At 46.9% G+C, this 53,752-nt stretch carries 32 protein-coding genes, 1 pseudogene and 1 riboswitch; of the genes and pseudogenes, 12 read left to right on the top strand and 21 right to left on the bottom strand.

The window, feature by feature from the left end; all coding sequences use genetic code 11:
• Nucleotides 1–480 precede the first annotated feature (480 nt).
• From QUA70_RS17445 to pilM, 8 genes are all read right to left on the bottom strand, one after another.
• Nucleotides 481–5,940 (bottom strand): AAA family ATPase, encoded by a 5,460-nt coding sequence (locus tag QUA70_RS17445; protein ID WP_333326918.1) that lies wholly within the window; start codon nt 5,938–5,940, stop codon nt 481–483.
• Nucleotides 5,941–6,559: 619 nt separating this feature from the next.
• Nucleotides 6,560–8,035: an NAD(P)/FAD-dependent oxidoreductase gene (locus QUA70_RS17440; RefSeq protein WP_333326916.1), complete on the bottom strand. Its 1,476-nt coding sequence runs from the start codon at nt 8,033–8,035 to the stop codon at nt 6,560–6,562.
• A gap of 232 nt (nt 8,036–8,267) precedes the next feature.
• The gene (locus QUA70_RS17435; RefSeq protein ID WP_333348881.1) at nt 8,268–9,530 is read right to left on the bottom strand and encodes a threonine-phosphate decarboxylase; all 1,263 of its coding nucleotides are present in this window, start codon (nt 9,528–9,530) and stop codon (nt 8,268–8,270) included.
• Nucleotides 9,531–9,545: 15 nt separating this feature from the next.
• Entirely contained in the window at nt 9,546–9,854 is a 309-nt protein-coding gene (locus QUA70_RS17430) for an HU family DNA-binding protein (RefSeq protein WP_333198661.1), read from the bottom strand.
• 697 nt (nt 9,855–10,551) lie between these two features.
• Nucleotides 10,552–12,930, bottom strand: a complete 2,379-nt coding sequence (locus QUA70_RS17425) for an AMIN domain-containing protein (protein WP_333348883.1) — start codon at nt 12,928–12,930, stop codon at nt 10,552–10,554.
• A gap of 471 nt (nt 12,931–13,401) precedes the next feature.
• Nucleotides 13,402–14,205, bottom strand: coding sequence for a pilus assembly protein PilO (locus tag QUA70_RS17420; RefSeq protein WP_333326910.1), 804 nt, complete (start codon nt 14,203–14,205; stop codon nt 13,402–13,404).
• Nucleotides 14,202–15,107 carry a PilN domain-containing protein gene (locus tag QUA70_RS17415; RefSeq protein ID WP_333326908.1) on the bottom strand — a complete coding sequence of 302 codons (906 nt, stop codon included), beginning with the start codon at nt 15,105–15,107 and terminating at the stop codon, nt 14,202–14,204. The genes QUA70_RS17420 and QUA70_RS17415 overlap by 4 nt, the downstream gene beginning before the upstream one ends.
• Nucleotides 15,108–15,520: 413 nt before the next feature.
• Nucleotides 15,521–16,615 carry a type IV pilus assembly protein PilM gene (gene pilM, locus QUA70_RS17410; RefSeq protein WP_333326906.1) on the bottom strand — a complete coding sequence of 365 codons (1,095 nt, stop codon included), beginning with the start codon at nt 16,613–16,615 and terminating at the stop codon, nt 15,521–15,523.
• Between the two features lie 382 nt (nt 16,616–16,997).
• Between pilM and QUA70_RS17405 the strand changes: the two genes are divergently transcribed.
• Nucleotides 16,998–18,281 carry a sugar ABC transporter substrate-binding protein gene (locus QUA70_RS17405; protein WP_333348885.1) on the top strand — a complete coding sequence of 428 codons (1,284 nt, stop codon included), beginning with the start codon at nt 16,998–17,000 and terminating at the stop codon, nt 18,279–18,281.
• A 391-nt stretch (nt 18,282–18,672) separates the two neighbouring features.
• Nucleotides 18,673–19,248: a Uma2 family endonuclease gene (locus QUA70_RS17400; RefSeq protein ID WP_333348887.1), complete on the top strand. Its 576-nt coding sequence runs from the start codon at nt 18,673–18,675 to the stop codon at nt 19,246–19,248.
• Between the two features lie 5 nt (nt 19,249–19,253).
• Here the strand turns inward: QUA70_RS17400 and QUA70_RS17395 are convergent, their stop codons facing one another.
• A complete protein-coding gene (locus tag QUA70_RS17395; protein WP_333348889.1) occupies nt 19,254–20,519 on the bottom strand; it encodes a folylpolyglutamate synthase/dihydrofolate synthase family protein in 1,266 nt (421 codons plus the stop codon).
• 141 nt (nt 20,520–20,660) lie between these two features.
• On the opposite strand from QUA70_RS17395, the gene QUA70_RS17390 reads away from it, so the two are divergent.
• Nucleotides 20,661–21,674 (top strand): DNA cytosine methyltransferase, encoded by a 1,014-nt coding sequence (locus QUA70_RS17390; protein WP_333410517.1) that lies wholly within the window; start codon nt 20,661–20,663, stop codon nt 21,672–21,674.
• A gap of 162 nt (nt 21,675–21,836) precedes the next feature.
• On the opposite strand, the gene QUA70_RS17385 is transcribed toward QUA70_RS17390, so the two are convergent.
• Both QUA70_RS17385 and rsmI read right to left on the bottom strand, forming a co-directional pair.
• The gene (locus QUA70_RS17385) at nt 21,837–23,054 is read right to left on the bottom strand and encodes a glycosyltransferase (RefSeq protein ID WP_333348892.1); all 1,218 of its coding nucleotides are present in this window, start codon (nt 23,052–23,054) and stop codon (nt 21,837–21,839) included.
• A 69-nt stretch (nt 23,055–23,123) separates the two neighbouring features.
• Nucleotides 23,124–24,005: a 16S rRNA (cytidine(1402)-2'-O)-methyltransferase gene (rsmI, locus tag QUA70_RS17380; protein WP_333326893.1), complete on the bottom strand. Its 882-nt coding sequence runs from the start codon at nt 24,003–24,005 to the stop codon at nt 23,124–23,126.
• A gap of 70 nt (nt 24,006–24,075) precedes the next feature.
• Between rsmI and QUA70_RS17375 the strand changes: the two genes are divergently transcribed.
• The 4 genes from QUA70_RS17375 to QUA70_RS17360 all read left to right on the top strand — a co-directional run bounded on the left by QUA70_RS17375 (nt 24,076) and on the right by QUA70_RS17360 (nt 35,364).
• On the top strand, nt 24,076–24,933 hold the full coding sequence (locus tag QUA70_RS17375; RefSeq protein ID WP_333326891.1) for a PfkB family carbohydrate kinase: 858 nt from the start codon (nt 24,076–24,078) through the stop codon (nt 24,931–24,933).
• Between the two features lie 236 nt (nt 24,934–25,169).
• Nucleotides 25,170–26,294 (top strand): cupin-like domain-containing protein, encoded by a 1,125-nt coding sequence (locus QUA70_RS17370; protein ID WP_333326889.1) that lies wholly within the window; start codon nt 25,170–25,172, stop codon nt 26,292–26,294.
• 98 nt (nt 26,295–26,392) lie between these two features.
• Nucleotides 26,393–27,271, top strand: coding sequence for an inositol monophosphatase family protein (locus tag QUA70_RS17365; RefSeq protein WP_333326887.1), 879 nt, complete (start codon nt 26,393–26,395; stop codon nt 27,269–27,271).
• 386 nt (nt 27,272–27,657) lie between these two features.
• A complete protein-coding gene (locus QUA70_RS17360) occupies nt 27,658–35,364 on the top strand; it encodes a DUF4347 domain-containing protein (RefSeq protein ID WP_333410515.1) in 7,707 nt (2,568 codons plus the stop codon).
• A 281-nt stretch (nt 35,365–35,645) separates the two neighbouring features.
• Here QUA70_RS17360 and dprA read toward each other — a convergent pair whose 3' ends face one another.
• The 3 genes from dprA to QUA70_RS17345 form a co-directional block, all read right to left on the bottom strand.
• The gene (gene dprA / locus QUA70_RS17355) at nt 35,646–36,797 is read right to left on the bottom strand and encodes a DNA-processing protein DprA (protein ID WP_333326881.1); all 1,152 of its coding nucleotides are present in this window, start codon (nt 36,795–36,797) and stop codon (nt 35,646–35,648) included.
• 264 nt (nt 36,798–37,061) lie between these two features.
• Nucleotides 37,062–37,745, bottom strand: a complete 684-nt coding sequence (locus QUA70_RS17350; RefSeq protein WP_333326879.1) for a YdcF family protein — start codon at nt 37,743–37,745, stop codon at nt 37,062–37,064.
• Between the two features lie 51 nt (nt 37,746–37,796).
• Nucleotides 37,797–38,444 (bottom strand): DUF2301 domain-containing membrane protein, encoded by a 648-nt coding sequence (locus tag QUA70_RS17345; RefSeq protein ID WP_333326877.1) that lies wholly within the window; start codon nt 38,442–38,444, stop codon nt 37,797–37,799.
• A gap of 80 nt (nt 38,445–38,524) precedes the next feature.
• Between QUA70_RS17345 and QUA70_RS17340 the strand changes: the two genes are divergently transcribed.
• On the top strand, nt 38,525–39,202 hold the full coding sequence (locus QUA70_RS17340) for a calcium-binding protein (protein ID WP_333348896.1): 678 nt from the start codon (nt 38,525–38,527) through the stop codon (nt 39,200–39,202).
• A 101-nt stretch (nt 39,203–39,303) separates the two neighbouring features.
• Here QUA70_RS17340 and QUA70_RS17335 read toward each other — a convergent pair whose 3' ends face one another.
• Together QUA70_RS17335 and QUA70_RS17330 are read right to left on the bottom strand one after the other, a co-directional pair.
• Nucleotides 39,304–40,059, bottom strand: a complete 756-nt coding sequence (locus QUA70_RS17335; protein WP_333326873.1) for a DUF561 domain-containing protein — start codon at nt 40,057–40,059, stop codon at nt 39,304–39,306.
• Nucleotides 40,060–40,140: 81 nt separating this feature from the next.
• Entirely contained in the window at nt 40,141–40,944 is an 804-nt protein-coding gene (locus QUA70_RS17330; RefSeq protein ID WP_333326871.1) for a creatininase family protein, read from the bottom strand.
• A gap of 182 nt (nt 40,945–41,126) precedes the next feature.
• Between QUA70_RS17330 and QUA70_RS17325 the strand changes: the two genes are divergently transcribed.
• Nucleotides 41,127–46,478: a PAS domain S-box protein gene (locus tag QUA70_RS17325; RefSeq protein WP_333348898.1), complete on the top strand. Its 5,352-nt coding sequence runs from the start codon at nt 41,127–41,129 to the stop codon at nt 46,476–46,478.
• Nucleotides 46,479–46,863: 385 nt separating this feature from the next.
• Here QUA70_RS17325 and QUA70_RS17320 read toward each other — a convergent pair whose 3' ends face one another.
• Nucleotides 46,864–47,187 carry a WGxxGxxG family protein gene (locus QUA70_RS17320; protein ID WP_333326867.1) on the bottom strand — a complete coding sequence of 108 codons (324 nt, stop codon included), beginning with the start codon at nt 47,185–47,187 and terminating at the stop codon, nt 46,864–46,866.
• A gap of 322 nt (nt 47,188–47,509) precedes the next feature.
• Here QUA70_RS17320 and QUA70_RS17315 point away from each other — a divergent pair, with 322 nt between their 5' ends.
• Together QUA70_RS17315 and QUA70_RS17310 are read left to right on the top strand one after the other, a co-directional pair.
• Complete coding sequence (locus QUA70_RS17315; RefSeq protein WP_333326865.1) at nt 47,510–48,154, top strand: hypothetical protein; 645 nt, start codon at nt 47,510–47,512, stop codon at nt 48,152–48,154.
• A gap of 20 nt (nt 48,155–48,174) precedes the next feature.
• A complete protein-coding gene (locus tag QUA70_RS17310; RefSeq protein WP_333326863.1) occupies nt 48,175–48,921 on the top strand; it encodes a pentapeptide repeat-containing protein in 747 nt (248 codons plus the stop codon).
• Nucleotides 48,922–49,099: 178 nt separating this feature from the next.
• On the opposite strand, the gene QUA70_RS17305 is transcribed toward QUA70_RS17310, so the two are convergent.
• Nucleotides 49,100–49,627: a hypothetical protein gene (locus QUA70_RS17305; protein ID WP_333326861.1), complete on the bottom strand. Its 528-nt coding sequence runs from the start codon at nt 49,625–49,627 to the stop codon at nt 49,100–49,102.
• A gap of 84 nt (nt 49,628–49,711) precedes the next feature.
• On the opposite strand from QUA70_RS17305, the gene pyrE reads away from it, so the two are divergent.
• Nucleotides 49,712–50,287, top strand: a complete 576-nt coding sequence (pyrE, locus tag QUA70_RS17300; RefSeq protein ID WP_333348900.1) for an orotate phosphoribosyltransferase — start codon at nt 49,712–49,714, stop codon at nt 50,285–50,287.
• Between the two features lie 258 nt (nt 50,288–50,545).
• Here the strand turns inward: pyrE and QUA70_RS17295 are convergent, their stop codons facing one another.
• From QUA70_RS17295 to QUA70_RS17285, 3 genes and pseudogenes are all read right to left on the bottom strand, one after another.
• Nucleotides 50,546–51,139, bottom strand: coding sequence for a Uma2 family endonuclease (locus tag QUA70_RS17295; RefSeq protein ID WP_333326857.1), 594 nt, complete (start codon nt 51,137–51,139; stop codon nt 50,546–50,548).
• A 158-nt stretch (nt 51,140–51,297) separates the two neighbouring features.
• A complete protein-coding gene (thiC, locus tag QUA70_RS17290; RefSeq protein ID WP_333102218.1) occupies nt 51,298–52,671 on the bottom strand; it encodes a phosphomethylpyrimidine synthase ThiC in 1,374 nt (457 codons plus the stop codon).
• 7 nt (nt 52,672–52,678) lie between these two features.
• Nucleotides 52,679–52,775, bottom strand: a riboswitch (TPP riboswitch).
• A 154-nt stretch (nt 52,776–52,929) separates the two neighbouring features.
• Nucleotides 52,930–53,571, bottom strand: a pseudogene (locus tag QUA70_RS17285) (Uma2 family endonuclease); the annotation flags it as partial.
• Nucleotides 53,572–53,752 lie beyond the last annotated feature (181 nt).

The raw sequence follows: 53,752 nt of genomic DNA, 5'->3' as shown, positions 1-53,752 counted from the left end.
GTTGACGTTTTACTAGCTACTGCGCTTGATTTGGTTAATATTAAGCACTTTAAAAATTGGTTTAGAAGCTGCTGCTAGTGTAGTTCATTAACCTGGAATCCGCTGTAGCGATCGCCCTATCCAACATTAGTTAATTAAAAGAGAGTTTTCAGCTATAAAATTCAACTCCACAATCTTAGTAGCATGATAGCCGTTTTCATGTCGGTAAGGTAGATGCTGAGAATCTCAAGGGAACTCTTAACTCGACACCGGGAACAAAAACAGGGAAGAGTGCTTGTAAAGCAGGGGGTTGCAAACTGCTGTCTCAATCACGAATAAGATGCGGGCGGAGGATGGAGGAATTAGCCTACATTCTGTGTTTTCCTACTCCGTAGTTCCTAGGAAGAAAGATACCCTGTTGCTCGTTCTCTGTTTCTTATAATAACTGATATCGTAGTTTCGAGGCGGCGCTAATTGCCCTAAAGACCTACTACCAACTGCTCATACCGCAATAGAAATCACAAACTCCGAACCCTGACCGAGGGAAGAATTCACCACTAATGTACCTCCATGTTTTTCCACAACAATTTGGTGGGCTATAGACAATCCTAATCCAGTTCCTTGACCCACAGACTTGGTGGTGAATAAGTGGTTAAAGATGTTTTCCTTGACTTCGTTAGACATCCCCACTCCATTATCCTTAATGCGAATCAAAACCTGATTGTTGTCTTCGCTCAGAGCAGTTTGAACCGTGATTTGATTAGGTCGGGCTTTAATTTCCTGAAAACTGCGCCCCTTATTTGACTCCTCCAGAGCGTCGATCGCATTAGCCAGCACATTCATAAACACCTGGTTTAACTGTCCGGGAAAGCATTTCACTAGGGGCAATTTACCATAGTCTTTCACAACTTCAATGGCAGGGCGGAACTCGCTGGCTTTTAAACGGTGCTTGAGAATTAGCAGGGTGCTTTCGAGCCCGTCGTGAATATTGAAAGAAACTGGTCGATCGCTATCTGCCCTCGAAAACGTTCTCAAACTCGTACTGATATTGCGAATGCGATCGACTCCCTCGTTCATTGAGCTAATCAATTTCGGCAAATCTTCTCGCAAATACTCCAAGTCTATATCCTCAATTTTTTCTTCAATTTTAGATCCTGGCTTGGGAAAACTATCTTGATATAGATCGATTAGCTCGAACAAATTTTGTAGATATTCTTGAGCTGGTTGCAAATTGCTGGCGATAAAGCCTACGGGATTGTTAATTTCGTGGGCTACCCCTGCGACTAAGTTTCCGAGAGCAGACATCTTCTCACCCTGCACCAATTGCAGTTGCATCTGTTTGAGATCGTGAAGATAAAGCTCTAGTTTTTGGGCATATTCCTGAGATTGTTGATACAGTCGGGCGTTCTGTAAGGAAATGGCAGCTTGCGAGCACAGGATGTTGAGGATGGCCACGCGATCGCGTGTAAACGCCCCCGTTGTGAGATTATTTTCTAGATATAAAATGCCTATTAATTTACCTTGATGCAAAATTGGGTTACACAAAATACTCTTGGGTTGCTGATTAATGATATATGGATCGTTAGCTAAAGTCGGCTCGGCACTCAAATCAATTAGCACAGTAGTCTGCTGGTTATGCTTGACTTTGTAGATTAGTTTTAAGGGAATATCCTGACTGTTTTCAATGGGAAGGTGTTGCAACACGACTGGCTCTGTCCCCAGAGTAATCGATCCTTTAATTAACAGTCGATCGTCTTGCAAGAGCATTAACACGCACTTATCGGCTCCTGCATTTTCGATGGCGATCGAAAGCAACGATGTCAGTAGTTTTTTGAGGTCGATTTCACGAGATATAGCTTGGGAAGCTTTGAAAATAGTAGCTAAATCTAAAGCCACAGAAACACTACTACTGGATGTGGGGGAACTGGTGGAGGTGACACTACCCAATGTCAAGAGAGTTTCGTGAGCCGAGAGAGGAGAACGGGTTTGCTCTAATATAGGTGTTAGTAGTTGAGGATAGCGAGCTTCTAAGTCAGCGACTTTGGCTTTTGCACCCCAACGAGCGTAGGCATAGTAGGCTTGGATCATGTATTCCCCAGCTATGCGCTCTTTGCCCCAATCTAGGTAGAACTTTGCTGCCAGTTCGTTAGCAAGTGCTTCTTCTTGGATATATTCGTTGGCTTTGGCTCCAGAAATTGCCTGATCGTAAAACTCAATTGCTTGGGCTTTTTGTCCGAACACTCTACTTTTTTCTGCCTCTATCAAATCAACCTTATGTTGATAATTCATGGGTGCATAATACGCCCATTGCTGTAACTTGGTTTGGTTTTCTATTACACCCTGCAATGCTTCTGATGCTTCATCTAACTGTGGATTTAATTGTGCCAAAGTTAGCAGAGAATCATAAAGATAAAATACTGGTTCGCTGACTAATCCCGCACCAGCCATAAAATAGCGCCTGACCTCAATAACATGATTTTTGGCTGGCTCCATTTCTCCAAACAAGAAACAAAGCACCAGTTTATACAAATATAAAATATACAATCCATATCCATCATTGGCAGACTGTAGCTGCTGGATGAATTCTGTTTCTTCAAGGGCTTTCCCAGACAAAAGGGTGGTATGTTCTGCAAGACCTAGCAAATTTAAAACAGGTTGCCAATAAATCCGGCAATAATTTGCGGTTGTCAATTGATTTAATTGCATCAAACTATGGCAGTAGGCGCAAATATCCTGCTCTAAGGTAGCCAGGGATTGACCACACCAAAAAGAATTGAGACAAAAACCGTGCCCATTGTACCCAGCAAGTACCAAGTTCCCAAATTCTATGGCAGTGGTGTAACCTTCTTGCAACAGGGGTAGTGTTTCTTGAATGTGAGAGTTGCGGTGTACAACAAATAACCCCAAGAGCATCAAAATATCTGTTTTACTTGCTTTGGCATCGAGTTTTGAAATAATCTGGAGGGCCAGGGAACCAAACTGTGTTCCTGTATCCACGACTTGGAAGAAATTGCAGAGAATATTGCCATAGTTCGCATAGCTGTAAGCAGAAATCGATGTGTTACCGTACTGAATGGAAAGTTTAACTGAGAAAGTATTCAGCAATGGGAACAGCGCAGAGCCAGTGAGGTAAGCTGCTGGGCTGATGATATTGGCAATCTTAATAGTACCGAGTTTTTCCACATCCCTCATCTCAGGCAAGTTAACCAAATCGGCAATTTCCCTATTTCCAATAAGTTCCTCAATCTCTTGGATTTCCCGTTGAAGATCTGATGGTGTTGGTGTTTCTGGAAAGGTGAGGCCAAGCTGTTGTAAAACTGATTGGGCGATCGCGATCGCTGATGTCAGTTTACTTTGGGAAATATGAGATTGAATTCTAATACAGTAAACATTGACTTTTTCAGGTAAGGAGCGTGCCTGTTGAATGACAATATCAATGAACTGTTCCATCGCCTCAAAGTTACCGTTTAGCATTGCCACTTCCGCACCTAATTCATATAAAGCGAGAGTCATTTCATACTGCTGCTGCCAAGTATTTTTTTCCAACAAAGACAATCCTACTGTCACATATTCACGCGCTGCTTGATAGGCGGTTGAAGTTTTGGCTTTGCGACAGGCACTTAAATTGAGTTGGGCTAATTCTTCTCGTTCTGTTGGTTGGGTAATTAAAACAGTTCCGTAATTTAATTGATTGACGATTTCAAAAATCCGGTCTTCTCTTGCTTGTGCGGAAATCTGTTGCAGCAGCAGTTGTCCGATTTTGTAATGAGTCGCCTGTTTCTGGTCTTCAGGAATCAGAGAATAGGCTGCTTGTTGGACGCGATCGTGTAAAAACTTATATTTGGGTACTTGGTCGTGGGTAATTGATAATTGGTCAAATTCCTGACCATTCCCGATTACAGATTTGCTATTCCCCTCTGCTTGATAAAACTTGTAAACCTCGCTAACAGGTAAAATTAGTCCTTCTTGCAGCGCCTTCCATAAAGCAGATGCGGTTTCTACTAGCGAATTCTCATCAACAATTGCTAAGGTCGCCAAATCGAACTGATTGCCAATACAAGCAGCTAACTTTAAGACTTTTTGTGTTGGAAGCGGCAACTTTTGCAACTGAAGTGCCATGAATTCTACTACATCATCCGTTAGTGCCAAGGTTCGCACTCGGGCAATATCGCACTGCCAATACCGAGCTTCACAATTAAATACAATCAGTCTCTCTTCATGCAAAGATTTGAGGAATTGTGTGCTGAAAAATGGATTGCCTTGGGTTTTCTGATAAACGAGTTCTGTCAAAGGCCGAGCCAACGCTGTAGAACAAGCTAGAGTATCGGCAACTAAACTATTTACGTCTGCTTGAGCGAGCGGAGTTAAGGTAAGAGTATTCACCTTTGCTTCAGTTTTTTGAATCTCTGCTAACGTCAGCATGAATGGATGCGCTGGAAATACTTCGTTATCCCGATAAGCTCCAATTAAGAGGAGATAGCGGTTATCAGTAGCAGTCATCAGCAGTTGAATTAATTTTAAAGAGGCTGAGTCTGCCCATTGCAAATCATCCAAGAAAATTACTAAAGGGTGTTCTTTTGTTGTAAAGACTTGAATAAAATTTTCAAACAACAAATTGAAGCGATTTTGACCGGCACTGCCCGAAAGTTCTGGGACTGGCGGTTGTTCTCCAATAATTTTTTGTAGTTCGGGAATGACTTCAACTATCACTTGAGCGCTATCGCCTAAAGCTGTCAAAATTTCTGATTTCCATTGTTCAATTTTAGCATCTGTTTCCGACAGCAATTGTCCCATTAAATCGCGAAAAGCTTGGACAAATGCTGAAAAGGGAAGGGTGCGTTGAAATTGGTCAAATTTGCCTTTAATAAAGTAGCCTCGCTGCCGGACAATGGGTTTGTGAACTTCGTTGACAACAGCGGTTTTGCCAATGCCGGAGAAACCGGCAACGAGCATCATTTCGGTGCTTCCGGCACTCACCCGCTCGAAGGCAGATAGCAGGGAGAATACTTCGCTTTCTCTACCGTATAATTTTTCGGGGGTAGTAAAGCGATCGCACAAATCTCGCTCCCCTATGGTAAAGTTACTCAGCGCCCCTGTCTTTTGCCACTCGGATAAACAAGTTTCCAAATCGTACTTGAGTCCTAGGGCGCTTTGATAGCGAGCTTCAGCATTCTTAGCCATCAGTTTGCTGACAATCTCCGACAGCACCAATGGAACGCTCTGGTTGAGAATTGAGACTGGGATAGGTTGTTTGGCAAGGTGGCAGTGTACCAAATCCATTGGGTCATCCGTTTGGAAGGGTAACTTTCCTGTTAGTAATTCGTAGAATGTGACTCCCAGCGAGTAGAAATCTGTGCGGTAATCAATGCCTCGGTTCATTCGCCCAGTTTGTTCGGGAGATATGTAAGGTAAGGTGCCTTCAAGGACGTTGGGATTTTGAATTTCTTGGGTTTCGCGGGGTAGCAGGGAAGCGATGCTGAAGTCAATCAGCTTGACTTCTTTGCTGCTGGGGTTAATCAGAATGTTGGCGGGTTTGAGGTCTTTATGGATGACGTGGTGGCGATAAAGTCCGTTGAGTGAGTTGGCAATTTGAATTGCAATGGGAAGAAACTCGTTAACGGGCAATCCTTCTAGGGGTTTGTTGCTAGCGGATGTTAGACTAGCGAGGTAGGTACTTAAGGAAATTCCGCCAAAGTCTTCCATCACCAGAGCATAGTGGTTATGGTAAGTTTCCAGGCTGTATGCCTTGACACTGCCGGGGATCTCTAAGTTTTTAGCAATGATGTACTGGTTGCGGAAGTGAACCAGTTCGTTGAAGCGGGGAAAGTTATTTCGCAGCACTTTAATCACGACGGGCTGCCCATTTGAAGTGCGAAAGCCGCGATAAACTAGAGTGCGATTGCCTGTGTATATTTGCTCGTTAATGTGATAGCCTAGAAAAAGATTGGTGATGTCAGCCATATCTAAGTATTCCTACTGCTTTTGTCAAGCCTGAAGCTTTTTAGAGTTACTATCTACTATTTTCGCTCGCTCTGCTTTAGTATTCAGTGAATTACATTTTTCTTAATATACTTTGTCGCTCAACTTATGAAAGCCGGAGTTTAAAACAATACTTGAATTGTTTCTGTAAGAGCTGTTTATACTGGAGTTAAGACTAAGTAGAAAATGAATAAAGCTAAGGCTGATTGAAGAACCGCAGTTGAGAGAAGAGGAATTGAAGATGCTAATCAGGTACTTAAAAGTATTTGTGAAACCGATGCTTGTATGCGATCGCCTATTAAATCTAATCTCTAGTTTAGCTCATAATTTAATGTCATCACTACAATTCGGGCGAGTCTGCATTTAAAGCCGCAAGCAGAGGAAATCGAGTTTGTGCGCCAGATTGCCGATCGGTAGGGAGTCATAGGCTCCAAGCCCAATTATTTTTCCAGATGCAACAACAAGCTGCCCCACTCTAATAAGTAAATCAGGAATTAAATGCCAAAGTTCAGAAGCAGACTGTGGAATTAGCCCAAGTCAATTATATTTTCCCACTCATATAGTTAGCAATTACAAATTACCAATTACCCCTTTGATTGTTTCACTTCCAATACCTGCGCCAGTGAAACAAATTCTCCCACAAATTCTGGATAAAAGTATTGCTGCCCAAGCGCTGCGACTCCCAAACAGTGGCAGTTTGACCGTTAATTGCCGAAAAACTAGACCAAATATAAGGAAGTTCGGCGATCGCCTCAACCTTCATCCCGTGACGCACAGCCAAGGCGATCGCGTGAATCAACTCAGCAGCTTGCGGCCCCACAATACTCGCTCCCAAAATCTCCCCGTTGCGACGCCCGACAATCTTACAAAAACCAGTTGTATCTCCGGACATTTGAGCTCTTTCAAGATTCTTGAAATATTCCCGACCAATAATGAGATCGTCTCCAAAACGGCGCCTTGCTTGCGCTTCAGTCAAGCCAACCCTCGCCAATTGCGGGTCAGAAAAAATCGCCCAAGGAATCCCGCGATAATCTATTTGAAACATCGGCAAAAACAAAGCATTTTTCACAGCAACTGCAGCTTCGCAATTAGCGATGTGAGGGAACGGATAACCCCCAGCAACATCGCCTATCGCGTAAATGCGGTGATTAGTTGTTTGCAGCTTTTCATTTAAAATCACCCCCCGATAGCTGAATTTAACCCCAGCCGCTTCGAGATTTAACGATGAAAAATTGTGTCCTCTACCGGCGGCCAGAAAAATCTCCTCAGCTTCGATCGCCCTTGGCCCTGCTTGAATCCACTTTTTACCCTCAATCACCCTAGCTTGAGTCACCTCAGTAGCAGTCAGAATCCGCACTCCTTCAGCTTCCATTGCAGCTTGAACCAACCCAGCAGCCTCCCGATCTTCTTTAGCCAAAATGTGCGAACTTTTCACTACCAAAGTGACAGCAACCCCCAGCCGAGTAAAAGTTTGAGCCACTTCGACACCGCTGGGATCTGCGCCAATTACAGCCAAACTTTTAGGCAACTGTGGAAGTTTGGCTAATTCCGCGACAGTTTCCGAAGTAAAAAAGCCAGCAGACGAAAGTCCTTCAATATTCGGAATCGTCGGCAGAGTTGGACAAGCCAGCAAATAACAGAGCGATCGCAATTTTCGCCCGCCGACAACAAAAGCCAAATCCGGTTTCGCAACAAACTCGCCGCTGCCAAAAATAACATCGACACCGCGAGCAGCCAAAACGCCGAGATCATCAATTTCTGACAAATTAGAAACAACACCCTCGGCCCACTTGAGAACCCCGTCAAACCCCAATTTGATCGGCATGGAGGAATTAGCCACTTCCCAGCGCACCCCCAACTGCTGGCGGCTGATCTGCTGGGCAAAACGAGCAGCCTCCCTCAAAGTTTGGCTGTATCTCAAACCAAGGTCGATCGACTCTTTCCCCCCAGTCGGCAAATCTTGGGAATTACTTAGCGGTTCCACCAAAGCAACGCGAGCCGGGAAATTAGTTGCAGTCAAAGCAGCATAACGTCCGGCCGGAGTTCCACCAATAATCACTAAATCATAGTCAAGCATAAATAAAAAAGTCAGTAGTCATTAGTCATTAGTCATTAGTTAGTAGTTTAGGACGATCCGCGCGCGGGGTCAGAAACCCGGTTTCTTCCTAGATACTTCGCTGCAAAACCCAAGATTTATCATAGAAACCGGGTTTCTTGGGGATGTCCACTCAAACGACCAATAAAATCCGTTTGTCAACTGTTATTGGTTGTTAACAGTCAACAGTCAACGGACAACCGTCAACAGTCACCTAATGAATAACTTCGCCAAGTCCAGCAATCAGCCGCAGATTGTCCGCCCTTGAGCGCACGGCCACCCGAAAAAACCGATCGCTCAACTCAGGAAAACTCAAACAATCCCGAATCAAAATCCGGTGTCGTTCCAAGAGACTTTTTTGAATCGAAGAAACCGACATCGACGACTCAACCAACAAGAAATTAGCCGCCCCGGCAAAAGGCTGCAAACCCGGTAAATTAGCCAAACCCTCAAATAGCTCTCGGCGAGCAACAGGCAGCCAATCCCAAGTTTGCCGCTCAAAAGCAGCATCTCGCACCGCAGCAGCAGCAGCCGCCGCCGCCAAAGCATTCACAGGCCAAGGATCGCGCAGCAACTGCCACCGGCGGAGGATATCGGGATGGGCGATCGCACAGCCCAAGCGCAGTCCCGGCAGAGAATAGAATTTAGTGAGCGATCGTAAAATCACCAAATTCGGAAACTCCTCAACAGCATCGATCAAAGTTTCCTGCTCAGAAGGCGGTAGAAAGTCCATAAATGCCTCATCCACCACCACCATACCTAACTGCTTCACATAAGGCAAAATCGCCTCCCTAGCAAACAGTAAACCCGTAGGATTGTGCGGGTTGTTCAGTAGCAAACCTCGTCTAGAGGGGGCATCGAGAGCAAGAGGAACGGGGAGACGGAGAGAAGGGGAGACAAGGGAACGGTTAGAAAGCGACAAATCATCGGTTACTAACTCATTTCCTGCCCCAGCGTCCAACGATGTCAGTTCCAACTGAGATGTTGCACCATGCTCAATTTGTTTAGGAACAGGCATCTTGCCTGTTCCACAAGAAAATTCATTTCTTGTGGAATGGGCATCTTGCCCGTTTTTGACAATGGTGCAAGTTGTGAGTTCCAAAGGACATTTCAGCACCTGCGCCCCGAAAGCCGAAAGAGCCCGCCAGTAATCGCCAAAAGCCGGAGTCACCAAATAAGTCGCCTCCAGCTTCGACAAATCCCAAGCCGCCCAAGTCAACAATTCCGCCGAACCATTCCCGGGCAAAATCCAATCCCGGTCAACATTCAAAGCCTCACCCAAAGCAGTCCTGAGATCCCCATAATCCGGGTCTGGGTAAGCCGTCAGACTGCTCAAGTGTGCTTGAATCGCATTCAAGGCCGACTCAGGAGGGCCCAAAGGACTGATACTGGCAGAAAAATCGAGAATAGCAGAGGCAGGGCAGCCTGCCAGTGTGGCTGCCCAAGCTAAATTCCCACCGTGTACAGGTCTAATCAAGACTCAGTTCGCCAGCTATTCCGCGTTTTTCGGCGGTGCAACTCTGTCCTTAAACAACTTCCCTGCGGAAAATGCAGGAACTCTGGTGGCCGGGATTTCCATCTTGTCGCCAGTTTTGGGATTGCGACCCTCGCGGGCCTTGCGTTCCCGCGACTCAAACGAGCCAAAACCGACCAGCGTCACCTTGTCGCCATCGGAGACAGCTTCCATGATTGCTTCCAGGGCCGCACTCAAAACAGCATCTGCCTGTTTTTTCGTCACGCTAGCCTTTTCCGCCACTGCATCAACCAATTCACCTTTGTTCATTGCGAACTCCTTCTCGATTTGCAAAATTACGTTAAACAGAGTTAGTTCAACTATTAGCTGTGAGTTATCAACTGGATTGAGGTGTGGATTGGGAGGTTGGGGTGGTTCCCGATTGCTCCCGTCCGCTTCCCCGAATCACAACTCCTGCTGAATACCAATTACCCTAGGGTAATTGGTCAGAAAAGGAATTTTTGTTTCTAACTGCTGAAAACCCCACAGCATCTAATTTTCACTGCATTATTCTAAAGTCTTGCCGACCGTTATGGATCGGTGGAACCTTTAATTTATATGGAACTTGCTAATTTTTGTAATTAATCCCAAAATTTAGGTAAAAAAATACCACCTTGGAAACAAGATTTCTCGCCTCGGTGGATTTGAGATCGGAAAAGAAGGAGAAATAGAAAGAATAAAATGTAATTTGTCAAGGGCTAAAGGAAAAGTTTTTTCCTTCTTCCTTCTTCCTTTTTCCCTCTTTCTTTCCTCCGGTGGGGCAGGGCTGTTTCATTTTCCCGAAACCCGCCAGGGGTTTCAACCCCTGGCTAATAGCGAAAGTCGTTTGAAGACGACTGAAAGAGTCATTTATAGTTTTCTTACAGAGGACTAATGAGTTCTTTAGTCCTCTTGAGCGAGGACTTTAGCTTTGAGGCAGGGGTTTCAACCCTGTCGGACTGTCGGGAAAGAGCGTGGAAAGTTGACACCAAGGCCTTTTTCCTTCCTACTGTCTCGGCTGGACGGGCTGACTGCGCTGCAACAGTTGGCGCGCGTCGGGACTGATGTTGTTTTGGTAGCCAAAGTTCGATCGATCGCTATCATCCAAAATCTGCGGTGTCAGCAATACAATCAACTCCGCCCGCTGGTTAGCCTTATTGGTACTCCTGAACAGCGAACCGATAATCGGCAAATCTCCCAAAATCGGAATCTTGTTCGCTGTAACCCGTTCTTCGTCGCGGATAATCCCCGAAACAATCAAAGTCTGACCGTCCCGCAGGCGAATTAGGCCCGATTGCAACGATCGCTCGCCCAGCAGCCTGATGGTATTGGTGTTCGCGCCTGTGGCCAGGTTTTGCTCGCCGCCAGGTGTCCTGATAATCGGGTTCACCCGCAGAGAGACAAAACCGTTATCGTCAATCCGGTCGATCGCCACCCCCAACTGCAAACCAGCCCTGTCTTTGACGGCCGTCACCGTTGTGGTACTTGTATTGCCGGTACTCTGGGTTTGGGACGTGATGTTAGTGATCACCTCATCAGTAATATTCACATTTGCCGTTTCTCCTTCTTGAACCACCAGAGTCGGATCGGTCAAGATTTTGGCATTCTGGCTCTGAATAGTTGCCTGCAACGCCGACAGGAACCTCCTCGGATACTGGAACAGCGGGAACAGACCGAAATCTGCACTTCCTGAGCCGGTCGTCGAGCCTGGAGTGTAATCCGTAATTCCAACTCGCGTGGGGTCATTAGTAACTGGGGCTGTCGGCTGGAGGAACACACCTTTGCCGGGGCCTTCGAGACCTTGACCTGTAAAGGGCACGATACGCCGGCCGTTCGCATCGTAGAAAACATCCGGGGTTCCTAGGGGGTTGCCGATGATCGGTCTAGCGATGGGATCTCCCAGGCCAGCGGGCGGATTGATGCCACCAAAATTGAGACTTGCCACCCCGCCGTCATTGACGAAGAAATTGTTATTAATTCCGAAAGAGAAACTGCTGTTGGTTCTGTTGTCTCCCAACAAGTTGATATCGATCACCTTGACGTTGACAGCGACTTGACGGCGGCGCAAATCTAGCTGCGTCAAGAAAGCCACAGCCATGTCAACTTTGCGCGGATCTCCCACCAAAGTGATGGAATTGAGCCTCGCATCCGCCAGCACCGACAGTCCCCTCAGCAAGAGCGGCCCGGTGCCTTGGGTAGCGCCGATCGCCTTAATATCCGGTTCCCGAATTTCCACATCCCGCGCCGCATTTCCCTGGCCCACGCTTTGAATAGTCACCCGAGTAATGGGCAGTTGACTTTCCGCGCCTTGAGCGCTCAAAAAGTTAGCTGCATCCGTAGAGCGAACTTGATTGAGCCGCAAAGTCCGAATGATAATATTGCGCGAGTCGATCGGCAAGCTAGTCCCTACAAAAATTGTCCGCCCCTGGCGGTTAGCTTGCAGCCCGCTGAGCCGCAGCACGTAATTAAAGACATCTTGCACCGACTCATTTTCGATGTCCAAGGAAATCTTTGGGCCTTCATCTGAGCCGGAGGCTCCTGGCTGACCAGGCACTGCAGGCTGGCCCGGTTGAGCAGGGGCCCCGCCGCCTGTAAAAGCGATGTTCAAGCCAGCAGCGCGGGCCAGCAGAGCCAAAACGTCCCGGACTGGAGCATCCCGCAGCACCAAGCGGGGGATGCGTTCTCCCGAACTAAGTTCAATATTTCCCGCGCCGGGGGCGATGTTAGACACCGCGATATCTCCCAAGGGCGGAGCAACTGCTCGGGGCTGGAAAGGCGCAGCCTGATTTGTCTGGGATTGTATTTCGCTGGGGAGGGGCGGGCGATCGTTCCTGGTAACAGTAACTTCGGGATTTGGCAGCAGCACGCCTGGGTTTTGCGAGGTGCGGACTTGGGGAGCCGGCGGGGGAGCTGTTTGGCTCAGTGGCAGGCCGGGAGGCAGCGGAGGTGCTGTTTGGGCAGACTGTACTGTACCACCCTGTCCGGCAACGCTGAGGACGATGCTTTGGCCTTGTCCCGGAACAATTTGTCCGTTAGGAACTCCGTTGGTGCCGGCTACCACAACGCGGATGCTGTTAGCCTCTACCTGGCTGATTTCTACTGAAGAAATTCCCGGAGCGGGGTTATCTTGACGGAAGCTGTTGCCTTGTGGCAAGCGGAGCTGGGTGTTGATAATTGTGGCTTGGTAAGTATTGCCGTTATTGATGGCGAAAACTTGCGGGCGATCGCCCTTTTCTGTCGCCAGAACAATATTTACGCCATTATTACCTTGACTTACTTGCACTCCTGTGACCTGAGTCGGCGCTGCCAAGACGGGGGCTTGGGCTACCAGAACTCCTGCAACGCTGCATAAGAGTCCTCCACTTAACCGTAGATGCTGTTTCACGTTCTCTCCTCCACTAAACTTTGTTATTTGTTGTTCGCAGTCTTTTGTCGCTAGCTGCTAAACTGACTAAAATATTCTCGCTTCGAGCCTTTTTAAAGGAAGAAGTTATGCCCTTTTCGATTTTTAATTTTCGATTGGGAATAACAGATGACATCAGGGTTAGAAGCTATCCTACAGCAATCCTTGCATCATTTGTGGATTTCTTACTCCCTCCCCTTTGTAAGGGGAGGGTTGGGGTAGGTAAAAAAATTACGACTCCTGCAAGGATTGCTATACAGTTCAATTACTTTTTGAAACAGGTATTAGAAGAACTTAGATTTCAGAGCCAATTTATGAATGCCAGAAAAATATTTTTCTGGCATTCATACTTTTTTGACTTCTACTTTCCATCTTCCAATTTCAACCTTCTGCCTTCTACCTTCTTGTGAAAGAGCGAGTTGAGAACAATAGGTAATATCCGCCAAACAAGCACTACTTAGCACCAGGACTCGGAACTGGAGTTGGCGGTTTTTCTTCTTGCTTTAACGGCAGCAGTGCGTGCAAATCAAAAGCAGTTTTAATTTTAGTTGGGGGCTGCTCCACAGGAACTATTTTCCCTTTCAAAAAATCAACTTCAATTGGCTGATTTGATGCTAGCAATTCAGATTTCAAATTCCTCACTACCAACAGCGACTGCATCAACTCCAAGTTACGCATAAAATTGCGGGTTTGAGCGAAAGTGCCTTCAAACTCTACCTTAAATTTTTTGCGTCTGAGCTTGCCAGCCAGGGACGGCCCAAAGGAGGTATCAGCCAGAATATCAGGGTCTGGAGCTCCCGGCGCGGCGGTTGCTGCGGCTGGGGGCATATCGGGCTCAAATTTGGTAATTTTAGCCTTGAGGTCATCTCCTTGCACGCCGGCGTTGATTCTATTAACCAGTTGGGTCATATCAAGCAAAAGCGTGTTGGCGCTGGCGTCGCTGGCAAACATTGCCGTCACGTTGGCGCGGCGCTGTTTTGCTTCTTCTTGCTTGGCTTCTGCTTCTGCCTTTTTTTGAATTTGAGTTTGCAATTGCAGTTGCGTTTGCTTGCTTTCGCTAATTTTTTGCTTGAATGCGTCGCCTTTTTGGAATTCTGGCAGTACGAACTGGTAGCCGAGGTAGCCCGCAATTCCGAGACCGAGAAGGGCGATGCTGATTGCTTGCACTTGGGGTGTCAGCTTAATGCCGAATATTTCCTGACCCCCTGTTTCTTCTGCTTTTCCGCCACTGGGAATAAACTCATTTGCTGCTGTCATTGTTTTTTCACCTCTGGTTTTTGTGGTTCTAGCACTCCTTTTTCTTGAAGTGTTTCTATCCGTATTGCTAGCCCGTCTGCCTGCTTGCTGCGGAGTTCGGGGAGCAACTCGGAGGCTCCCGTCGGGCTGAGCGTCGTTTCTATTTTATATTCCACCACCGGTCGCAGTTTGGGAAGTTCTGGTGGTGCTGCGTTTTGGTTACGCACTTGTAATTGTGCGGGGTTGTTTTTTAATGTGGCCGCTATCAGTTTGGTATCGGTGTTAAGGAAGAAAGGAGAGCGTTGGACTAGCAGCATAAAGTCGTTAACTTGAGCAAAGGTACTGGCTATCCCTGAAATTTGTACTTTTGCTGCCTGCTGCGGGACGACGGGGACGGGAGCTGCTGCCGGGGGGGGGCTGGCTGGAGACGGGCTCGCCCCTGGGGACGGGCTGGCTGCGGGAGTTGCTGCGGGGGGAGGGGGTGCTGCTGCAACGGGGGAGGGACTGGGGTCGATTTGCTCGATTTTGCCAATTTGCACTCCCGCCGGAGTGCGGGCACTGAGGTCTTGCAGCATCGCCGACCAAGGTTTAATTTGGTCGAATACTCCAGCTAATGCTTTGTATTCGGCGGTAACTTGGTCGGTTTCGGCGTTGATGGCTTTGATGGTGTTGGCTTGAGTGTTTAACAGGGCCAGTTCTTGGTCGATGGCTGCTTGTTCTGTAGCCAACTTGGTATTTTCGTTAGTCGCCCACCACCAGGCGCCCATGACTGCGGCGTTGAGGCCGAAGGCAAACAGCAGCGCCCCAATTAGGGGCAGTTGGTCTTTGGCTCCACCGGAACTTTTTTTAGCGGAGCTTTTGGCTACTGCAACGGGTTTGTAGTCTGGACGGTCGTTGAGAAAATTAATATCTAGGCTGTACATGGCTTCACTCGATTTTATAGCAGAAGGAAGAAGGTAGAAGGCACAAGGTAAAAGGTAGAAGGCACGAGGTAGAAGGTAGAAGGTAGAAGGAAAAAGTGATCTACCGCTTATGTTTCAGCAATTAAGAATGTCCTCACAGTCTTGGCTGTTGCTATAGATTTAAATTGGAAATTTTAGATTTTAGACAGAACCCAAGATTGCTGGTACAAGTGAAGGATTTATTTAGGGAAGAAAGAAACAACTTTCTGGCTTCTACTGAAGGAAGGGGCTGCTTCTACCTCAGATATATTCTACCTTTTACCTTCTACCTTCTCCCTCCAATATTCTACCTTCTGCTTTCTGCCTTCTTCTTTTGGAAGGGGCTTTTACCTAAAATTCTCAAATCGGTTTTTCTCTCATCTAAAACTGTTAGGTCACATAACCTCCCTTAGTCCTAAACCTAGGGCGACTCCTAAACCTGCTCGCTGTTCTGGGGTAATTTCTTGGCTGATTTCTAGCCCTAGGGTTTCGATGGGATCGACTTGAGATGCCGGCAAGCTTAATCTTTGCATAAAAAATTCGTCTAGTTTGCCGATCGCAGCTCCCGGGCCTGCTAGCAGCAGTTGCGCTACTTCGAGTTCTTCGCTCTGGTTGAGGTAAAAGTCTACTGAGCGGCGCAGTTCGTCTGCTAGTTCTCCCAATACTTTAATCATCGCATTTGTTCCCGGATTGGCGTCTCCCGATGCGCCCATTGTATCTGTGACGGGCAGGGTCATGCCTTGCAGTTCGCTGGTGTCTCTGGTTGGCGGCAGGTTCATGGCTTGGTTGAGGGCGGTCTGGATTTGGTAGGTGCCGATCGGGATGGTACGGTTGAACTGAGGTATGCCGTCCACTACTATAGCTAACTCGGTGCTGTCAAATTCAATGGCAGTGAGAACTGCTGCTTCTTGGGAGGAAAATTGTTGCAGTTGTTCTTTGAGGGTGCGGATTAGGGCAAAGCTGGTTACTTCTAGTACGTCTATAATCAGTCCGGCTTCTTTGAAGGTTTCGATGTATGTGTCGGTAACTTCTCTGCGGGTGGCTACTAACACGACTTGCACTTTTTCTACTCCGTCGTCATCTACAAATAGGCCTATTTTTTGATAGTCTACGTCGGCGTCTTCTCTGGGAAACGGCAAGTACAGTCCTGCTTCTGCATTCATGTAATCCCGCAGTTCTTCTTCGTTGAGCTCTGCGGGAACTGGGATGAGGCGGATGACGGCTTCGCGGCCGGGAATGGCTGTGGCTACTCGCTTGGCTTTGATTTTGTTTTCGGCGAGGACGGCGCGTATGAGTTCTGCCATTCCCGGTGGATCGACTATTTGTCCTTCTTGTACTATGTCTTCGGGAACTTCTATTGAGGCTAGGGTGGCTAATTTTAATGTCTGAGCTTTCTTTTCGAGCTGAATGATGTTGATGCGGTCTGGGGCTATTTCGATCCCGATTCCTGGCTGGCGTTGGGAAAGTAGACCTTTGAAAAAGTTAACCATGTGATTGGGTCGTCGGTAATTGCTATTTTTTTCTTTTGTAGTTGGCCAGCCTGATTAAGCGCGCAGGCGTGTTGGAGGGTTGGTTTCCAACTGCCGAAAGAGTGCTGTAATCTCGGTATCCCGCCGTAGCTACGCAGCTCCGTCTGTGTTGCGCGATCGCTAGTTCCGATTTTATGCTATCCAATTTACTTGACAATAGCTATTCTGCTGCGAATGTCAATAAATTCCAGCTCGATCGACGGAAAACCTGCCGATTCTGCACAAAAACCGACTCTCTCGATCGCGGTGGCCAGCTACAAAACTCTCTCTCGCACTCACCGCGCTTGATTCGGCCGCTCGCTTTTTTTGTCTAACGGTTCCCATAACTCTCAAATTTTATTCTATGAAACGTAAATCTTGGCAACTGTTTGCTGTTTTTGGGCTGGTGGGGCTGCTGCTGGCTGCTGTGGTGAGTTGTGGCAAGCCGGCTGTTAATTCCCAGGCAAATAATACGCAGGAAATCGAGTTCTGGACTATGCAGCTTCAACCTCAGTTTACTGAGTATTTCAACAAGACGATCGCCGGTTTTGAAGCCCAAAATCCGGGGGTGAAGGTACGCTGGGTGGACGTTCCTTGGTCGGCGATGGAAAGCAAGATTTTGGGGGCTGTTTCGGCGAAAACTGCGCCGGATGTGGTGAACCTAAATCCCGATTTTGCTTCGCTGTTGGCGGGACGCAATGCTTGGCTGGATTTGGATTCTCGGATTCCGCAGCAAGTTCGATCGACCTATCTGCCTAATATCTGGAAAGCTGGCGTACTCGACGGCAAGAGTTTTGGCATTCCTTGGTATCTCACGACTGGGGTGACAATTTACAATACGGAGTTGTTGAAGAAGGCTGGAATTGCTAAGCCTCCTGCTACTTATGCCGAGTTGGCAACTGTTGCCAAGCAGGTGAAGGAAAAGACTGGTAAGTTTGCTTTTTTTGTGACTTTTGTGCCGGAAGATTCGGCGGAGGTTTTGCAATCTTTCGTGCAGATGGGTGTGCCTTTGGTTGATGCTAAAGGCAAGGCGGCTTTTAATACTGCTAAGGGCAAAGCTGTTTTTCAGTATTGGGTAGATTTGTACAAGAACGGACTTTTGCCACAGGATGTTTTGGTGCAGGGACATCGTAGGGCGATCGAGCTTTATCAAGCTGGGGAAACTACTTTGTTAGCTTCGGGGCCTCAGTTTTTGAAAGCGATTGCTGAGAATGCTCCGAGTATTGGTGCTGTTTCGGCTACTGCGCCTCAAATTACGGGGGAAACCGGCAAGAAGACTGTGGCGGTAATGAATTTGGTTGTGCCGCGCGATAGCAAGCGCCCTGATGATGCTGTCAAGTTTGCTTTGTACGTGACTAATTCTCAAAATCAGTTGGCTTTTGCTAAGGCTGCTAATGTTTTGCCTTCTACGGTTGAGGCTTTGCAGGACGATTATTTTAAGAACGTTCCGACTGATGCCCCCGCTGCCGATCGAGCTCGGGTTGTTAGTGCTTCTGGGTTGACTTCCGCCGAGCTATTGCTTCCGCCTTTGAAGGATGTTAAGAAGCTGCAAAAGGCGATTTATGACAATTTGCAGGCGGCAATGTTGGATGAGAAGTCGGTAGATCAAGCTGTGGCTGATGCGGCTAAGGCTTGGGATCAAAGGTAGTTTTTAATTGAAGCTGGGGCGGGATTTTATTCATCTCGCCCCTTGCTTTTTTCTGCCACTTGACGTATTATTAAATAATGGGAATCTGTGCCGCCATATATAAGCAGATATCAGCTTTTAAGTTATTATCAAATGATGAAATTACCGCCTCTTCACAAGGCGGAGTCGGAGGAAAAATCTGGATAAGTCAATCTGGACTATTTTAGAGATAAATGTTTGTTGATAAGAACGATCGCTCATCCCAGAAACCGGGTTTCTTTATCCCGTGTGATCGCCTTTCTCAATTCAGCTTGATTGATGATTTGCAGGAAGATAGCCTGAATTTCTCAAATATTCAGAAATTTGACTCGTGTTAAAATCAAAGCTCAGATCGAAATAGGATAAAATTATTATGCCAGCGATGACACTCAAAGATTTAAACCAAGTTCAAACCCTTTTTTCCGAAGCGGGTTTAGATTACCAAATTGAACTAGAAGACGGGATAATTTCAGTTATAGGGCCATCAGACATCGTATCCAGTGAAATCAGTAGCCGTCTCATCGCCTTTCTTTTCGCTTGGATAAATCCCCGTCGCTTGGGGAGAGTCTTTGACTCCGCAGGCGGTTTCATTATGCCGGATACGAATGTCAAAGCACCGGATGTTTCTTTTGTGCGGGCCGCCCGCTTGCGCCAAAGTCCGCGTTATTTTGGAGAACTTGTCCCCGATTTGGTGGTTGAGATTAAATCTCAGAGCGATCGCATTAAGCCTATAGAAACCAAAGTTTTGAAGTTTATAGAACTGGGTGCGATCATCGGAATCCTGATCGATCCTGATGAAGAAACAGTGACTATTTATCGCTCTACAGGTGAACCGACTGTTTTAGGAAATGGCGATATCTTAACAGTAGCAGAACTTTTTCCCGGTTGGGAATTGCCCGTTTCGGAATTGTGGCCTCCTATCTTTACTGAGGAAGAAACACAATTCTGATGCGTTTAAGCTTGGGATTGTTGTTGTTGCAGAAAATAGCCGACGAGATAAAGGGAACCGCAAAGGATTGTTAGGTTGTCACCTGTAACAGCAGCATCTAAAGCTGTTGTCAAGTCGGGGAAGGCTTGACAGAGAGTTAATTCGGGGCAGATAATTTGAGCGAGGGTGGCTAATTCTGCGGGGGATGATGAGTTTTGATCGGGTACGGGTACTAGGTAAAGTCGATCGCCCTTTTTGAGTAATGCTTTCAAAATATCGTCGCAGTCTTTAGTCGCAAGAATGCCGATTACCCAGTTAATAGGTGACGGGTGATTGTTCAGGCGATCGACATATTCACGCAGGGCGATAGCTGCGGCTGGATTGTGCGCGCCATCAATTAATATGTTGCGGTTTTTCCAAGTTGTCTGCTGGAGTCTTCCGGGCCATTGGGTTTTGGCGATACCGTTTTCGATGGCGGTGGGGGAAATTTGCCATCCTTGGTTTTGGAGAGTTTGCAAAGTTGCGATCGCAATTGCTGAATTCATTAGTTGAATTTTTCCCAGCAGCGGCAATTTATATTTTATTTTAACCGCATTTTGATTTAACTGATATTCTGCGAACCCTTGTCCTAAATCTCTTGCTGGTTTTACCCAAGTTGCCGGACAGTCTAATTCTTGAATGCGTTTTTCTACTACTATTCTAGCTGATTCTGGCAATTGTCCGATAACTGCCGGACATTTTGCTTTGAGAATTCCGGCTTTTTCCCCAGCAATATCTGCCACGGTGGGGCCGAGTATTTGCCAGTGTTCAAGACTGATAGAAGTGATGACGCTAGCGAGAGGTGTTTCGCAAACGTTTGTGGCGTCTAATCTACCGCCCAATCCAGTTTCTATGACTGCGATGTCTGTTTTTTGTTCGGCGAAATACAGCCAAGCTGCGGCGGTGATTATTTCAAATTGAGTGGGAGTTTCGGTGTTGTTTTCGGTGGCGGCGACAACTCGTTCTAGGCACTGTTGCAATGCTGTTGTAGAAATCGGTTTTTGGTTGATGCAAATTCTTTCTGTCCAATCGATTAAGTGCGGGGATGTGTAGCGTCCAACTCGATAGCCTGCTTCTGTTAGTACGGAAGAGAGATAAGCGCAAACGGAACCTTTGCCGTTTGTGCCTGCAACGTGGATAATGGGTACTTGTTGGTGGGGGTTGTCTAGTTTTTGGAGAAGTTGGTGAATTCTTTCTAAGCCGAGATGGACGCCGAAGTGTTGGTAAGATTGGAGGATGGATTCTGCATTCATTGAGGATGATAAATTCTATTTGTGTGTGAATTATATTTCTTTTATTAACCATAGAGGGCGCAGAGAGAGAAGAAAGAGATAGATATCTAAGAAAAGAGAGGTTTATAATTGATTTATTGTAGTTATTGCGGGTGAAAGAAGGTGGCTTTGGATATTATTTCTCTGTTTTCTGGTTGTGGGGGGTTGGATTTGGGTTTTCGCTTGGCTGGCTTTAATCCGGTTTGGGCGAATGAATATGATAAGTCTATTTGGGATACGTATAATTTCAATCATCCTGAAACTATTTTAGATCGCAGAGATATCAGAAAAATCAAATCTGATGAAATTCCCAACTGTATTGGGATAATCGGCGGCCCTCCTTGTCAAAGTTGGAGTGCGGCCGGGGCGAAACGGGGGATTGATGACAGTCGGGGTCAACTTTTCTGGGAGTATATCAGAATTGTGCGGGACAAGCAGCCTTTGTTTTTTTTAGCTGAGAATGTTAGCGGTATCTTGGCTTCCAGAAACAAAGATGCTTTCACTTATATATTATCGCAGTTTGAGGAAATCGGGTATCGGGTTTCGTACAAGTTGTTGAATGCTAGAAATTTTGGTGTTCCGCAAGATAGGCAAAGGGTTATTGTTGTTGGTTATCGGCAGAATCTGGGTTTTGGTTTTGAGTTTCCCGAACCTGGAACCGAGATTTTGACGCTGAAAGATGCGATTTTTGATTTGCAGGCTGCGCCACTGTCAGTTAAGGCTAAATTAGATAATTATCACGATTCTGTCCCAAATCACGAATGTGCGGATTTGGGGTTTTCGAGCATTTATATGTCGCGGAATCGAGTTAGAAGTTGGTCAGAACCTTCGTTTACAATTCAGGCAAGTGGCAGACACGCACCTCTCCATCCTCAAGCTAGTAAAATGCTTTTGGTGGGCAAAGACAAACGCATTTTTGACCCCAATTCGCCTCAGCCTTACCGTCGGCTTTCTGTGCGAGAGTGCGCGAGAGTTCAGACTTTCCCGGATGAGTTTATTTTTAAGTACAAGTATATTGCTGATGGATACAAAATGGTCGGCAATGCTGTTCCTGTGAATTTTGCTAGAGTTTTAGCCAGTAAGATTTTTGAGGATATTGTCATAGGGCATAGGGCAGAGGGCATGGGTGTCAACTGAAGCCGACCATCTACCAGTCGCTAGGGAATGAATTCCACGGGGCTTTTAGCGAAAGTCCTCGCTATGAAGGCTAATCTCAAATCCCGTTGACATCAGAATTATTCATCTCTCTCTCTTCTCTTCCTCTGTGTCCTCTGTGGTTTCATCATTCCGAATTATCTGTCATTGAAACTTAGTTAACTCGCCAAGATTTTGCTGAATCGCATTTGTCCCGCGAATATGAGACAAGGGAGAACCTCCGTACAAAAAGCTGTTTAAGCTAACTTGATAATTTTGTTGAACTGCTAAATCTAGCCATAAATTGTTAATAGCATCTCCCGGTTTGTAGTCGGGAATGTTGTGCTGATAGTAAGGAAAACTGTCTATACAAATATTGAAAAAGTTCTTGCGCCCGCAATGCTTTAAATACTGATATCGCGGTTTGAATTCTGTTTGATTTTCCAATACTGTATATATAGTATCTGCGAGAGATTCTGGGTCAAATTTGGCGTAAAGACCCGCACCTTCGGGGAAAACTGGCGAGTTTCCTCTGGCGTATTGGTTGAATTCTTCAAAACAAATTACTGGTACGTTGCAACTCATGGCTTCGGTAATTCCCCGGTTTTTTCCTTCTAGGAGGGAACCGAGGACGAATGCTTGGGCTCGCGAATAATATGTGGGGATTTCGCTGTAGTAGTCAACTCTTGGCACTAAGTTAATGTAGTCGGAGGGATTGGTTAAAATTGCCTCCACTTGTGGCCATTCTTTTAATGCGTACTCGTCGAGAGTTTTCAGGTTGTTAGCATCAAATTCGTGGCCGGTGACTACTGTTAATTTTATTGGTTTCTGCGGATATTTTTGGCGGTAAACTTTTAAGGCTTTGGCAATAATTGGCAAATTTTTTTCTTCGGAAATTCGGGCGACGGCTAGCAAGTCGATGTCTTTGGCGGGGACGTTGCGCGGGGAAATTAAGTATTCGTTGATGAAGTCGGTGTCTTGCAGTGGTATGATTGGTTTGTGGGCGCGATCGGGATAAGTTTCGCGAAACCATTTTTCTCGCTGCGGGTTTTTGTATAAACTGGAGTAGGCGTCAGCTATGGGGGCCCAGGAGTAGGAGATTCCGGGGGAATAGGTGAAGGAGAAAAATACTGAGGAAAGTTGGGGAAATAGTTTGTTGATGAGTTCGACTGCTTCGCTGAAGTAAATTCCTTTGATGAAACGCCCTTCGTAAAACAGTGGGGGAAGCAAGACGTAGAAACTGACGGTATCGAAGCGGTGGGGTTGGTCTTCAAATATCTCCCAGGTAAAGGCGTCTAAGTCTGCATAAATTTCGGCGATTGGTTTGTTGATGTGGGGGTTGCGTAAATATGGTTTTTGTCGATCGTAGTTTCCGCGTACCATATAATTCTGAGTGTGAGTATCTAGCTTTTTTTATTTAACCGCAGAGGGCACAGAGGAGAAGAGAGATATTCACAAGTCATCTACGGGTTGGTCTAGTGATTCATTGTCGCCTATTGTGAGGGCGAGTTGGTAGATTTGGCGGCGGGGGAGGGATGTTTGTTGCGCTAGCTGGCGGCTGGCTTGGGAACGACTTATGCCTTCTGCAATTAATGTTTGCAATTCTGCTTTAATGGCGTCTTCGGAAAATATTGGTGCGGCTGTTTGGATGCCAGCAATTACGAGGGTAAATTCTCCCTGGGGTTCGCGATTGGTGTAAAGCTCGATCGCACTTTCCATACTACCACGCCAAAACTCTTCGTGCATTTTAGTTAACTCCCTCGCCAGCACAATCTGTCTGTCACTTCCCAAACTATTTGCTAAATCTTGTAAAGTTTGTCGCAATCGGTGCGGAGATTCGTATAATATTATAGTGCGGGATTGTATTTGCAAAGCTTCTAAACTCTGTTGGCGTTCTTGACCTTTCACGGGTAAGAAACCTTCAAATACAAATCTCTCTGTGGGTAATCCTGATGCAGTTAGGCTAACAATGCAGGCGGTAGGGCCGGGAATCGGAATAATGTTAATATTAGCATCGGCGCAGGCTTTGACTAACTCGTATCCGGGGTCAGAAATTCCAGGCATTCCGGCATCGGTGACAAGGGCAATATCTTTGCCTAAAAGCAGTTTGTCGATGAGTTCGGGAAGTCGCTGGTGTTGGTTGTGTTCGTGATAGCTGATTTGAGGAGTTTTGATTTGAAAATGGTGCAAGAGTTTGCCTGTATGGCGGGTATCTTCGGCGGCGATGAAGTCTACTGTTTGCAAGATTCGGATGGCGCGAAAGGTCATGTCTTCGAGGTTGCCGATCGGGGTTCCTACGATGTAAAGTGTTCCTGTATTGGGATTTGCTTGCATTTTAAGATTGGGATTTTTTAACCGCAGATGGGACACAGGTGGGACGCCCATGCCACATATTTAAGAAGATATGAAAACTGGATTGTTTTTGGGATTGGCGACTTTAGATTTAGTTTATTTGGCCGGGAAGCCTCCGGGTGAAAATCAGAAAGTTGTTGCTTCTGATTGTACCATTGCTGCGGGCGGGCCGGCGGCAAATGCTGCGGTCACTTTTAGCTATTTGGGGAATGTGGCGGTATGGGCTGGTGTTTTGGGCACTCACGCGATCGCCCAATTAATTCGTGCAGACTTAGCGGAGTATAATGTCAGGATAATTGATTTGGAACCCGGGCGATCGCACTCGCCGCCAGTTTCCTCGATTATTGTAACTGAAGCAACGGGCGATCGATCGGTAATTTCCATTAATGCTACGAAATCGCAAGTTGACAGTCAAACAATTAACCAGGATATTTTAACATCAGTTAGTATTGTACTGCTTGACGGACATCAAATCGCAGCCAGCAAAGAAATTGCTCAACTTGCCAAGTCAAAAAATATTCCTATTGTCCTCGACGGTGGCAGTTGGAAACCCGGATTAGAGGAAATATTGCCTTTGGTTGAATGGGCGGTATGTTCCGATAATTTTCATCCACCCGACTGCGACAATTCAGAACAAGTCTTTGCTTACCTGTCAGCAGCCGGAATTCCCAATATTGCCATCACTCGTGGCGAACAATCAATTTTATACCTCAGCAATGGCACTTACAGCAGTATAGAAGTACCTCAAATTCAAGCCACAGACACTTTAGGCGCTGGCGACATCTTTCACGGCGCTTTCTGTCACTACATTTTGCAAAATAACTTTACCGATACTCTCACCGCAGCGGCTAAAATCGCTTCCCATTCCTGCAAAAACTTCGGAACCCGCGCCTGGATGAATAAGAGTTAATTTTTAATTAAAATTAACCAAACTATCCGGTTAAAACCACTCAAAGATAGAAAAGTTGAACTAGCAACACCTGTTAAGTTAAAATCCTGACAGCAACCTCGACAAAATTTGTGAACTTCTCTCTTCTCTTCCTTCCTTCGCGCCCTTAGCGCCTTCGCGGTTCGTTAACAAAATTGCTATATTAGTAAGACAAGTTAAAGTCACACAAAACACTCCCAAAACAACATACCCGAATCATGCCTGACACCCAACCCCTAACTATCACCCTTCCCCCTTTGCGGATTACCCTAACAGAACAACAGCAAGTTAACCTAGAATGGCTGACACAAAACTTGCCCAATCTACTCACCCCAAGCAAACAAGAAATTCCCGACAATATGAAACAGTGGGTGGCGGCTAACAAATTATTAAATCAACCAGACGCAGAAATCATTCAAGCCCTAATAAGTACGGGCATAGATGCGGAAACAGCCACCGCAGAAGTTAGGGAAATCTCCTCTCATCCCTACTTCCAAGCAGGCAGTCAGTACGTGCAGTTATTGCAAAAATTAGAATCGCATCTCAGGATTAACACTCAATTAGCTGCATTGTCTTCCAAGTTTGGCACAATCGAACGCAAAAGCAGCCTTTCCAGAGAGTATTTTATCGAAAATTACTACGCAAAAAATACTCCTGTAATTATTACCAATATTATGCACAACTGGAAAGCGTTGCAGTTGTGGACGCCGGAGTATTTGCAAGAAAAATATGGCAATGCAGAGGTACAAATTCAAGCCAACCGCAATTCCGACCCTAATTACGAAATCAAGATAGAAAATCACAAAAAAATTGTTTTGTTCCGCAAATATGTAGAGATGGTTGTCAAGGGCGGGCCTAGCAACGACTACTACATGGTTGCTAACAACCAAACTCTGGAAAGAGAGGAATTTAAACCCCTATTCAACGATATTGAAATTTTCCCAGAATACCTCAATCCAACGGATACAAAAGGCAGAGTTTTCTTTTGGTTCGGGCCGAAAGGCACGATTACGCCACTACACCACGACCCAGTTAATTTAATTTTAGCTCAAGTGTCTGGTCGCAAACTAATTAAATTGATTTCTCCGCAGCAAACACCTCTGCTTTACAATCACGTCGGAGTTTTCAGCAAGGTTGACGGCGAAAATCCCGATTATGACAAATACCCGCTTTACAGAGATGCGAAAATTATTGAAGTGATTTTGGAACCGGGAGAGGCTATCTTTATTCCTGTCGGTTGGTGGCATCATGTAAAATCATTGGAAGTTAGTATTTCGGTTTCGTTTACTAATTTTGTGTTTCCTAATTATTATGAATGGAAATATCCTCATATTAATTGGTAATTGCTAATGTATGGTTCCCAGGGGCGGGCACGGGGGCACCGCCCCTACTGAAATCCCCGTTCATCTGGGTTCATCTGCGGTTAAAAAAAAAGAAATTAATGAAAAATCTCGAAGAAATCAGCGAAATTTCGCGATCGATCGCCTGGAGTGCATCAGATATCCTACAATCCTATTATCGGCAGGATTCCCACAGTCCTAACCTCGACATCCAAGAAAAAAAAGATGGCCCCGTCACCGCCGCCGATGTCGCTGTCAATTCTTACATTCTCGACGAATTGCAGTCGGCTTTAGGGAATGCAGAATTTGGCTATCTCACCGAAGAAACTTACAAATCTTATTTAGAAAAAAACGGTCAAATTCCCTTACCTCAAAGTTGGGTTTGGATTATTGACCCTTTGGATGGAACGCGAGATTTTATTGACAGGACAGGTGAATTTGCCGTTCACATTGCTTTAGCATTCGAGGGGAGACCAGTATTGGCAGTTGTGGCTTGGCCCCAACAGCAAAAAATTTATTACGCAATCCGCGATGGGGGCGCTTTTGGGGAAAGTCGGGACGGTTCTGCGGTAAAGTTGCAGGTTTCTGCGCGAAATAGAGTGGCAGATTTATCTATAGTAACTAGCCGCAGTCACCGGGGCGATCGCTTTAATCAATTGTTACAAAAACTGCCTTGTCAAAATCAACTAGCTGTCGGCAGTATCGGCTGTAAAATTGCGACAATTGTGGAGCAAAAAGCTGATGTTTATATTGCACTTTCGGGAAAGTCTGCGCCTAAAGATTGGGATTTAGCGGCACCGGAATTAATTTTGACTGAAGCGGGCGGTCAATTTACTCGTTTTGACGGTTCTACTTTGCAATATAACCGGGGAGATGTGAGTCAGTGGGGGGGATTGTTGGCGAGTAACGGTTGCTGTCATGCTGCTTTGTGCGGGGAGGCTGAGGGGATTTTAGCAGGGATAGATGGGGGTTTGAAGTAAGTACGATCGCCCCTAAAGATTGTCACGGATAACTCGTAGGGGCGGGTTTTACCAACAATAATTGCCTAAAACCCATAATATAGTAAACCCGCCCCGATCGCAGATATGTATCAAAAATCCCGCTTTTAATATTTCCGTATAATCACACTTGCTATTGAAGTATTTTTGTGTTATGTCATCCACCTCGCGCTGGCTCATTCGTAATATTACTTAATAAAATTCCCCAACTTTATCAAAACTTTAATTACAAAAGTGTTTATAAAGAAAACTTTATATAGATTTTTAGAAAAAACAGTTATGGTTACTACAACCTTCAGAAAGTGTTTCGGACGCAAGTCGCGAAACAGGGGAATCATTGTCTTTTTTTAGCTATTAGTAGGTGCAGTATGCCAAATTTAAATAATCAAGTTTCACCAAGTGTGATCGCCTTTATCGACACTCAAGTTGAAAATTATCAAAGTTTGATTGCCGGGGTAAAACCGGGTACGGAAGTAGTCGTTTTGGATGGGAACCGGGATGCGATCGACCAAATTACTGATATTTTAGCTCTTCGTACCAATATTGACAGCATTCACATTGTTTCTCACGGTGCTCCCGGCAGCTTGCAACTGGGCGACAGTAGCTTGAGTTTAGATGATATAGAGTGCGATCGGGATTCTCTACAGCAATGGTTTTCGCCACAAACCGACTCAAGGAGCAAAAATCGACCTAATATCCTGCTGTACGGGTGCTCAGTAGCAGCAGGCGAGACAGGAAAAGCATTTGTCAAACGCTTGAGTGAGTTAACTGGGGCTAGTGTTGCCGCTTCCCAAAACCTCACGGGAAGTGTAGCAAAGGGCGGCGACTGGGAACTGGAAGTCAGAACCGGGAAAATTGAAACGCCGCTGGTATTTGAACTCGAAGTGTTAGCGGGTTACGAGTATGTTTTGAATAGTTTTGGTGCTGCGACTAATTTTGGCGCGGGGTCAAGTCCCAAAGGTATTAATGTAGGGGATTTCAACGCTGATACCTTCCCCGACTTGGTAGTGACAAACCAGAATGACGACAACATTTCCATTTTGTTAGGGAATGGCACAGGGGGTTTTGGCACGGCTACCAACTTTGTCGTAGGTTCAAGTCCGCTTTACGTCACATCGGGACTATTTAACGATGACAACTTCCCCGACTTAGCAGTAGTAAATAGTAGTAATATCTCAATTCTGTTAGCAAATGGTACTGGTGGCTTCTATTTAGGTAATGATTTCAATGTGGGTAATACTCCCCTTTCAATAGCTGTCGGGAACTTTAACACCGACACTTTCCTCGATTTAGCAGTGGTAAACGCTAATCCTCAAGGTGCTTCTGGTAGCGTCTCAATTTTGTTGGGAAATGGTGCTGGCAGCTTTGGGGCTGCCACTAATTTCAATGTTGGTGCGATTCCTGGTTCCGTTGTTGTAGGCAACTTTAACGCTGACAGTTTCCCAGACTTAGCCGTTGCCAACGGCCTCTCTAATAATGTCTCAATTCTGTTAGGAAATGGCACGGGGGGATTTGGTGCAGCTACTAACTTTGGGGTTGAGCAAGGTCCAAATTCGATCGCCACTGGGGACTTTAACGGAGACACTTACCTCGACTTGGCCACAGCTAATGGCAGCTCTAACAGTGTCTCAATTCTATTGGGAAATGGCACTGGTGGCTTTGGCCCGGCCACTACTGTTAACGCGGGGGCAGAGCTGCAAGGCATTGTTGTGAAAGACTTTAGCGGAGATGGCAGACTTGACTTAGCAGTAACAGGAACCAGCGGCGCTGCAATTTTAGTAGGCAACGGCAATGGCGGTTTTAGTGCACCCATTAACTTTGCTGCGGGGACAAGTCCAACGTCCATTATTGCCGGCAACTTTAATGCTGATACTCTCCCGGATTTGGCAGTAACGAACAACGGTTCAGGTAACATTTCGGTGCTGCTGAATACACCCACTACGGTATCCTTCGTTCCTCCCCAAATAGGTAACACTTACAACGTCACTGAAGGCACGACTGACACACTAATTGATGTCCCGGTTACTATCAGCGGTGGCACTCCCTTAAGTGATGTAACTGTACCAATTGTCATCGACTCCAGTAGCACAGCTACTCAAGATGCAGACTACACTCTTTCAACTACATCCCTTACTTTCTCTGCCGGCACTACTACTCTCACCCAGAATATTGCAGTAACTATTAAAGCTGACAATATCGTTGACAGTAACGAACAAATAGTTCTCAATTTGGGTGCGATTACAGGCGGTGTTGTTGGCGGTACGAGTCAAGCGAAAGTGGCTATATTGGATAGGAATAGTTCTTACTCAATTGTTGCCGACAATCCCACTATTACCGAAGGCAATTCCGGCCAAACTCCTGCGACATTTACTATTACTCGCAGCGGTAGCACGGAACTTTGGAGTACCGTAGATTATGCCATTACCGGCACTGCGACCAACGGCACTGATTACAACAATATCGGCGGGAGTTCTGGGGCAACGGCTGCCACTGGAAAAATTAGTTTTGCTGCGGGGGAAACATCCAAGACTGTTACTTTGGATGTGGTGGGAGATGGCAATATAGAACCGGATGAAACTGTTGCCATTACTTTATCAAATTCAGTTTCACCGGGTGGCGCACCGACTATTGCGACGGCTACCGCTACGGCTACTATCAAAAATGATGACACTGCCGGCATCACTGTCACTCCAAAGGCAATATCAACAACAGAAGTTGGCGGTAAGGCAGAATTTACAGTCAAATTAAACGCTGCACCAACAGCTAACGTTACCATCGATTTGAGTGGTTTCAATCTAGCAGAGGGAACAGTTTCGACTAATAGCTTAACTTTCACTCCCACTAACTACAGTGAACAAACAATAACGGTAACTGGCGTTGACGATGTGGTAGCTGATGGCGCTCAAGTTTACAAAATTGTCACGGCTGCTGCTCTGACTACCGATGTTAATTACAATAACCTCGATCCTGATGATGTCACCGTCACCAACAGTGACAATGAAACTCCGGGAATTACGGTAAATCCGACGGCAGGATTAACTACTGGTGAAGATGGCAGCACTGCTAACTTTACTGTGGTTCTGAATACTCAGCCGACTGCTGATGTGACTATCGGTTTGAGCAATGACAATGTTGCAGAGGGAACAGTTTCGGCTAATAGCTTAACTTTCACTCCGGCTAACTGGAATACACCGCAGCCCGTGACAGTAACAGGGGTTAATGATAGCATTGCTGACGGCAATATTGACTACAAAATTGTCACGGCTGCTGCTGTTAGTACAGATGCGAATTACAGCAACCGAGACGTAGCGGATGTTAGCCTTAGCAATCAGGATAATGATACCGCTGGTATTTCTATTACTCCCACAACAACTGCTACAGAAGGCGGCGCGGCGGGCAGCTATGAGATCAAGTTAACGTCACAGCCGATCGCTCCTGTTACCATTAACTTTAATGCCGGAAGTGAAATAAATGCGATCGCCCCTGTGATCTTTGACAGCACGAATTGGAATGTTGCCCAAACAGTCACAGTCACCGCTACCGACGATAGCAAAGCCGAAGGTACGCACAGCGGGACGATCGCTCACACTGTTACCAGTACCGACACTAAGTATAGCGGCACGGCAATTCAGGATGTAAATGTAGCTATTACCGACAACGACACAGTAGGTGTCAGCATTTCTGCGACGAACACAACTGCTACAGAAGGCGGGGCGGATGGCAGTTATACAGTCAAACTCAACAGCCAGCCGAATGCCTCAGTAACTATCACTCTCACAACAGGTGAGCAGATTCAGGCGATCGCCCCTGTGAATTTCACTCCCCTTAATTGGGATAGTGTTCAAACCGTTACCGTGAAAGCTGTTGATGATACGGTTGTCGAAGGCGCGCACAGCGGTACTATCACTCACAGTGTGAGCGGTGGTGATGCTAAGTATAATGTGGTTGTGGTTCCAGGGGTGACAGTGGCGATTACGGATAACGATGTAGCGCCACCGCCGCCGACTCCGACGCCGACACCGACAACTGGTACGCCGACACCGACAACTGGTACTCCGACGCCGACACCGACAACTGGTACTCCGACGCCGACACCGACAACTGGTACTCCGACGCCGACACCGACAACTGGTACTCCGACGCCGACACCGACAACTGATACTCCCACGCCGACACCGACAACTGGTACTCCGACGCCGACACCAACAACTGGTACTCCGACGCCGACACCGACAACTGGTACTCCGACGCCGACAACTGGTACTCCGACGCCGACACCGACAACTGGTACTCCGACGCCGACGCCGACAACTGGTACTCCCACGCCGACAACTGGTACTCCCACGCCGACACCGACAACTGGCACTCCGACGCCAACGCCAACAACTGGCACTCCGACGCCAACACCACCGACACCTGGTGGCACCATCGACACACAGAAGAATTGGTGCGGCGTAGAAGCTGGATTGGATAAACTTGAGAAAATTCTTGACGACCAATTACAGGCAGTTAACCTACCCATTGTCGGCCCGCTCAAAAACATTTCCCCAGATTTTATTGGCAACTTCAAGACTAAGTTAATCGATACGATTAAAAATCAGGGAAATCAAAGTCTGAGTCAGTTAGAAAGTAGCCTCCGCACTGCACTTGGATCGACTTTCAATGTTGCTCTAACTGGGACTTCTAGTGCTGATGAAAGTACCTTGCTAATTACTCTTGGCAAGCAATATCAGTTTCCCGATATCAATCTCTCTAAAAACTTAGGAGTGCCGGCATTAAGCTTAGATGTAGATGGAAAAGCCAAATCAAAATACAACTTCAACTTGTCCCTGGGAGTTGGTGTTAGTAAAGATTTTGGCTGCTACATAGATACTGACCAAACTAAGTTAACCGCCAACCTTGACTTGAGCCTAAATGACCAATTCAAGGCAAAAGGCAACTTAGGTTTTTTCCAAGTTGACTTGGCAAACGATGCCAAAAACCCGACTAAAGTCGATGCCAACCTTGAAGTCAAGCTCAATGACTTAGACAATCTGGGTGGCCCGAATGATGGAGCTCGCCTCACCTTGCCAGAACTGCAAGGTAACTATCAGTTTAAAGACTTATTCAATGCCAACTTAACGAGCAATGCTAATCTCGGTCTCACAGCAAAAACCAGCATCAACGGCAATGCTGCATTCCCCTCGTATAACTTCGACTTAGCAGTTAATTGGCCCATCCTAAATTACGCTAACGGTCAATTAACCGGACCGCAAAAACCCACCGTTGCATTTAACAATATGCAACTTGATTTGGGGACATTTGTCAATAATTTTGCCAAACCAATTGTCGGTAAAATTTCTGATGTAATTAAACCATTTCGACCCGTTATTAACTTTCTGAATTCCGACACTAAGTTACTGTCTAAACTAGGTATAGCAGGGCCGTTTGATAAAAATGGGGATGGCAAAGTCAGCGTACTAGAACTGGCAGCAAAAATCTCTGGGCGCGATATCGATACTCGCTTTTTAGATGCGGTTGCCAAGGTTGATAAAGTTGTTGATTTGGCAAACCAAATAGCAAACTCTCCCGATAAAATCGACTTTGGTTCCTACACTCTGGGGAATATAGATGTTGCCGATCAAAGTGCTAACCTTCAGAATGCTTCCCCGATCCCAACGACTGCTGTACAGCAAACAGCCAACCAACAAATTAACTCCAAAACAAGCGGCAAGGTCAAGGAGTTCTTAAATGCCTTAAAAGATATTGATGGCTTTGATATCCCACTCTTGACCAAACCGGAAACCGCGATTCAATTGCTGATAGGTAAACCGGATGTTCCGGTATTCACCTATCAGATGCCCAAACTGGGATTTGACTTTAATCTTCGGCAAGATTTTCCGATTTTTGGGCCACTCAAAGGTTTACTTGAAGGCAAGTTTAGTGCTTCAGCTCATCTAGGATTTGGGTACGATACCTACGGATTAGACCAGTGGAAAAAGTCTAATTTTGCTGCGGACTCTGCTAGCAAAGTTTTGGATGGATTTTATGTGAGCGATCGCGAAAATGCTGACGGTACAGGGTCAGATGTTGACGAACTCAGTCTTGACGCTAGTATTGCCGTGGGTGCAGGGATAGATGTTGGCATTGCCGAGGGCTATGTCAAAGGTGGAATTCAAGGAAAAGTCGGCATTGACTTAATAGATATCGGAGAATTCCAACCGAAACAAGGTGGCGACGGCAAAATCCGAACATCGGAAATTACTTCCCGCATCAGCAAACCCTCGGAACTGTTTGATGTAACAGGACAAGTTAATGCTTTCTTGGGTGCTCAAGTTAAGTCCATTTCAGTCAAATTCTGTGATAAAAGTTTCAAAGTATTTGGGAAGCGCTTCAGTATATCTTATCCTTGTGGATTAGATTACAAAACAGTCTACGATAATAACTTTGCCACATTTGAGTTAGCTAAGTTTAGTTTGGGGCCGAGTTCTAGCACTAGGGGTAGAGCAATTAACGGTTACATGGCCGGGGCGACAGTCTTCTTCGATGCCAACTTTAATGGAGTTCAGGATGACAACGAACCGTTCTCAATTACTAACGCAGATGGCAGCTTTGACTTAGATGTCTCTCTTGACCAATTCGACAAAAATAACAGCGGCGACCTCGAACCGGATGAAGGCAAAATTGTACTCATAGATGGCATCAATACCTCTACTTATTTGCCGCAGCAAACCCCCCTATTTGCCACACCAGATGCTACAGTAGTTACTCCGTTAACTACCCTATTGACCGAGTTAATCGAGCAAGGTACTGACCCTAATCAGGCGCAAATTCAGGTAAAATCGGCACTGGGAGTGTCGTCAGCAATTGACTTGACTAGCTACGACCCGCTAGAGGCAATTACTCAAAACGACCCGAACGGTTTGGCGGTTTATGCAGCACACGCTCAGGTGCAAAATACCATTGTTTTAGTCACAGATTTAATTAGCGGTGCTTCAAATACCGCGAAAGATGAGATTGCCTCTAGCGTAATTTCTACCGTTGCCAATCAAATTCAATCTGGCACTCTCGACTTAAGCAATTCCACACAAGTGCAAGCGATTATTGAATCGGCAACGAGTCAACTGCAAGTACCGCAACTCTCTAGTATTGCTTCGGATGCTGCCCAAATTATTGCCGAGGGAAATCAGCGAATTAGTGATCTCGTATCCAGCAATTCCTCGCCCTCAGATGCCGCGACAGAAATCGCCCGCATCCAAAAAGTCGCACAAGGAGAATTAGCCCAAGATTTACTGCAAGTCGCAGCCGGAAATAAAACGATTCAGTCGGCGATTTCCGAAAATACTGGTGCATCTCTAACTACCAAAATTCAGTCGGCGACAGCTAACAATCCAACAGTCCGCAATACTTTAGATACAGATGACTCCAGTACACCATCTACACCCGAAGAACCTTTCCCAGAAAGCGGTATAGAATTCGTTAAAGATGGGGAAAATACTACCGAAAGCACAGATGGCGATGATACCATTATGGGAAGTGCTAGCGATGATATATTGCGCGGTAAAAAAGGCAATGACTTGCTCTTTGGCCTTGATGGCAATGATTGGATGAATGGCAATCAGGGGAACGACTTAACAGATGGTGGAATTGGTGACGATACTCTCTACGGCGGAAAGGGTTTTGATACCTTGACAGGAGGCGCCGGCAATGACTTCCTTTCTGGCAATCGAGGTGAAGATATCCTGATTGGTGAAAAGGGCGACGATACCCTCTACGGCGGTCAAGGCAATGATATTCTGCTAGGAGGTCAGGGTAACGATTTCCTCAGTGGCGATTTGGGCGATGATACCTTAGTAGGGGATGTAGGGAGCGATCGCTTCTTATTATCTACCAATTCTGGTATTGATACTATTGCTGACTTTGAAGTCGGTCAAGACTTGTTAGTATTGGGTAACGGGTTGAGTTTCTCGCAATTGGCAATTGCTCAAGATAGCGGTTCGACTTTAATCCGGTTTGCACAAACTGGGGAGATTTTAGCTTCTCTGGCCGGAGTTTCGGCTAGCAGTATTAGTGCTGCTAATTTCGGATTGATTTAAAGGTTCGTAATGAGGACTAAAGTCCTTATTATTCTTCAGTCTCTTAGATACGGACTTCGTTTGTCTCTATTCGGTTTCAACCGCTGACTATCAAGGCCTTGATCCCTCCTAACCCCCCTTAAAAAGGGGAGTAGGGGGTGGGACAAGAATCTTCTCAAAGTCAACCCCTACTCCCCTTCTTAAGGGGGATTTAGGGGGATCTGGCCTCGGCGGTAAACGAGAGATAAAGAGGGTTTTAGACTTAAGTTGACACCAATAGCCTAAACCGTATTACTTACAAATCAGCACCGCTGATATCGCATTCCCGGTAACTGCGAAACTAATCCCAACAATTCCAACTGCAAAAGTATACTAGAAACTGCTCCTGCTTCTAATCCAGACGCTTCTACAATTGTATCAAAAGAAATCGGCCCAGATACGATCGCACTTAACACCTTAGCCAATTCCGGCTCCAACGGCGGCCCTTGCTTTTCAACCGTCGGATTTGGGGGAAATAGCGACAACTGCTCGGCTCTATCCAATTTTGGCATAGCTCCGAGCATTTCCAACAACCTGTCTTCGCTTAAGAGTCGATCGCTACTCGGCAGAATCGGATGAGCACCTTTACTCAGCAACTCCAAACACCCAAACGAACGCTCATCATCCAATCTTGCCGTCAAAACATACACATCCCGGCAAAAATCATTCGCTTGATAAGCAGTAATTAACGCCCCCGATTTGTGCGGAGCTTCTATCACTATTGTAGCCCGGCTTAACCCAGCAATTATGCGATTTCGGCGCGGAAAATTAGTTCTATTCGGTTGAGTGCCGGCCGGATATTCGCTAATTACCAATCCCTGCTGCAAAATGCGATCGCACAACCTCTCATTTTGTTTAGGATATACAATATCTACTCCCGTCCCCACCACTGCAAAAGTCCTTCCTCCCGCCTCCAAACAGCCTGTATGAGCCTCTGTATCAATGCCTGCAGCCAATCCCGAAACCACCGTAAAACCGCTTCTAGCTAAAGCCGTACTAATTTTGCGAGTCCACCTTCTGCCGTATTCCGAAGGGCTACGAGTACCAACCATTGCCACCGTCGGCGTAATTCCTTGATTCTCTTTGCGATCGACATTACCACGATAATACAACACTGGTGGCGGATTGGGAATTTCCAATAATAAGCGGGGATAATCTGGATCTGCCGGCGTCCAAAAACAGGGATTTTTTATAAGATGTTTTTCGATAAATTCTTCAGGATTGAGTTTAGTGCGTTCTTGCACAACGGTTTCAATTATCTGCTTGCCGAACCCTTCGATTCGGATCAAATCTACTGATTTTGCCGCCCAAGCTTCTGCCAAACTATTGAAATGTTGGTGCAATCTTTGCAATAAAATTGGCCCGATACCGTTAATCTGCGACCATGCTAACCAGTAAGCGCGTTCTTCTACCAACGAGTTGCCCTCAACTTATCTGAGAATAATTTTATCATTTTTGGTTAAATTATAGTAAGGAAACGGCAGTGCCGTTTCCTGTATTTCTTGGGTAGGGAAACGGCGCTGCCGTTTCCTGTATTTCCACAGATGCCCGGGTAGGGAAACGGCACTGCCGTGTCCTATATTTCCACAGATTTAAAACTGCTATATAAATGTTTTTTTACGAACCACGAAGGCGCTAAGAACGCGAAGGGAATTAAGAGGGAGGTTGACAATTACTGGCTAAGCTTTCCAATCAACGAAACGGGCATAAATATAAGCAATAATTTCTCCGATTACTGTCCGAAAACCTTCGCTCGATTTCCACCATTCTTGTGGGTTGTAATCTTGGGTTTCCGCCGCAATAATCCCGACTTTAATTTCAGGATTCAGCACTTCTTTAAATACAATCCAACTTCTGCGGGCGTGAGGGCCAAAAGAATAAAGATTAATTGACTCAACTTTTAGGGCAGAAGCAGCCAGCCAATCTCGAAGGGCGATCGCAGAAGCAGCCGTGCGGTGTTTGACAACACTCGCTGCTGGTACAGCTACTACTTTGTTTTTATCAAATCCTAGCGCAATACAAGTCGCGGCAGTCAGTTCGGCATAATTTTTATATTCAGCGAGATAGTAGCCTTTACTTAAAGGAACTCCTGTGGTAATTAATTGGCGGTATTCACCTTTTTTGAATTCAGCGATCGCACTTTCGATCGCATAATCCGGCAACCAGCCTTCGACAACCAATATATCGGCTTTAATCGGCGCATTTACCGCCAAAAATGGATGGATATTTGTGATAATTAAGAGCATTGCAATTATTAATCCCATCAGAGCAATTACCCAACCTTCTCTGGTAATTGCCCACATTTCTCGGCGGCGCATTAGACTTATTTTGATTTTGAGTTTTCGCAGTCTGGCAAAATTCATACAGCAGATATTTAAGGAAGAAGGAAGAAAGCTCTTCTTCCTTCTTCTATGCTATTGGTGTTTCAGATACTCAAAAACGCTTTTATCCCCGATATCCTGCGGCATGGGTTGAAAAAACTTACGCACAGCAAATATGATAAACAAAGCGGCCCAAATAGCCAGCAAAAATTGTTCATTTTCCGCTGACAAAAAACCGAAAATATGTCCTAAAAGTAAGAGAGGAACTCCCGGAGTCAAAAATTTGGTTTCTAGGCGGTTGAAGCAGAAAGCTTCTTTAAAATAAATGCCATTTAAGGCGGCAAAAGTAAAGCCAATTCCCCACAACGTGGCTGGATGTTCGTACACTGTTAAAGCTAAGGGTTCGCTGCTTTGTACAGCGACAAACAGTGCTGCCGCGCCGCCGATCGCCCAAAACGCCTGTAGTGTTCGGTGTAGCGCAATCATGTAAATGTGAATAGTTGCCAAGCTGACGCCTAAAGCTATCCAGAAACAAGCAAAAATAGGTGTTACAGCTTGGATTGCAATCGGGTTGTCGCCCTGTTGCAACACCAGAGTAGTGCCGATCGCAAAACACAGCGCCGCCACCCCCAATCCAGCGCGGTAAATCAACACTCCCGTGCGATCGTTTTGAGTAATCGTAAACTCGCCAAATTGTCCTTGATAGACTGGCGATTCATCAGGCGATTTCAGTAGTTGCATTACACCTTCCTCCTATTAGACACGAATGTACTTCTGCCAAGATATACTTTATTGATAAACCGATCCAGCGAGACCGAGCGATGCCTAAATTTAACAAGCCTAAACTTAACCAGCCTAAAGTTAACAAGTCTAAAGTTAACAAACCTAAATTGGACGATCGCCCCGATCAAAGCAAATCCCTTCCTTCACAATCCGAACTTCCTCCAGTTCAGCTTGATGAAACCATTGTAGCAGGCAGAAGACCGAAACCGATCAACGACTTTCAGCACCTGCTGGAGGAATTATCCGAATTGAGATCGGGGTTCGATCCAGAAATGTTAGCGCATATCGACAAAAATCTCCCATTTAATACCAAGCAATTTGAAACTAAAATCAGCAAAATTTTGGGTTCTAAAAATATTGATGGTACTCTGAAAAATTCATTCAAATATCTAGAGTACATCAAGCAAAATATTCAACTTCCCTGCCACGTTACCGGCATAGAAGAGTTTGAATGGGAGGAAGAATATACAATGGGTTATGGCAGCAAAAAAGAATATGCAAGACTCAAAAAAACTCAACCTTCTTATACTGATAGATTCACAATTAATCGGTTAGATGATTTTGTGATTCAGGAAGAAGGCATATTTGTGGAAGTGCAGCGCGTCGGCGATCGCCAAAAGTTTATGTTGCCTTTATTCGAGTTAGAATCAGTTGATGCAAGTTCCCCAAACAATCAGTTACTAGATGATTATGCTGTGTGGTTTGTCAATTATTAAGGAAGTCGGGGAAGAGGGAGAGACGGGCAGAATGGGGAGAGGGAAAAAAGCTTCACGCTTGATTTATTCCCTCAACATCTATCCCTTACCGAACTTCTTAATTAAATTGAAGCCGCAAAGTGCGATCGCGAAACCAAAGCCAAAGCTTCAACCAAACTGCGAACAGCCGCGATCATCGCCACTTCGCTATTAAGTTGACTGACAGCAGAACCGACACCCACACCCGCAGCACCGGCTCCAATAGCGAGGGGTGCGGTGACGCTGGAGATGCCGGAAGCGCAGAGTACGGGGACTGATAAGGCACGGGAAATTTCAAAGGCTGCGGCCAAAGTAGGCGCTGCTTTTTCAATTAATCCCAATGTGCCAGCGTGAATTGGTTGGGAGCTGGTGCCACCTTCGGTTTGGATGATGTTAGCGCCAGCATTGACTAATTCAATTGCTAATTGCACTTGTTTGTCGAGTGCCAAAATGTGGGGAACTGTCACAGAAAGGGTGATGTTTGGAAATAGCGATCGAGTTTCGCGAGTCAACTCCAAAACTTCCTCAGCTTCAAAGCGGCGGCCTACTGCGTAGAAAGCATCAAAGTTACCTATTTCAATCAAATCAGCGCCAGCTTCTAGTGCAGGCACAAACTTTTCCGGTTCCACAGCAGATACACAAATTGGCAAATTTGTCAACTGTTTTGCCATCAATACCAAATCTCGATCGGCAGCAATATCGACAAAAGAAGCACCGCCGAGATCCGCTGCTTTGACGACAGCCGCAACGTTCGCGGCATCAAAATTATTTAAACCGCTGATAATTTTCAGGGCGCGACCTTGCTCAAAAGCGCGCTGCAATTTAGAATTTACACTCATCGTTAGTTTTCCAACTCAAAAAATTTCTTAGACTCATTTTGACACGGATTAGAACAAATTTTGATTTTTAATTCTTAATTTTTAATTACTTCCCGGCTGTCGAAATTTGTAAACATCTTTGATAACTTGTGCCCAGCCGTCAGAGAGAGATTCCAGAATCCGAGATCCTTTTTCTTTCGTCGCCGCCGTCGCATCGCCCAACACACCACTTTCAGTCAACTCTCGCGTCAGCCAAGCAAAAGGCAAATTGCCTTCCATACTCAGCAAACTGTCGATCGGCAAATTTTTCGGATATTCAGTAACAGCCAGTTCCATTTTCACCTGCGACGGCAAAATTGCCAACATCAAACTCGTTTCTGCATCACCCGCGTGAATCCCAAACTCCAACTCCTTAGCGGTTAATAATTCAGCAGCCACATTCTGAACCCGCCAAACAAACAGCGGAAAAACCGAAAAATCCTGATATTTTTGATGAATATCCCGCGCCGCAATTTCCATCACCTGCGGCTGTCCGCCGTGACCATTCATTAACACTAATTTCCGAAATCCAGCCTGATAAATACTGTCAGCAATTTCGCCGATTACTGCTAAAAGTGTCTGAGCAGTGAGCATAATTGTACCGGGAAAATGGCAGTGTTCGTTCGACTTGCCATAGTACAAAGGCGGCAAAGCGTAGGCGGGAATATTTGCGTCTAACTTGGCCAGCGCTTTGCCTGTCACCGCCGCGCTAATTGCCGCATCTACAATTAAAGGCAAATGAGGGCCGTGTTGTTCGATCGCACCTAACGGCTGAATTATAACTGTATTTTCCTTATCCACCATAGACTGAATTTCTGTCCAAGTTAGATATGGAAAAAAGCGCGATTCTGGAATAAAATTGTGCATAAGGTGGCGATAAGAGTAAAATCAACCAAGGCAATCAACTAGCCTGAAAACTAAAAAGTAATTCCAAAGATAGATACCTAATTCTGTCTCTCGGTAGATGCTATAATTTATAGCGGATGATTTAATAGGGCGCTGATATACGCTCGCCAGCTCAGACCGAAAGACGTAGAGACGACTAATTGATGGAAGCTTGGCAAACCCCACAAACTAATTTAACCGACATTCCGATCGCCGAGGAACTGTCGCGCCGCATCCCTCGATCGCACGATTGCAAAGCAGAAAACCGAGCGCTGCAAACGCTGGCTCGACAATTGGCAACCTCACCCCACACGCTGCTCAAAACACTGGTTGCGATCACTAAAGATTTGTGCGGCGCAGGAAGTGTCGGAGTCTGCTTACTAGAAGAAAATGCCAGTTCCGACCAAATATTTCGGTGGGTGGCATTGGCGGGCGCGTGGGAAGCCGCAGAAGATACAAACACACCCCGCAAATTGCGTTTGTCGGGAGCAGGTCTCGATCGCCAAACTCCCCAGCTTTACTTCGCTCCCGAACAATATTTTACCGACTTGCAACAGCTAGAATTGCCGATCGCCGAAGCGTTAGTCGTTCCGGTGCAAGCAGAAAATCAATCGCTGGGGGCAATATGGATTGTATCTCACGATGCCGATCGCCAATTCGATGCCGAAGACTTGCGGATCGCGATCGCCCTAGCAGACTTTGCCATTGTCGCCGTACAAATTGATCGCGCCGAGCGAACCAAAGAAGCCCTGCGAGAAAGCGAAGAACGCTGGCAGCTAGCCTTGCAGGCAAACAATGACGGCATTTGGGATCACAACCTGCAAACAAATTGCCATTTCCTGAGCGATCGCGGTTTAGAGATTTTGGAACGTCGGCCGGAAGAAGTCAAGGACTTCAGCCAATATTTGAGCTACATTCATCCCGATGATTTGGAGAGAATGCAAAGCAATTGGCAGCAGCACTTGGATCGAGAAACCTCACATTACTGCTGCGAGTACCGCATTCGCTGTTCCGACGGGCGCTACAAATGGATTTTAGCCAGAGGGCGAGCAATTTGGGACGAATCAGGCAATCCCGTGCGGGCCGTGGGCTCCCTCACAGATATCACCGATCGCAAACAAACTGAAATTGCCTTAAAACAAAGCGAAGAACGTTTGAGCGTCGCCATCGAAGGCTCAGGCATGGCAACCTGGGATTTTGACGTGCGAACAAGTCGAGTAATTTGGTCGGCGACCCATTTCAGCATTTTGGGCTGCGAACCAGTACCGGACGGGGAAGCAAGCGTGGCTGTGTGGGAAAACCGCGTGCATCCAGACGACTTAAAGCAAGTCCTGCAGGCAGCGGAAACAGCTCGGCAAACACGATCGCTCTACTCCCCCGAATACCGCATCATCCGGGCCGACAACGGAGAAATCCGCTGGTTGAGAGCGTTCGGGCGCTATCTCTACGACACCGCAGGCGAAGCAGTGCGGTTTATCGGAGTATTATTTGATGCTACCGATCGCAAAATGGCCGAACTCGCCCTGCACAAGAGCGAGCAAACGGGGCGCCGTCAACTTCTAGAGATAGAGTGGCTCTACCAAACCACTCCCGTGGGTTTGGCAGTTTTAGACACAGATTTGCGGTACGTGCGGATCAACCAGCGGTTGGCCCAAACGAACGGCTTGCCCGTCGAAATGCACATCGGCCGCACCGTGCGCGAAATTGTCCCCGACTTGGCAGACACAGCCGAACCTTTGTTGCGCCACCTTCTCGAAACCGGAGAACCGAAGCGGAATTTAGAAATCAGCGGTGAAACCAAAGCTCAACCCGGTGTTGTTCGCACTTGGCTCCAGAATTGGTTGCCGCTCAAAGACACGGGCGGGGAGATTGTCGGAATTAATGTCGTGGTACAGGAAATTACCGATCGCAAAATGGCCGAACTCGCGTTGCAAGAAAGCAACAACCGCTTTCAGTTAGCTACAAGGGCGATCGACGGCATAGTGTTTGAGTGGGATTTGGCAGCAAACTCAGTTTACCGTTCCGAGGGACTGTCCTCGATCGTCGGTGTCCGCCCCGAGGACGCACCCACAACACCAGAGTGGTGGAGAGAACGCATCCATCCCGTGGATTTGGCGCGCATCCAAGCCGGGGCGGCATCAATATTAACTGCTGAGCGCTACGAAGACGAGTACCGAGTCCGGCACGAAGACGGGCGCTGGATCGATGTTTGGGAACGCGGCTGTTTGATCCGCAACGAGCAAGGTGAAGTGACCAAAATAGTCGGCTTCACCAGCAACATTACCCAGCGAAAACAAGCAGAAGCAGCATTGCGAGATCGTGAAACCCACCTGCAGTTGATTTTCGACAGCGCCAAAGACTACGCCATCTTCACCATGGACACCGACGGACACGTTACCAGTTGGAACGCAGGCGCCCAGAGATTGCTGGGCTATACCCAAGCTGAAATCGTCGGGCAGCACGGACGAATCATCTTCACCCCAGAAGACTCAGCAGCCAGAATGCCGGAAGCAGAAATGCACAGCGCCCTGACTCAGGGAAAAGGAGAAAACGAGCGCTGGCACCTCCGCAAAGACGGCAGCCGCTTGTGGGGCAGCGGGCTGGTGATGCCCCTGCGCGACGCAGCCGGCGAGGTGCAAGGTTTCCTGAAAATCCTGCAGGACAAAACCGAGCGCCGGCAAATAGAAGAAGCACTGCGGCAAAGCGAAAATCTCTACCGCACCCTCGCCGATGGTCTCCCGGAATTAATGTGGATCAACACCGCCGACGGCAGGTTAGAGTTTTGCAACCAACACTGGAAAAGCTACACCGGCCTGATGCCAGAATTGCCGATGCCTGCGCCGGTGCTGCAATTATTTCATCCTGATGATCTGCCAACAGTTGTCGGCACGCGCACTCCTGCGATTGAAGCAGGGGAAGCCTACGAATTCGAGTGTCGGGTACGCAGGTTTGATGGTAATTACCGCTGGCATCTAGCGCGACTTGTGCCCGTCAAAAACAGGGGGGGAAAGGTTGTGCAATGGGCTGGTATCGGCATTGATATTGACGATCGCAAACGAGCAGAAGAAAGCTTAGCAGAAAGCGACCGCCGCTTTCGCTTCCTGGCTGAGTCACTGCCCCACATGATTTGGAACGTAGACTCCGGCGGGGAAATTCGCTTTACCAATCAACAAAAGTGGTCGGAATATCTGGGAATGTCTTACGAGGAAGCCGCTCAAAACAATTGGGAATCCCTAGTCCCGCCCTCGGATTTGGCAGAATCTTGGGCCCGCTGGGAAGAATGTCTAATCACTGGAGAAGTTTATCAACTTGAGCTGCGCCTGCGGCGGGCAGCAGACCAAATGGAACGCTGGCATTTGTCCCGCGCTCTGCCAATTCGCGACGCAGGAGGCCAGATTGTCGAGTGGATCGGCACAAACACCGATATTCACGATCGCAAACAAGCCCAACTCAACGAGCAGTTTCTCTCTGATCTCGAAATCCGCTTGCGCCAGGGCTCCAACCCCGCAGAAATGTTGGGCGAAGCCATGAACAGTCTGGGAGAATATTTAAAGGTCGATCGCTGCATCTGGCACGAAATTGATGTAGAAGCCGATCAGGCAATTGTTCACCAAGACTGGCACCAGCCCGACCTTGCCAGCGCCGTCGGCACCTATCAAATCTCAGACTTTAAGACGCAAGAACTGAAAGCCCTGTCTATGGCAGGTCAAATACTTGTCATCTCAGATATCGCTAATTACCCCCATACAGCGCATTTATTCGATAACTACAGTGCCGTTTGTATTCGTGCTTTGGTCGATGTTCCCTGCCTTCAGGAAGGGCGCTGGGTGGCTCTTTTGCTGGTGACATCAAAGGTGGTTCGGCACTGGCGACCGGATGAAGTTTGGCTGATGCAAGAAGTGGTGGCTCGCCTCTGGACGGTGATCCTGCACGCGGGAGCCCTGCATGAGCTGCACGAAAGCGAGGCTCGGTTCCGCGCTCTAGCTGACAACATCGCTCAGTTGGCCTGGATGACAGATGCTACTGGGGGGATTTTCTGGTATAACCAGCGCTGGTTTGACTACACGGGCACCACCCTAGAAGAAATGCAGGGCTGGGGCTGGCAAAAGGTGCACCACCCGGAACACCTCGATCGCGTTGTCGAAAAATTTAGGCGCTGCATTGAAACAGGGGAACTCTGGGAAGATACTTTCCCCTTGCGCGGCAAAGACGGATCGTACCGCTGGTTTCTCTCCCGCGCCGTGGCGATTCGCGACGATCGAGGCAAGGTGCTGCGCTGGTGTGGCACCAACACTGACATTACCGATCGAAAAGTTGCAGAAGTGGAACGGGAACGCCTTCTAGCGCGGGAAAAGGCAGCGCGGGAAGAAGCGGAACAGGCTAACCGCGTCAAAGACGAATTTTTGGCTGTTTTGTCCCACGAATTGCGGACTCCCTTAAACCCGATTATGGGCTGGGCGAAGCTCCTTCAATCGAACATTCTGACACCCCAAAAGCAGCGTTACGCCTTAGAGACGATCGAGCGCAACGCCAAACTGCAAACCCAGCTTATCGAAGATTTGCTCGACGTGTCGGGGATTCTGCAAGGTAAGGTCAGCTTGAATATTCTACCTGTGGATTTAGCTGAGGTGATCGGCGCTGCCATTGAAACGGTGCGTCTGGCGGCCCAAGTCAAGTCGATTCAAATCAGCACTCAATTTGCACCGAATCTCGGCTCGGTTTTGGGCGATGCGGGCAGACTTCAGCAGGTAGTCTGGAATTTGCTGTCAAATGCCGTCAAGTTCACCCCGCCGGGAGGCAAAATCGCAGTTGTTCTCCATCGGGTTGACAGGAACGCCCAAATTACTGTAACTGATACTGGAAAAGGTATCGAACCTGATTTTCTGCCCTATGTCTTCGACTACTTCCGGCAAGCTGACAGCACGATGACGCGCAAGTTTGGCGGATTGGGTTTAGGATTGGCGATCGTCCGCCATCTCGTCGAACTCCACGGCGGCACCGTGAAATCCGACAGTCCCGGCGAAGGAAAAGGTGCAACCTTGACCGTCTGGATACCCCTGATGCCCGTGCAATCTCAGACAAGTCTTGCAGCAACTGCGCCGCCGGAGCAATCCTTCGATTTGAGTGGTATCAGGGTGTTAGCGGTGGATGATGATGCCGATGCGCGAGATTTGGTGGTTTTTCTGCTTGAGGATTGTGGGGCAAGTGTTACAGCAGTTGCTAACGCCGCCGATGCCTTGGCTGTTTTAACCCAGTCTGTGCCGGATTTGCTGTTGAGCGATATTGGAATGCCCGATACCGACGGTTATATGTTGATGCGACAGGTTCGGGCTCTGGCGCCCCACAAAGGGGGACTGGTTCCGGCGATCGCCCTCACCGCTTATGCTGGAGAAATTAACTATCAGCAGGCCCTGGCTGCGGGGTTCCAGCGGCACCTTTCTAAGCCTTTAGATCCTGACAAGTTGGTGCAGGCGATTTTGGATTTGCTCGATCGTTCTGGGGGAAACATTTTTTAAGGTCTTTTTGTGTCTGAAAACTCTTTATTTAACGAACCGCGAAGACGCTAAGAACGCGAAGGAATAAAGGAAGAAGAAAAAAAGAAGTTAAGAATCTCAAGTCCGGTATTATCTGAGATATTGCACCCTTCTCAATCAGCGTTTTATTGACGGGCTAGGAGCAACGGCCCACCAGAAAATTCACTCTTTGTGGCACAGGGCGGAAAGCCTGTTCATGAAAATGGTGCAATATATCAGATGTAACCAATTTTATCGTGGTTCGATCGCGCATCTTCTCAAACAAAAAAACCCCACCGATGGAGGTTTTTTGATCATTATTGGTGCTGATCGGACAGGTTAAAACATCCTGTCCCTGCATCATGCCCACAGCCCTAAGACTCGATTCTTAGCGGTAGTCGGTGCGAACGGCGGGGTCACGATCGCCTGTTGTAGTTGTGTAACGGACATTTTCTTCGCGTTTTTTGGGTATCAAGCCCAACAAACCAGACAAGCCGAGCAATCCCAACCATCCCCAATCAAAATCGCGATCGGTCTCAGCATTGTAGACATCGGAGCGAGGAGTGGTGGTGGTTGTAGTGTTGTTAGTACCGCCAGTTGTACCGCCAGTTGTATCTGTCTGAGCTGAAGCAGGCAGATGAGCTGGTGCTATGGCTAAACCAGCAGCTATAATACCTGCACCGATTGCTTTGGATAAATCAGAACGTTTCATAATTCAAATGCTCTCTGTTGGCTAAAATCTTTAACTATCACAACTATATCGATTGGCTTTTAAAGTTAAATCCACCTCTAGCAGTAAAGATTGTTATGTTCCACGTATAACTAGAGATTGATATCAAATTTTTAGCAGGCGCACAAAATTAAAGATTGCTCGCGGAGGAACTCCGGCACTAGAAATCGCGGGTCTGACACCTCACTCGGTTGTGAGGCACTCCGGCACTCTCGACAACAGACAAGGTGTTGTTGACAAAAACAGGTAAACTCAGATATTGCACAGACAACAGTTGGAACTCGATCGACGGAGATCAAAACTTTTGGGTATAGAGTTACGCAGCTACGTATTTCTAGACAACTTGCAGCCGCAGCACGCAGCATACATCGGCACAATCGCCGCCGGATTCTTGCCGCTGCCGGGGGATGCGTCGCTGTGGATAGAAATCTCGCCCGGTATAGAAATTAACCGAATTACCGATGTCGCCCTCAAATCTGCCTCCGTGCGCCCAGGAGTGCAGATAGTCGAACGCTTGTACGGCCTTCTGGAAGTACACTCAAGTCAGCAGGGGGAAACCCGGGCCGCAGGCAAAGCAATTCTAGAATTCATCGGAGTCCGCAGAGAAGAAGGTATCAAACCGCGAGTCATTTCCAGTCAAATTATTCGCAACATTGACCCCCACCAAACACAATTAATCAACCGCACCCGCCGCGGACAGTTGCTGCTGGCGGGACAAACGCTTTACGTCTTAGAAGTAGAACCGGCAGCCTATGCAGCGCTGGCGGCTAATGAAGCAGAAAAAGGCGCATCTATTAACATCTTAGAGGTTCAAGCTGTAGGCAGTTTCGGACGGCTTTACCTCGGCGGCGCAGAACGAGATATTATAGCAGGTTCCCAGGCAGCAATTGCGGCGGTGGAAAACGTGACGGGTCGAGAAAATCCAGCAATTTTTGGCCGCAAGGAATAGCCGTTAAAGGAGATGTAATTATGGCAAACGCACAGCATTTAGCGCTGTTAAAAAAAGGTGCAGTTACTTGGATTGAATGGAGAAGTCTCAACCCAAATCTAGAACCGGATCTGGGCGAAGCTAACCTCCCCGAAGCAAATCTCAGAGGTGCTGATCTTTGGCGGTCTAACCTTTTTAAAGCAGACTTATTTAAGGCTAAATTAATTGCGGCAAACCTCGCTGAATGTAATCTTAGTTTAGCAAATCTTGCCGGAGCACAATTGCTCGAAGCTAATTTAATTAAAGCTAATTTAACTGGAACAAACCTCCGAGCTGCCGACATGAAGGGAGCTGATTTAAGCGGCGCTAATTTAATTGGGGCTGACCTCACCGCTGCCAATCTCCAACAAACCGATTTCGGAGATGCGAATTTAATCGGTGCGGTGATGTCGAGAGTTAATGCGATGGCCGCAAACTTCAACGGTGCTAATCTCAGTCAAGCCAATCTCACTCAAGCTGATTTGATTGAAGCACATTGCTATGCAGCTAATTTCTCTAAAGCTAACCTCGGTGAATCTCACTTCACTGGAGCATATCTTTTCCGGGCAAATCTCTGTTTTGCAGAGTTGAGCGCTGCCGATTTTCGGTGGGCAAACCTCGGCAAAGCTGATTTGAGAGGGGCGAATTTGACCCGGGCCAATCTCAGAGGAGCGAACTTGGCGGGAGCTAATCTGGGTGAAGCTTTTTTGAAAGGAACAATCATGCCTGACGGCAGCATTGTTTCATAAATATTGGATAATATTTAGTCCTGTAAAATAACCCCAATAGTTACAAAAATCCTATGGCGCGTTTACCGAAAGGATTGCCAAAAAGTAAATTTTTGGGGCGGGTTGAGACTTTCTCTCTAATACAAATCCGAGATGAGAGTAAACCCGCCGCGGCTCAAAACTCGCAACTGTCGATCGATTAATTTTTGCCAGGGGGCGATACTTGATAAAGTCCTCTAACGGGCCCTGGATCAGTCTGTGAACCTTCCTGCTGTGTTGGAAGTGTAAACTGATCTTGGAGTCCGCCGGGAGTAGCGAAACAGCCGCTTGGTTGAGGTGCTAGCTGGCAAGCTGCAGGCAGTGCCATGACTGAGGCATCGAACGGATTGACGGCATCTGGGACGCGGAGAATCGGATCGCTGGAAACTTGCCGCTGCATGACTCGTCGGTAGAAGCCGTTGACGCGACTGGCATCCCTCTCAATTTCTTTTTCGGGAAAGGCAACGACGCCGCTGGGGGAACCTATGCCTAAATAGTCGCCAAAGTAACCTTGCAAGCTGACGTTGTGGTAAAAGTCTCCTGAAGCTTCAAAGAATTGTCGGTTGAAGTCGTCGGCAATCGGGTGAAATCGCTCTGTTTGTGCTTGAGCTGGTTTGACGGATGCCATTGCGGCAGAGGCGACAGCGAGAATCAACGCGCCGCTCAGGCTTTTTAACTTTTGACTCATATATTTGGGCCTCCTTAATTAATTCCGATTCCAATATAAACTGATTATCGACGGATTATTTGTGTTTTTTACACGGTGTGAGTTATGAATGCTGCGGATTTAAAGGTGTTGCGCGATCGACTTCTAGATTTGTTGTGCGAGTTTGCCTATCGCGAAGGCGATTTTGTGCTGTCTTCGGGGCAGAAAAGTTCTTATTACATTAACTGCAAACCGGTGACTCTGCACGCTGAAGGTGCTTTGGCAACGGGACGTTTGCTGTTGTCGATGCTGTCGTCGGACGTGCAAGCTGTGGGCGGTTTGACTTTGGGCGCTGACCCGATGGTAACTGCTGTGAGTGTGGTTTCGGCTCTAGAAGGTCGATCGATTCCGGCGCTAATTGTCAGAAAGGAGACGAAGGGACACGGGACAATGGCGTATATTGAGGGGCCGCTGTTGCCCGATGGGACGAATGTGGCGGTTTTGGAGGATGTGGTGACGACGGGTAAGTCGGCGATGCAAGCGGTGGAACGGTTGCGGGCCGCTGGTTATAAAGTCGATCGCATTTTGTCGCTGATTGACAGAGAGCAAGGTGGTGCGGAGTTTTATCGCTCTGTTGGATTGGACTTTGAAACAGTTTTTACGATTAACGATCTTAAGGAATGGATTAGTAGCAAGAAATAGCAGTTTGTGCGATTTCCCTCGTTACCAGGTTCTACCTGGTAACGCAGATGCTTTCGCTCTGCCTCATGTTAAAAGTGGTGCAAGGTATCAATCTTAACCAGCCAGTTTCATGCTATGAAAACCATCCGTTTTATCTGGGCAATAGCGTCAGTATTAATGTAGTTAAAGCTGTTGCTCTAGAAGTTATTCATAATTGTTTATCCTCTGCAAAGCAAGTTCCTTTGAAAAATGCAGTTTAATCAGCATCAAGCAGCGAATTTATGGCTCTGGAGTTGAGGAAGTGCGATCGCCCGCACTCAATATCACATCCACACTGACTGTAAAATCAGGAAATGCGATCGGTGCAACCTCTTGACCAGGGTACAAGTTTAGTATTACACTATAACCGTTCAGCGTTGGCTGGCGGTAAACTTCCAAGCTGTTTTCCACTAAATTAACCAGCCAAACCTCTTGAATGAGCGATCGGGCATAAATAGGAATTTTGACATTTCTGTCATTATCCACTGTAGTGTCAGCTACCTCTACTAAAAGTAACACTTCTGAGGGAACTGGATGTGCTGTTTCGTAATCATCATCGCGAAATTGGAGCAATACCACATCAGGTTGCGGTTCAGTACGTTCGCTTAACTGAACAGGGTTTTGGACATCAACAATAACTCTATCTTCTGGTAATCGGTGAAAAAGTCGGTTAAGTCGTCTCACAGCAGTTGCGTGACGAGTTCCAATAGCAGCCATTTGAATAATTTCTCCTTCAATGAGTTCGACGCGCTCAGCTTCAGAAAGAATCGCTGTCTCACCCATTAAATGATATTCTTTCACCGTAAAAAGGCGTTTTTGAAGTTGAACGGACATCGCAATTCTCCTTTTCGGTAACTCCTTTTAATATAACCTTAAGTAAGGTGCGGCATCAGCACCCTAGTTTTGGGCGAGCAGGATGCCCGCCCCACAAAAAACGAAACAGCTTTACGATTAAGTAAGGTGCGCCATCAGCACCTTAAGAATTAATCCAATTAGCTTTGGGCTACAGGTTCCTTAGCCAAAAACTTCTCTAATTCCGTCAAAGCATCGGCATCAACCTTAGTCTGCATCGGACAGAACTTAGGCCCGCACATTGAACAGAATTCAGCAGTTTTGTAGATATCCGCCGGCAAAGTTTCGTCGTGATATTCCTTTGCGCGTTCTGGATCTAATGACAGCTCAAATTGACGGTTCCAATCGAAATTGTAACGCGCTTTCGAGAGTTCATCATCGCGATCGCGCGCACCCGGACGGCCCCGTGCAATATCTGCCGCGTGAGCCGCGATTTTGTAAGCAATCAGCCCGTTTCGGACATCCTCAGCATTCGGCAATCCTAAGTGTTCCTTCGGCGTCACGTAACAAAGCATTGCAGTACCGTACCAACCAGCCATCGCCGCCCCAATAGCTGAGGTAATGTGGTCGTATCCAGGTGCAATATCTGTCACCAACGGCCCCAAAACATAGAAGGGCGCTTCCGAACATTCCTCCATTTGTTTTTTGACATTAAACTCAATTTGATCCATCGGAACGTGACCGGGCCCTTCCACCATTACCTGCACGTCATGTTCCCAAGCTTTGCGAGTTAATTGTCCCAAAGTTTTGAGTTCAGCTAATTGAGCATCATCCGACGCATCGTGAGTGCAACCGGGGCGGAGGGAATCTCCCAAACTAAACGAAACATCGTATTTTTTGAAGATTTCAATGATGTCGTTAAAGTGAGTGTAGAGGGGATTTTGTTTGTGGTGATGCAGCATCCACCGCGCCAAAATGCCACCGCCGCGAGAGACGATTCCAGTTAGCCGATTTTTCACCAACGGCAAATGCTCAATCAAAATTCCGGCGTGAATAGTTTGGTAATCAACACCTTGTTGAGCGTGTTTGTCAATGATGTGAAGAAAGTCATTCGGCGTCAGACTTTCCATATTACCATGAACGCTTTCTAAAGCTTGGTAAATTGGTACAGTACCGATCGGCACCGGTGAAGCTTTGATAATTGTAGTGCGAATTTCATCCAAATTCCCGCCGCCGGTGGACAAGTCCATCACGGTATCAGCGCCGTATTTCACTGCTAGTTTAAGCTTGTCAACTTCTTCTTCCATATTGGAAGAGTTGGGAGATGCACCGATATTAGCATTGACTTTGCATTTAGAGGCAATGCCGATCGCCATCGGTTCCAAATTCGGGTGGTTGATGTTAGCGGGAATAATCATCCGTCCCCGCGCAACTTCGGCGCGGATAAGTTCTGGCGGGAGATTTTCTCGCTTAGCAACAAAGTGCATTTCCTCAGTAATTACACCTTGACGGGCGTAGTGCATTTGAGATACATTGCTTTGCCCCTGACGCTTAGCGATCCATTCGGTACGCATATTTAATTTCCTTGATAAACAGCTTCCCTCCGCTGGTATTACCCAGACTCAGGTTCTAAGGGTGTTTTCTCAGCCCGGATATTCGGGCACCCCTAGCTAAGCTGTTGATTGTATCACCGATTTCTGTGCGCCACGGCAGCAACTAAGGAAATCTTAATATTGAGAGATAGATGAGGGGAGCGATCGCCCTTTTGGGGCTTCTGATCTTTCTGCTGTTTAAAAAGTGCGATTGTACCCCATTTAACCCTCTAAAAACAATCACACCTCATCAGGATTAATCCCCATTTCGCGCAATTTTGCTGCTAGGCGATCGGCCCGTTGTTTTTCTTCTTCAGCGCGAAGGTGTTCTTCTCCAGCGCCAAGGCGTTCTCGTTCCGCCCGCAGGTTTTCTTGTTGAGCACGTTCCTCCCCAATTAACAACAAATTCCCTTCACTATCCCACCAATGCAACCAAGGCAAATTCATCTCATCATATTCACCTGGCCAAATTCCCAACTCAACTCCAAGCTGAGGAATCGGATAGTGACCTCGCTCATTTGCACTCATTAGCTGATAGCGATTATCCTCTAAATGATACATTTCTACAGCAGCTTTTTTCACTTCATAAATGCCGTAGTAAGGCACGCGAATCGCCTGTTCGTAAACCCAAAATTTGCCCACCTTTTGTTCTTCGGCTTGACCTGGTTCGGGCGGCGGCGTTTTATCTCGCTCTTCTGCACCATTCCCCGACACAAATTCCAGTACAATCACCGGTGCAACGTATTCTTTCCACAATACATAAGAACGTCGCACCTCACCATTTAATAGTGGGGGAACATTCGGCACATAAAACCAATCGGGCGCTTCGGCACCGCGTTCGAGAGGGTCAGTTAAACGCCAATAAATCCCGCAACCTCGTCCTGACTACTAAGTAAGTCGGTGGGAAAGTTTATAACAACTATGTAACAAAAAATTCAGTAACCAGCTCGGAGCTAAATTTAATGCGTATTGTAGGGTAGTTTCCTTTTTTTCCTCTAGCTTCTACCCCATTAATTACGGCATAAGCCAGCTCTAATTCATCCTCAAACATTTGTCCTGCCAG

The organism is Microcoleus sp. LAD1_D5 (assembly GCF_036702115.1).
In the GTDB taxonomy this organism is placed as follows: Bacteria; Cyanobacteriota; Cyanobacteriia; order Cyanobacteriales; family Microcoleaceae; genus Microcoleus.
Note: the sequence above shows the minus strand (reverse complement) of the source record. Positions and strands in the feature narration are given on the sequence as shown.

What these genes read in the sequence shown, in the direction of transcription:
- pilM (WP_333326906.1), bottom strand. Translation starts at nt 16,615, where the DNA reads ATGGTTAACTTTTTCAAAGGTCTACTTTCCCAACGCCAGCCAGGAATC.
- QUA70_RS17440 (WP_333326916.1), bottom strand. Translation starts at nt 8,035, where the DNA reads ATGCTTGACTATGATTTAGTGATTATTGGTGGAACTCCGGCCGGACGT.
- QUA70_RS17415 (WP_333326908.1), bottom strand. Translation starts at nt 15,107, where the DNA reads ATGTACAGCCTAGATATTAATTTTCTCAACGACCGTCCAGACTACAAA.
- QUA70_RS17395 (WP_333348889.1), bottom strand. Translation starts at nt 20,519, where the DNA reads ATGAATGCAGAATCCATCCTCCAATCTTACCAACACTTCGGCGTCCAT.
- QUA70_RS17360 (WP_333410515.1), top strand. Translation starts at nt 27,658, where the DNA reads ATGCCAAATTTAAATAATCAAGTTTCACCAAGTGTGATCGCCTTTATC.
- QUA70_RS17405 (WP_333348885.1), top strand. Translation starts at nt 16,998, where the DNA reads ATGAAACGTAAATCTTGGCAACTGTTTGCTGTTTTTGGGCTGGTGGGG.
- QUA70_RS17365 (WP_333326887.1), top strand. Translation starts at nt 26,393, where the DNA reads ATGAAAAATCTCGAAGAAATCAGCGAAATTTCGCGATCGATCGCCTGG.
- QUA70_RS17340 (WP_333348896.1), top strand. Translation starts at nt 38,525, where the DNA reads ATGCCTAAATTTAACAAGCCTAAACTTAACCAGCCTAAAGTTAACAAG.
- QUA70_RS17320 (WP_333326867.1), bottom strand. Translation starts at nt 47,187, where the DNA reads ATGAAACGTTCTGATTTATCCAAAGCAATCGGTGCAGGTATTATAGCT.
- QUA70_RS17420 (WP_333326910.1), bottom strand. Translation starts at nt 14,205, where the DNA reads ATGACAGCAGCAAATGAGTTTATTCCCAGTGGCGGAAAAGCAGAAGAA.
- QUA70_RS17310 (WP_333326863.1), top strand. Translation starts at nt 48,175, where the DNA reads ATGGCAAACGCACAGCATTTAGCGCTGTTAAAAAAAGGTGCAGTTACT.
- rsmI (WP_333326893.1), bottom strand. Translation starts at nt 24,005, where the DNA reads ATGCAAGCAAATCCCAATACAGGAACACTTTACATCGTAGGAACCCCG.
- QUA70_RS17350 (WP_333326879.1), bottom strand. Translation starts at nt 37,745, where the DNA reads ATGAATTTTGCCAGACTGCGAAAACTCAAAATCAAAATAAGTCTAATG.
- QUA70_RS17295 (WP_333326857.1), bottom strand. Translation starts at nt 51,139, where the DNA reads ATGTCCGTTCAACTTCAAAAACGCCTTTTTACGGTGAAAGAATATCAT.
- QUA70_RS17385 (WP_333348892.1), bottom strand. Translation starts at nt 23,054, where the DNA reads ATGGTACGCGGAAACTACGATCGACAAAAACCATATTTACGCAACCCC.
- QUA70_RS17325 (WP_333348898.1), top strand. Translation starts at nt 41,127, where the DNA reads ATGGAAGCTTGGCAAACCCCACAAACTAATTTAACCGACATTCCGATC.
- QUA70_RS17305 (WP_333326861.1), bottom strand. Translation starts at nt 49,627, where the DNA reads ATGAGTCAAAAGTTAAAAAGCCTGAGCGGCGCGTTGATTCTCGCTGTC.
- QUA70_RS17370 (WP_333326889.1), top strand. Translation starts at nt 25,170, where the DNA reads ATGCCTGACACCCAACCCCTAACTATCACCCTTCCCCCTTTGCGGATT.
- QUA70_RS17335 (WP_333326873.1), bottom strand. Translation starts at nt 40,059, where the DNA reads ATGAGTGTAAATTCTAAATTGCAGCGCGCTTTTGAGCAAGGTCGCGCC.
- QUA70_RS17445 (WP_333326918.1), bottom strand. Translation starts at nt 5,940, where the DNA reads ATGGCTGACATCACCAATCTTTTTCTAGGCTATCACATTAACGAGCAA.
- pyrE (WP_333348900.1), top strand. Translation starts at nt 49,712, where the DNA reads ATGAATGCTGCGGATTTAAAGGTGTTGCGCGATCGACTTCTAGATTTG.
- QUA70_RS17330 (WP_333326871.1), bottom strand. Translation starts at nt 40,944, where the DNA reads ATGCACAATTTTATTCCAGAATCGCGCTTTTTTCCATATCTAACTTGG.
- QUA70_RS17375 (WP_333326891.1), top strand. Translation starts at nt 24,076, where the DNA reads ATGAAAACTGGATTGTTTTTGGGATTGGCGACTTTAGATTTAGTTTAT.
- thiC (WP_333102218.1), bottom strand. Translation starts at nt 52,671, where the DNA reads ATGCGTACCGAATGGATCGCTAAGCGTCAGGGGCAAAGCAATGTATCT.
- QUA70_RS17345 (WP_333326877.1), bottom strand. Translation starts at nt 38,444, where the DNA reads ATGCAACTACTGAAATCGCCTGATGAATCGCCAGTCTATCAAGGACAA.
- QUA70_RS17400 (WP_333348887.1), top strand. Translation starts at nt 18,673, where the DNA reads ATGCCAGCGATGACACTCAAAGATTTAAACCAAGTTCAAACCCTTTTT.